58 protein-coding genes (1 of these 58 running past the window's edge) are annotated in these 57,671 nt (G+C 34.6%); 10 read left to right on the top strand and 48 right to left on the bottom strand.

Features of this window, described 5'->3' with window-relative positions:
• The 9 genes from ABR854_RS23640 to ABR854_RS23600 all read right to left on the bottom strand — a co-directional run.
• A protein-coding gene (locus ABR854_RS23640; RefSeq protein WP_350268325.1) for a CusA/CzcA family heavy metal efflux RND transporter crosses the window boundary here: on the bottom strand, positions 1-971 show its 5' portion. 3,370 nt of this gene lie to the left of the window's left edge; only the first 971 of its 4,341 coding nucleotides appear in the window; it begins with the start codon at positions 969-971; its stop codon lies beyond the left edge, outside the window.
• A gap of 99 nt (positions 972-1,070) precedes the next feature.
• Entirely contained in the window at positions 1,071-1,400 is a 330-nt protein-coding gene (locus ABR854_RS23635) for a DUF6660 family protein (RefSeq protein WP_350268324.1), read from the bottom strand.
• 107 nt (positions 1,401-1,507) lie between these two features.
• Positions 1,508-1,726 carry a GDCCVxC domain-containing (seleno)protein gene (locus ABR854_RS23630; RefSeq protein WP_255035224.1) on the bottom strand — a complete coding sequence of 73 codons (219 nt, stop codon included), beginning with the start codon at positions 1,724-1,726 and terminating at the stop codon, positions 1,508-1,510.
• Positions 1,726-2,343 (bottom strand): mercuric transport protein MerTP, encoded by a 618-nt coding sequence (gene merTP, locus ABR854_RS23625; RefSeq protein ID WP_255035223.1) that lies wholly within the window; start codon positions 2,341-2,343, stop codon positions 1,726-1,728. Before merTP ends, ABR854_RS23630 begins: the two co-directional genes overlap by 1 nt.
• The gene (locus ABR854_RS23620) at positions 2,340-2,714 is read right to left on the bottom strand and encodes an ArsR/SmtB family transcription factor (RefSeq protein ID WP_188764938.1); all 375 of its coding nucleotides are present in this window, start codon (positions 2,712-2,714) and stop codon (positions 2,340-2,342) included. The genes merTP and ABR854_RS23620 overlap by 4 nt, the downstream gene beginning before the upstream one ends.
• Before the next feature lie 103 nt (positions 2,715-2,817).
• Positions 2,818-3,393, bottom strand: a complete 576-nt coding sequence (locus tag ABR854_RS23615; RefSeq protein ID WP_350268323.1) for a redoxin domain-containing protein — start codon at positions 3,391-3,393, stop codon at positions 2,818-2,820.
• Positions 3,394-3,424: 31 nt separating this feature from the next.
• The gene (locus ABR854_RS23610; protein ID WP_350268322.1) at positions 3,425-3,805 is read right to left on the bottom strand and encodes a hypothetical protein; all 381 of its coding nucleotides are present in this window, start codon (positions 3,803-3,805) and stop codon (positions 3,425-3,427) included.
• Positions 3,806-3,830: 25 nt separating this feature from the next.
• Positions 3,831-4,160, bottom strand: coding sequence for a YnfA family protein (locus ABR854_RS23605; RefSeq protein WP_350268321.1), 330 nt, complete (start codon positions 4,158-4,160; stop codon positions 3,831-3,833).
• A 33-nt stretch (positions 4,161-4,193) separates the two neighbouring features.
• Positions 4,194-4,460, bottom strand: coding sequence for a hypothetical protein (locus ABR854_RS23600; RefSeq protein WP_350268320.1), 267 nt, complete (start codon positions 4,458-4,460; stop codon positions 4,194-4,196).
• Positions 4,461-4,548: 88 nt separating this feature from the next.
• Between ABR854_RS23600 and ABR854_RS23595 the strand changes: the two genes are divergently transcribed.
• Positions 4,549-4,947 (top strand): MerR family transcriptional regulator, encoded by a 399-nt coding sequence (locus ABR854_RS23595; RefSeq protein WP_350268319.1) that lies wholly within the window; start codon positions 4,549-4,551, stop codon positions 4,945-4,947.
• Positions 4,948-5,050: 103 nt separating this feature from the next.
• Here ABR854_RS23595 and ABR854_RS23590 read toward each other — a convergent pair whose 3' ends face one another.
• The 25 genes from ABR854_RS23590 to ABR854_RS23470 form a co-directional block, all read right to left on the bottom strand.
• Positions 5,051-7,384, bottom strand: a complete 2,334-nt coding sequence (locus tag ABR854_RS23590; RefSeq protein ID WP_350268318.1) for a multicopper oxidase domain-containing protein — start codon at positions 7,382-7,384, stop codon at positions 5,051-5,053.
• Positions 7,381-8,121 (bottom strand): PepSY domain-containing protein, encoded by a 741-nt coding sequence (locus ABR854_RS23585; RefSeq protein ID WP_350268317.1) that lies wholly within the window; start codon positions 8,119-8,121, stop codon positions 7,381-7,383. Before ABR854_RS23585 ends, ABR854_RS23590 begins: the two co-directional genes overlap by 4 nt.
• A gap of 117 nt (positions 8,122-8,238) precedes the next feature.
• Positions 8,239-9,432, bottom strand: a complete 1,194-nt coding sequence (locus ABR854_RS23580) for an efflux RND transporter periplasmic adaptor subunit (protein ID WP_255035241.1) — start codon at positions 9,430-9,432, stop codon at positions 8,239-8,241.
• Positions 9,433-9,436: 4 nt separating this feature from the next.
• Complete coding sequence (locus tag ABR854_RS23575) at positions 9,437-10,681, bottom strand: heavy metal-binding domain-containing protein (protein WP_255035240.1); 1,245 nt, start codon at positions 10,679-10,681, stop codon at positions 9,437-9,439.
• Positions 10,678-11,931 (bottom strand): TolC family protein, encoded by a 1,254-nt coding sequence (locus ABR854_RS23570; RefSeq protein ID WP_350268316.1) that lies wholly within the window; start codon positions 11,929-11,931, stop codon positions 10,678-10,680. Before ABR854_RS23570 ends, ABR854_RS23575 begins: the two co-directional genes overlap by 4 nt.
• Positions 11,918-13,855, bottom strand: a complete 1,938-nt coding sequence (locus ABR854_RS23565) for an efflux RND transporter permease subunit (RefSeq protein WP_350268315.1) — start codon at positions 13,853-13,855, stop codon at positions 11,918-11,920. The genes ABR854_RS23570 and ABR854_RS23565 overlap by 14 nt, the downstream gene beginning before the upstream one ends.
• Before the next feature lie 4 nt (positions 13,856-13,859).
• Positions 13,860-15,131, bottom strand: a complete 1,272-nt coding sequence (locus ABR854_RS23560) for an efflux RND transporter permease subunit (RefSeq protein WP_350268314.1) — start codon at positions 15,129-15,131, stop codon at positions 13,860-13,862.
• 10 nt (positions 15,132-15,141) lie between these two features.
• Positions 15,142-15,711 carry a DUF3347 domain-containing protein gene (locus tag ABR854_RS23555; RefSeq protein WP_350268313.1) on the bottom strand — a complete coding sequence of 190 codons (570 nt, stop codon included), beginning with the start codon at positions 15,709-15,711 and terminating at the stop codon, positions 15,142-15,144.
• A 12-nt stretch (positions 15,712-15,723) separates the two neighbouring features.
• Positions 15,724-16,971 carry a type II restriction enzyme NmeDI-related protein gene (locus ABR854_RS23550; RefSeq protein WP_350268312.1) on the bottom strand — a complete coding sequence of 416 codons (1,248 nt, stop codon included), beginning with the start codon at positions 16,969-16,971 and terminating at the stop codon, positions 15,724-15,726.
• Positions 16,971-17,537 carry a hypothetical protein gene (locus tag ABR854_RS23545; RefSeq protein WP_350268311.1) on the bottom strand — a complete coding sequence of 189 codons (567 nt, stop codon included), beginning with the start codon at positions 17,535-17,537 and terminating at the stop codon, positions 16,971-16,973. The genes ABR854_RS23550 and ABR854_RS23545 overlap by 1 nt, the downstream gene beginning before the upstream one ends.
• The gene (locus ABR854_RS23540) at positions 17,485-18,186 is read right to left on the bottom strand and encodes a class I SAM-dependent methyltransferase (RefSeq protein WP_350268310.1); all 702 of its coding nucleotides are present in this window, start codon (positions 18,184-18,186) and stop codon (positions 17,485-17,487) included. The genes ABR854_RS23545 and ABR854_RS23540 overlap by 53 nt, the downstream gene beginning before the upstream one ends.
• Positions 18,187-18,192: 6 nt before the next feature.
• Positions 18,193-18,639 carry a heme-binding domain-containing protein gene (locus ABR854_RS23535; RefSeq protein WP_350268309.1) on the bottom strand — a complete coding sequence of 149 codons (447 nt, stop codon included), beginning with the start codon at positions 18,637-18,639 and terminating at the stop codon, positions 18,193-18,195.
• Position 18,640: 1 nt separating this feature from the next.
• The gene (locus ABR854_RS23530; RefSeq protein WP_350268308.1) at positions 18,641-19,186 is read right to left on the bottom strand and encodes a DUF3347 domain-containing protein; all 546 of its coding nucleotides are present in this window, start codon (positions 19,184-19,186) and stop codon (positions 18,641-18,643) included.
• A gap of 142 nt (positions 19,187-19,328) precedes the next feature.
• Positions 19,329-19,784 (bottom strand): DUF3659 domain-containing protein, encoded by a 456-nt coding sequence (locus ABR854_RS23525; protein WP_350268307.1) that lies wholly within the window; start codon positions 19,782-19,784, stop codon positions 19,329-19,331.
• 39 nt (positions 19,785-19,823) lie between these two features.
• Positions 19,824-20,036, bottom strand: a complete 213-nt coding sequence (locus tag ABR854_RS23520) for a heavy-metal-associated domain-containing protein (protein WP_350268306.1) — start codon at positions 20,034-20,036, stop codon at positions 19,824-19,826.
• 33 nt (positions 20,037-20,069) lie between these two features.
• Positions 20,070-22,490 (bottom strand): heavy metal translocating P-type ATPase, encoded by a 2,421-nt coding sequence (locus ABR854_RS23515; RefSeq protein ID WP_350268305.1) that lies wholly within the window; start codon positions 22,488-22,490, stop codon positions 20,070-20,072.
• Positions 22,491-22,644: 154 nt separating this feature from the next.
• A complete protein-coding gene (locus ABR854_RS23510) occupies positions 22,645-24,021 on the bottom strand; it encodes a DUF2911 domain-containing protein (protein WP_350268304.1) in 1,377 nt (458 codons plus the stop codon).
• Positions 24,022-24,049: 28 nt separating this feature from the next.
• Entirely contained in the window at positions 24,050-24,403 is a 354-nt protein-coding gene (locus ABR854_RS23505) for a heavy-metal-associated domain-containing protein (RefSeq protein ID WP_350268303.1), read from the bottom strand.
• A 92-nt stretch (positions 24,404-24,495) separates the two neighbouring features.
• Entirely contained in the window at positions 24,496-24,930 is a 435-nt protein-coding gene (locus ABR854_RS23500; protein WP_350268302.1) for a Rieske 2Fe-2S domain-containing protein, read from the bottom strand.
• Between the two features lie 33 nt (positions 24,931-24,963).
• Complete coding sequence (locus ABR854_RS23495; protein ID WP_350268301.1) at positions 24,964-26,421, bottom strand: multicopper oxidase family protein; 1,458 nt, start codon at positions 26,419-26,421, stop codon at positions 24,964-24,966.
• A gap of 23 nt (positions 26,422-26,444) precedes the next feature.
• Positions 26,445-27,509 (bottom strand): YncE family protein, encoded by a 1,065-nt coding sequence (locus ABR854_RS23490; protein WP_350268299.1) that lies wholly within the window; start codon positions 27,507-27,509, stop codon positions 26,445-26,447.
• Between the two features lie 12 nt (positions 27,510-27,521).
• A complete protein-coding gene (locus ABR854_RS23485; protein WP_350268298.1) occupies positions 27,522-28,085 on the bottom strand; it encodes a helix-turn-helix domain-containing protein in 564 nt (187 codons plus the stop codon).
• Positions 28,086-28,102: 17 nt separating this feature from the next.
• Entirely contained in the window at positions 28,103-30,310 is a 2,208-nt protein-coding gene (locus ABR854_RS23480) for a TonB-dependent receptor (protein WP_350268297.1), read from the bottom strand.
• Positions 30,311-30,408: 98 nt separating this feature from the next.
• Entirely contained in the window at positions 30,409-30,843 is a 435-nt protein-coding gene (locus ABR854_RS23475) for an HYC_CC_PP family protein (RefSeq protein ID WP_350268296.1), read from the bottom strand.
• A 177-nt stretch (positions 30,844-31,020) separates the two neighbouring features.
• Entirely contained in the window at positions 31,021-31,398 is a 378-nt protein-coding gene (locus ABR854_RS23470) for a helix-turn-helix domain-containing protein (RefSeq protein ID WP_350268295.1), read from the bottom strand.
• 176 nt (positions 31,399-31,574) lie between these two features.
• Here ABR854_RS23470 and ABR854_RS23465 point away from each other — a divergent pair, with 176 nt between their 5' ends.
• From ABR854_RS23465 to porV, 7 genes are all read left to right on the top strand, one after another.
• Positions 31,575-31,856, top strand: a complete 282-nt coding sequence (locus ABR854_RS23465; RefSeq protein WP_188764984.1) for a hypothetical protein — start codon at positions 31,575-31,577, stop codon at positions 31,854-31,856.
• A gap of 15 nt (positions 31,857-31,871) precedes the next feature.
• Positions 31,872-32,153: a helix-turn-helix domain-containing protein gene (locus ABR854_RS23460; protein ID WP_350268294.1), complete on the top strand. Its 282-nt coding sequence runs from the start codon at positions 31,872-31,874 to the stop codon at positions 32,151-32,153.
• A gap of 13 nt (positions 32,154-32,166) precedes the next feature.
• Positions 32,167-32,313 carry a hypothetical protein gene (locus ABR854_RS23455; protein WP_350268293.1) on the top strand — a complete coding sequence of 49 codons (147 nt, stop codon included), beginning with the start codon at positions 32,167-32,169 and terminating at the stop codon, positions 32,311-32,313.
• A 15-nt stretch (positions 32,314-32,328) separates the two neighbouring features.
• Positions 32,329-32,616, top strand: coding sequence for a hypothetical protein (locus ABR854_RS23450; protein WP_188764987.1), 288 nt, complete (start codon positions 32,329-32,331; stop codon positions 32,614-32,616).
• Positions 32,617-33,025: 409 nt separating this feature from the next.
• On the top strand, positions 33,026-33,643 hold the full coding sequence (locus ABR854_RS23445) for a hypothetical protein (RefSeq protein ID WP_350268292.1): 618 nt from the start codon (positions 33,026-33,028) through the stop codon (positions 33,641-33,643).
• 293 nt (positions 33,644-33,936) lie between these two features.
• Positions 33,937-38,646, top strand: a complete 4,710-nt coding sequence (locus tag ABR854_RS23440; RefSeq protein WP_350268291.1) for an Ig-like domain-containing protein — start codon at positions 33,937-33,939, stop codon at positions 38,644-38,646.
• A gap of 56 nt (positions 38,647-38,702) precedes the next feature.
• Positions 38,703-39,854, top strand: coding sequence for a type IX secretion system outer membrane channel protein PorV (gene porV / locus ABR854_RS23435; RefSeq protein WP_350268290.1), 1,152 nt, complete (start codon positions 38,703-38,705; stop codon positions 39,852-39,854).
• Between the two features lie 132 nt (positions 39,855-39,986).
• On the opposite strand, the gene ABR854_RS23430 is transcribed toward porV, so the two are convergent.
• The 11 genes from ABR854_RS23430 to ABR854_RS23380 form a co-directional block, all read right to left on the bottom strand.
• Positions 39,987-40,544 (bottom strand): antirestriction protein ArdA, encoded by a 558-nt coding sequence (locus ABR854_RS23430; protein ID WP_350268289.1) that lies wholly within the window; start codon positions 40,542-40,544, stop codon positions 39,987-39,989.
• A gap of 511 nt (positions 40,545-41,055) precedes the next feature.
• Positions 41,056-41,493: a hypothetical protein gene (locus tag ABR854_RS23425; RefSeq protein WP_350268288.1), complete on the bottom strand. Its 438-nt coding sequence runs from the start codon at positions 41,491-41,493 to the stop codon at positions 41,056-41,058.
• The gene (locus ABR854_RS23420; RefSeq protein ID WP_350268287.1) at positions 41,493-41,969 is read right to left on the bottom strand and encodes a helix-turn-helix domain-containing protein; all 477 of its coding nucleotides are present in this window, start codon (positions 41,967-41,969) and stop codon (positions 41,493-41,495) included. The genes ABR854_RS23425 and ABR854_RS23420 overlap by 1 nt, the downstream gene beginning before the upstream one ends.
• Before the next feature lie 5 nt (positions 41,970-41,974).
• The gene (locus ABR854_RS23415) at positions 41,975-42,562 is read right to left on the bottom strand and encodes a hypothetical protein (protein ID WP_350268286.1); all 588 of its coding nucleotides are present in this window, start codon (positions 42,560-42,562) and stop codon (positions 41,975-41,977) included.
• A 113-nt stretch (positions 42,563-42,675) separates the two neighbouring features.
• The gene (locus ABR854_RS23410) at positions 42,676-43,647 is read right to left on the bottom strand and encodes a GTP pyrophosphokinase (protein WP_350268285.1); all 972 of its coding nucleotides are present in this window, start codon (positions 43,645-43,647) and stop codon (positions 42,676-42,678) included.
• Positions 43,640-44,728 (bottom strand): nucleoid-associated protein, encoded by a 1,089-nt coding sequence (locus ABR854_RS23405; RefSeq protein ID WP_350268284.1) that lies wholly within the window; start codon positions 44,726-44,728, stop codon positions 43,640-43,642. The genes ABR854_RS23410 and ABR854_RS23405 overlap by 8 nt, the downstream gene beginning before the upstream one ends.
• 31 nt (positions 44,729-44,759) lie before the next feature.
• A complete protein-coding gene (locus ABR854_RS23400) occupies positions 44,760-49,604 on the bottom strand; it encodes a DEAD/DEAH box helicase (protein WP_350268283.1) in 4,845 nt (1,614 codons plus the stop codon).
• Between the two features lie 343 nt (positions 49,605-49,947).
• Positions 49,948-50,127, bottom strand: coding sequence for a hypothetical protein (locus ABR854_RS23395; protein WP_350268282.1), 180 nt, complete (start codon positions 50,125-50,127; stop codon positions 49,948-49,950).
• Positions 50,128-50,153: 26 nt separating this feature from the next.
• A complete protein-coding gene (locus ABR854_RS23390; protein ID WP_350268281.1) occupies positions 50,154-52,064 on the bottom strand; it encodes a type IV secretory system conjugative DNA transfer family protein in 1,911 nt (636 codons plus the stop codon).
• A gap of 40 nt (positions 52,065-52,104) precedes the next feature.
• On the bottom strand, positions 52,105-53,193 hold the full coding sequence (locus ABR854_RS23385) for a DUF5712 family protein (protein ID WP_350268280.1): 1,089 nt from the start codon (positions 53,191-53,193) through the stop codon (positions 52,105-52,107).
• A gap of 21 nt (positions 53,194-53,214) precedes the next feature.
• Entirely contained in the window at positions 53,215-53,775 is a 561-nt protein-coding gene (locus ABR854_RS23380; RefSeq protein ID WP_350268279.1) for a hypothetical protein, read from the bottom strand.
• Positions 53,776-54,322: 547 nt separating this feature from the next.
• Here ABR854_RS23380 and ABR854_RS23375 point away from each other — a divergent pair.
• Complete coding sequence (locus tag ABR854_RS23375; RefSeq protein WP_350268278.1) at positions 54,323-55,042, top strand: ParA family protein; 720 nt, start codon at positions 54,323-54,325, stop codon at positions 55,040-55,042.
• A gap of 1 nt (position 55,043) precedes the next feature.
• Positions 55,044-55,403: a hypothetical protein gene (locus ABR854_RS23370; protein ID WP_350268277.1), complete on the top strand. Its 360-nt coding sequence runs from the start codon at positions 55,044-55,046 to the stop codon at positions 55,401-55,403.
• Between the two features lie 178 nt (positions 55,404-55,581).
• On the opposite strand, the gene ABR854_RS23365 is transcribed toward ABR854_RS23370, so the two are convergent.
• From ABR854_RS23365 to ABR854_RS23355, 3 genes are all read right to left on the bottom strand, one after another.
• Positions 55,582-56,394: a DUF932 domain-containing protein gene (locus tag ABR854_RS23365; RefSeq protein WP_350268276.1), complete on the bottom strand. Its 813-nt coding sequence runs from the start codon at positions 56,392-56,394 to the stop codon at positions 55,582-55,584.
• A 71-nt stretch (positions 56,395-56,465) separates the two neighbouring features.
• The gene (locus tag ABR854_RS23360) at positions 56,466-56,903 is read right to left on the bottom strand and encodes a hypothetical protein (RefSeq protein ID WP_350268275.1); all 438 of its coding nucleotides are present in this window, start codon (positions 56,901-56,903) and stop codon (positions 56,466-56,468) included.
• Positions 56,904-56,976: 73 nt separating this feature from the next.
• Positions 56,977-57,438: a single-stranded DNA-binding protein gene (locus tag ABR854_RS23355; RefSeq protein ID WP_188765006.1), complete on the bottom strand. Its 462-nt coding sequence runs from the start codon at positions 57,436-57,438 to the stop codon at positions 56,977-56,979.
• Positions 57,439-57,671 lie beyond the last annotated feature (233 nt).

The raw sequence follows: 57,671 nt of genomic DNA, 5'->3' as shown, positions 1-57,671 counted from the left end.
AGAGAAACACCTTCGGGCAATGATTTTCTGATTTGTTCAACCTTCGCCTTTGTTCGATTAACTACCGCTGATGAGTTTTCGCCTTTGAGCATCAGTACCATTCCTCCAACTACTTCGCCCTTACCGTCTTTGGTTACAGCTCCATATCTCAAAGCTGACCCTTCTTGCACTTTTGCCACATCACGAATCAGAATGGGTATTCCATTATTGGTTTTAACTACTATTTTTTCAATGTCAGCAATAGTTTTTACCATGCCCAAAGCTCTGATAAAGTAAACATAAGGTTGTTTGTCGATGTATGCACCCCCTGTATTTTCGTTGTTTTTTTCGAGAGCCTCAAAAATATCAGTGATGGTGGTATTCATACTTTTCAGTCGGTCGGGCTGCACTGCAATTTCGTATTGTTTTAGGCTACCTCCCAAGGTTGTAACTTCGGCAATTCCTGCCGTACCAAGCAATTGTGGTTTGACTATCCAATCTTGAATGCTTCGTAGTTTTGAAGCATCGTATTGACTTTCATAACCTTTTTTTGCATAAATTACATATTGATATATTTCTCCCAGTCCAGTAGTGATGGGGGCTAATTCGGGGATTCCTGCTCCTTTGGGAATAAGCCTTTCAGCATCTTTTAGCTTTTCGCTCATTTGTTGTCTTGCCCAATAAATATCTACGTTTTCCTCAAAAACAAGGGTAATTACACTTAATCCGAAACGACTTAAAGAACGCATTTCTACGATTTTAGGAATCGTTTTCATCGTTTGTTCGATGGGGTAAGTAATAAACTGTTCCACTTCTTGAGTTGCCAAAGTAGGAGCGGTAGTAATAACTTGTACCTGATTATTGGTAATGTCGGGCAGGGCATCAATGGGCAGTCGGCTTAAATTATAAATACCAACTAATACCAAAGCCAAAGTAAATAGACCCACAATAAATTTATTATGGATAGAAAAATGGATGATTTTATCTAACATATTTTAAATCTAATTTTGAAAAAATTCATAGATAGCCATAAGCAAAGAATCCTGCTGAGTAAAATATCAGCAAGTAGAAATGGCAATAATTTTCAAGAATTAGATTTTGGGCGGTTGCCAGATGTTTCCGTAGAAATCAGAAATAAAAGAAGTATTGTAGAAATTGATTTTCCCTTTTTCAGATAAAAAACATTGTGCTATCTCTGAAATGAGAGGGGAAAATGAAAAATTTAAGACAATATTTGTACCACAACAAGCACAAATACAGAAAGGTGAACAAGTTTCAGTATCTTCTTGGTGGTTAGTATGATTGGTTTCTGAAAAAGCTATTTTGTCATTATCCACTACTTTACAGTCTTCCACATCTCCGCAAGGCAGACACGAAAGTATAAGTACGTACATGGATAATATGAATGAAAGGATTTTCATACAGCAAAAGTATGCAAAAAACAAGTGCAACAGGGAGTCAAAAAGGAAATATATTTTGATATATAGAATTGGATTCTATTTAACTTTTGAGAATCAAATTCTATTTTTTACACCCCACAGCACGATTTAGCGTCTTGTTGAATTGGCGGACATGGTACAGTTCCATAGCTACAAAAAACACAACAATCTCCATTAAGTGGCTTTAAAACTTGCTTACATTTTTCACAATCATAAAAATATTGGCAAGCATCAGTTGGCATTATTTCTAATTTTTTGTGTCCACAATTAGGACAAGTTATTTCTGATTCTAAACTAATATTTACCATTAAAATATATTTTTATGATTCACAACTTTGTAACCTGTTGAATTAATTGCTTTTGTGATTTCTTTAATATTTGTTTTTTTGTTATCAAATTCCACAATTGCATTCCCTTTTTCATACGAGACTTGTACAATTATAATCCCTTTTAATTTACTGACTTCAGATTTCACATGAACTTCGCAACCTGTACAGGTCATACCACTAATTATAAACTCAATTTTTTGGCTTTTCACCGCTTGGTTTATCGTAACTTTATTATCAGTTTTTTGAAAAAATAAATGAGAGTAACTTGGAAAGGATAAGAGTAAAATTGACAAAATAGTTATCATGGTTAAAAATGTTTTAGTTTGTAAAAATGATACTTTACTATCTGTTTCACAATTGCAATTGAGCGATTCGCCGCTTGTTTGTTTTTGTGTTTTTAGTTTTTTATACCAAGCCAACCCTAAAATCAATGCTGTTGAGCCAATAAAATAAGGTCTTGCAGGGTCGAGCCACGAAAAAGTGGAAGCAATGCCAGTTGTGCCAGCCAAAATAGCCAAAACAGGCATAATACAGCACAATGAGGATGCCAAAGCTGTAATAATACTTAAATTTGGAAGCGAAGTGGTAGTTTTCATAATGCTAATTCGGCTTGCTGAATATGCTGAAATAGTGGTTCTATTACCTTTAAATGATTGGGTTTTAGAGAATAAAAAATCGTTTGCCCAACTTTACGAAACTGAATAAGGTTTGCATCTTTGAGTTTACGAAGATGCTGGGAAACAGCAGGTACACTCATTTCTAAAATATCAGAAATATCACAAGGACAAAGTTCATTTTCTTGGTTAAGTAGAAACAGAATTTTCAAACGCACTTCATTTCCTGCTAAATTTAGCACTTGGGCAAGATTAGCAAATGAGTTTTCGGCAACTTTGAGTTGTTGCTTACAGTTGTAAATCTGAACTTGGTCGGCAAAAGCTCTAATGCAACTTATTTCTTGATTATCCATTTAATGGTTTTGAATTATGTAACAAATATATTAATTATTTAAGCAAATCCTTAAATAACTATTTAAAAAAATCTCATTATAGTGTATATAATGAGATTTTTATTTATTTACGATAAGTAATCGTACAGCCTTTGGCAATACTGGTCTTGGTTTTTATTTCTTCTTTTGCCAAAATCGAAGCGATGGCAGTTTCAACATATTTGGTTGTTATCTTGGTTTCGTCTCTATTATCATCAATTGCACCGATGTAGGCGATTTTGTAAACACCTTTTTCTTTTACCAAAATCACCGTATGCGTATTGACAATTGCACCGTAAGCAAACGATATTTTTTGGTCGGCATCGTGCAAATATTCAAAATTAAAACCTTTTTCATTGGCAACGGTTTTCATGTCTTCCCTCGAATCGGCAGGGTCAATCGCAATCACAGGAAAACCTAACTTTGCATATTTTTCTTGCAAATCTTTTACACGATTTTGGTACATTTTCGCAATCGGGCAATTATTAGTCAAAAAAGTAAGAATCACACCTTTTGAATCTTTGAAATTTTCTAAAGAAACCGTTTTTCCATCAATATTTTTCAATTCAAAAGTAATCGCATTACTATTAATAGATGGAGCGGTTGGTGTATCGCTCAAGAAGAAGCTAAAACTTAGAATAAAAACTAATAGAATTTTCATAAAATTATTTGATTAAAACGAATGATAATTGTTATAATGTTAGTTCAGACTTAATAAAATCTTTTACTCCTTTTGGACCAGTCAATGCTAAATATACATATTTTTTTTCGGCAGAAACAGAAAGCTGAAAATTAAAGAAATCGCAACACTGCCTTTCTGTTTTGATGAAATCTGCTAACATCGCAATTGTTTCATCGCTATCTTTGAAAGCATATTTTATGCCGTTTTTGAGTTCAACTGTCTCTACAGTTTCTTTTTTCAAATTTGTAATTACTGTTGCTTTTCTTTCTTTAAATTCTGCCGATGTGAGTTTACAAGCCATTGCAGTACCTTCGCTGCAACATGATTCCTTTTTTTGAGCTACTGCTTGAAAGCAACAAAAAAAGAGTCCGAGAATTGTTAGTTTTTTCATTTTTTAGAATTAAGTTTTGTTGATTTTATTGCCTTTTAGCAAAGAAAATGATAGAAATACCTACAAAAACGATAATTGCACCAATAATATCAAATTTATCAGGTTTGAAATTATCAAATTTATAAGCCCAAATCAACGACATGATGATAAATATTCCACCATAAGCGGCATAAGTTCGAGCAAAATTATTGGGTTGAAAAGTTGCGACAATACCATAAAATACAAGCAAAAACCCACCCAAAAGACCATACCAAATTGGTTTTTCTTCTTTCAACCAAAGCCATATCAGATACCCACCGCCAATTTCACACAAACCAGCTAAAATAAAAATTGACATTACTTTTATGACGCTCATTTGGCTTGTTTTTATGACAAAAATAATGAAATTTTATGATTTTACCGTGTTTTCTTCTTTACAATCACAATCTGTTTCGCATGAAGCTGCACAGGCTTTTTTTGCTTGATTTTTTTGATAGAAATAGTAGGCAAAAAAGATTCCTGCCAATCCTAATGCGATAATTCCGATTTTTTCGAGATAAAAAGCGATTGCGGTCAATGAGCTAATACCTGCAACTGCACCTATGATTGGCAAAGCACAACACAATCCGCAAAGTGTAATACCGAGCCAACCTAATTTTTTTGCTGTTTTTTCCATTATTTGTTTTGTTTTAAAATTACATTTGCAAAGATAAACAGTGGAGTATAGTCCATTGTCAAGCGAAATTTCTAAAAACTTTTGAAAAATGTTAATTGGAGAATTATCAAACAAAACAGGATTATCGAGAGATACGATTCGTTTTTACGAAAAACAAGGGTTGATTTCGATAGGTAGAAAAGAGAGGCGAGAAAATAATTATAAGGAGTATTCCGAAAATACGCTTCACAAATTGCTTACTATCAAGCGAATAAAGAGTTTTGGTTTTACATTAAATGAAACGGAAGAGTTTTTGACTTTGCTCGATAGAGATGCGGCAACTTGTGAAAATGTTGCTGAGAAAATGAATGAAAAACTGTTTAAAATTGAAGAAAGAATAAAAGAATTGCAAGCCTTAAAAGCCTCATTATCAAATGATTTGACAAATTGCATGAGCAATTGTTGCCAATCAGAAAGCAACAATTGCCAGATGTTAAGTCTAAATTAAAATTTCATTTTTAAAGTTTTTTACTGGTTTTCGGTCTTATGTCTTTTAGTTAATGACGAAAACAGAGTGGTCGAATACAATATTTATTCATTTCAAATTTTCCTTAATAATTAAACCCAATTCCCACGCCAAAGCCCATATCGCTGTCATAATGGATTCGACCTTTGATGTTTCTTGAAAAAATATAATCAAATCCGCCCATGTACTCTTTATCTGTATTGACCATAAACATTCCTCTTATTCGTTTACTCAATGGGATGTCTTCTCTTGATAATTGAAGACGAAAATTGCCATCAGTAAATATTTCTGACTGCAAACGTACCAGCATTGGTAAGGTGTAATTAAAACCTAAACTCAATAAACTACGATTATCTTTGGTATTGGTTTGCCCAAAAATATTTTTTTCAACTTCATCTATGCCAAATTTTCTATATCTCCAATCAAATCCAATAAATGGCATAAACCATTGCATTTTACCTATGTATCGCCCAATATGGGTTTCTGTTTCATAGCCGTGCCTGACGTGATAACCTAATCGCCATTCAGTTCCGATGCTCCAACGGGTGTTTTGTAGCATCAACATTCCATCATTTCCATTGGTAGCAAAGTCGTTTTCAGCCATTAAGTGAAATTTTCTATCATCGGCAAAAAGTTTTCTTTGGGCTAATTTAGGATTAGGAATAAGAGGATTAGCGGCTTGATTTTCATAAGTAAAAACCCGACCCATGCCACTCATCATGTGATAAAGGATATGGCAATGAAAAAACCAGTCGCCTTCAACATTGGCGTTAAATTCAAGTGTGTCGGTTTCCATTGGCATTATATCTACGATATTTTTTAATGGAGCATAGTCGCCGTGACCGTTTAGTAATCTAAAATCATGTCCGTGCAAGTGCATGGGGTGTCGCATCATTGAGCCATTATAAAGCACAATTCGTACATTTTCGCCTTTTTTTATTAAAATTTTGTCAGCTTCCGAAACTACTTTATTGTCTAAACTCCAAACATAGCGGTTCATGTTTCCACTCAATTCAAAACGCAATTCTTTGACTGGTGCATCTTTGGGAAGGTTGGTAATTGTGGGCGATTTTAGCATTGCGTAGTTCAAAGTAACAATATCTGAAAGTTCGTTGCTATTGTATTGGGATTCATCCATTTTCATTTCACCCATTTCCATGTTTTTCATGTCATGTTTTTTGGCTTCGCCTGTAATCTCAGGGTACATCACCACATTCATATCCATCTGATTGAGGCTCATTGACATTCCCATATCGTCCAAATCTCCATTCATTTTCATCATGCCATTCATCATTTTCATTCCCTCAAAATATTTGAGTTTTGGCATTGGTTTGGCTTTTACTTGATTTCCAGCTCCTAAAATCAGAGAGGCTGACTTTGTGCGGTCTTCGGAAGTTACTAAAAATTCAAAAGATTTATCTTCTGGAATGGTAACGATTACATCATAAGTTTCAGAAACTGCAACAATCAGTCTATCAACTTCAACTGGCTCTACATCGTTGCCATCATTGGCTACTATAGTTATTTTTCCACCCGCATAATTTAGCCAAAAATACGTTGAAGCTCCGCCGTTTGAAATTCTCAAACGTACTTTATCGCCTGCTTTGAATTGTGAAAGCTGACTTTCATTCTTACCATTGATTAAAAATTTGTCATAATAGACATCACTTACATCCATTGCATTCATTCGTTTCCACTCGTTGGTTACTTTGGTTTTAAAATAACCTTGTTTGATTGCTTCGCCATAACTTTGGGTTGTACCTTTTTTGATAGCAAACCAATCTGTGGCATTGTGTAACATTCGATGGACATTATTAGGATTGTAGTCTGTCCATTCGCTTAAAACAATCGGAATGGTAGGTAAATCGTCAATACCATTTCTAAAATTATTGTCGCCTGACTTTTTCAACATTACAAAATTACCATACATTCCGATTTGTTCTTGCAAACCCGAATGGCTATGATACCAGTGTGTGCCATGCTGAATAATAGGAAATTTATACAAATGCGTTGTGTGGGGTTTGATGGGCATTTGTGTCAGGTTAGGCACACCATCCTCTTTGTTAGGCAAAAACAAGCCGTGCCAGTGCAATGAAGTTTCTTCATTCAATTCGTTATGCACATAGATTTCTGCCGTATCTCCTTCGGTAAAGGTCAGTGTCGGCATCGGAATTTGCCCATTTACGGCAATGGCACGTTTTGATTTACCACTAAAATTGACAATGGTATCTCTTACATATAAATCATATCGAACGGTTTTTGAAATATGATTTTCCTTTTTATTTGAGATATTATCACTGTTTTTCTCTACGGTTGTAGTAGAAGTTTGAGGCATAGGCATTGTATGATGCTCATGTTGTGCTTTTAGAGAAAAAGCCCCAAAGGAAATACCTACGATTAAAGAAACTGTAAATTTCATATTATTTTTGATTTTCTTTGACTTACGAAAAATAGAATAAACCCTGTTGAAATAGTAAGCAAGCCAAATATTGAGAATGCTCTTAATAGCCAATTAGAAATATTATCACGACTTTGGTAATCCATTGTGTGTAGCATCCAAAGAAAATCGAAGACTCTCCATTTGTTGTTTCTGAATTTCTGAACTGTACCTAACTCTGAACTCACATACACTGTTGTATTTGAAGGGTGGTCAAACGTAACTGCATAAGCTGGCAATGGGCTTTCTCGATATTCGTGATGCCCATTTGTGGTGGTCAGATATTCAATGTTTTTTACTTTCGCATCATCTGAAAAGTTTTGTTGAGCTACTTCTGTGGCTTCTTTTTTTGTTAATGGAGAACGTAACTCACCTGATGTAGCGTAAGCTAACTGTACTTTTTTGCCCCTATCATGTTCTTTTGAATAGAAAATTTGATAAACAGGTTCGCTCAAAAGTTGAATTAATCGAATATCAAAAATGTAATTAACGGTATCTTTCAGTTTGATTTTTTGAATAATATCTTGTGGATTTACTAATTTTATATCGCTTCCAATCGGGTGAATATGAGCCTTTTGGTGGTCGCCATGTACTTCGTCCATATTTGACCAACTGAAATATAAGCCACCAACTGTCCAAAACAGAAATTGGATACCTAAAATAACGCCCATCCATCGGTGGGTTTTTCTGATTTTTCTGCGAAACTCTGCTTTTTTCATTTTTTAAACCGTTTTTGAAATTTTTTCCATGATTCTATGACTATCACCAAATCGGCAAAGTGCATCTTCCCAAAAGTTTAGTTATTTCTGTGTATCGCTACGATAATTTTCTGCTATTTACATTTTCATACCGGCCATAGGGTCGGTTCCATTTTTAAATACAAATTCACTATTTAACAGATAGGCACCGGAGGTTACAACAATATCCTTTATGTCTAAACCACTTTTTATTTCTATTCTATTTTCGTTTTCTATGCCAATTTCAACCATTTTACTTGTAAAGGTATTTTTACCTGTTTGTACCCAAACTGTAGCACTTTTACTATCTCGAATGACAGCATCGGCGGGCAGTGTGATGGAGTGAACGCTTGGGTTTTTGATTATTACATAAACGGGCATACCAGGTTTTAGTTTTTGGGTGTTATTTGCTATCGCAAACCGAACGGTATTTATTCTTGAATTGCTGTTTAATTCGGGGTTGATGAACTCAACTTTTGCATTCATCTCAAGGTTATCTAAATCGGGAATAAGAATTTTGGACGAACTATTTTTTTGTAAGAATGATAATTGTGATGAATATGCTTGTGTTTCTACCCATAATGTCGAGAGATTTGCTATATCTACAATATTTCCGCCTTCCATTACATAGCTTCCTTCTTGAACAGCTATAGAAGTAAAATAGCCAGAAGATGGACTATAAAAGGTAGTGGTATTTGATGTTTTTTGGGTTTGTTCTAACTCTTTAATTTGATTTTTAGACATTCCCCACAACAACAATTTATTAGTAGCTGCTGCAATTATTTCATCAATACTAATTATGGCTTTATTAAATTTCTTTTTTTGATTGATTGCCAAAATATATTCTTGCTTGGCATTATTAAGTTCTTCGCTATAAATTTCGTATAGTGGAGAACCTGCCGTAACATAATCTCCCACAGTTTTATAGTAAAGTTTATCTATTCGCCCCATTATTCTTGAACTAACGGATTGCCTTTCATTTTGATTGTAATTGAGAACTCCTGTTAAAACTATTTTTTCATTAAGTGTTCCAACTGAAAGTGTATCGGTTTTGATATTGCCTAAACGTAATTGTTCATCATTTAAATATATTTCACCAGCCTTCAAGTTGCTTTGTTTTTTTACCATTACCAAATCCATATGGCAAATAGGGCAGGTTCCCATTTTGTCGGAAACTACCTGTGGGTGCATTGAGCAAGTGTAATAAGTGTTGTGGTCGGTATGTGCCATCTTTTTGTCTTTGCAAGACAAAAAGAGCATTAAAATTGTTAAAAATATTATTGTAGGTTTCATTGTCTTAATTTTTTGTTTTAATAAAACTTTCACTGTCCATTAAAAATTGAGCATTTATGGCTATGCTATCGGTTGGGTTTAATCCTTCTGTAATTTCGATTAAATTATTGTATTTAATACCTGTTTTAACTTTAACAGGAGCTAAACCATTTTGATATTTCTTAAATACTACTTTTTCTAAACCCAAATTGAGTACAGATGTGGCGGCTACCCAATTGGAACGTTGTGGTTTTGCCATAATCGTAGCTTTGACTTGAGAACCAATAGGCAACTGTAATTTGTTGTTGTTAAAATACACACGAACGATTGTATTTTTACTTTCATTTCTATAAAAAGGTTCTATAAAATCAATTGCCCCATAAATTTTATTATCTGAAACAGATTCGGGTGTTAATTCAACAGCAATTCCTTTTTTAATAAGATGTAAATCGTCATTGAAAATGCTCAATAAAGCATATACTTTATCTTGATTAAAAATTGTAAACACCGATTGCCCTTTTTGAACATACATTCCTTCTTTTATTTTTAATTCAACATTGTTCATGCCGGCATTGGCAACATTCATTGTGGTATTATTGTTTTGCATTTCTCTCTCCTCCCCAGCATCGTGTAAATGCCCTGTATAATTTGCATAAACACTTATATATGGATTCGGTTTTAGGGTTGTAATTACATTTTGAATCTCGTTATCAGCCACTCCTAAAAGGCGTAAACGTTGTTTTGAAGCTTCAATTAGTGTTGTGTTCGTATTATCGTTTTTAAATAAGAAAATTAAATTTTGTTGTTCTGTTAATAATTCGGGGCTGTATATTTCCATAATTTTTTGCCCTCTATACACCTTTTGATATTTATATTTTACAAATAATTTTTCGATTCTTCCGGCAACTTTTGAAGAAATACTTCCTACATAGTTTTTATCGTAGCTTACAACGCCAAGAGCCTTAACTAAAACATTGATAGTAGAGTCTTGCATCGTGCTTAAAGGTATTGTACTGATGGCAAATTCATCGGTAGGTTTTAGAAGGAAATCATAATCATCTAAGTTTTCGGTTGGGGTATGATTTGAATGTTCCGTTATTTTTACTAATTCCATTCCACATTTAGGGCACTTGCCCGGCTTATCGCTAAAAACCGAATCGGAAGGCATTGGACAGGTATATGCTGCTTCCTGCGTTTTATGACTGCTTTTTTTTGTATTGCAGCCAAGCAAAACTGTCAATATGACGAATATTAAATTTAAACTTTTCATTTCTTTTCAATTAATTTATCTAACGACACTTGCATTTCGAGTGCTTTATTTAAAATGTCAAAGTATTCAAGTTGTGTCATATTAAGTTTTTCCCAAGCATCAAATAGCATAAAAAGTTCTTCGGTATTTTGTTCGTATGCCAGTTGCATTGTTTTGTAATTATTTTTTAATGCAGGTATAATATTTTCATCATACAGTTTCAACTGTTTTTGTTTTAGTTGAAATTCGTTTCGCATACTGTTTGCCATACCCATATATTCAACAGCCATCATTTGTTTTTGAGATTGCAAAGCATTGTTTTTCCAAATTATACTTTGAATGTTAGCCTTGTTCATTTTTGATGCCCAACTTACCATTGGTAACTTAACCATAGCCATTATTGAGTATTGTAAGGGTTGCCCTCCGAAGCCAATTGCATTATCATATTTTACTCCAAACTGTGGCTTTAAACTTGCTTTTTCTGTTTCTATTTTTAATGTATTTAGATTGGTTTGCTTATCAATGGCTTTCAAATCGCTTCTATTGTTATAAAACAATGTACTATCAAAGCTGAATGAAGAATAATCATTCCAGACAATAGATGTGTCAATTTGAAAGTAAGAAAATGAATTTTTGTTCATTAAGGCATTTAACTTTATCCTTCGGTCTCGTATTTCGCTTTCATACATCAATTGCATATTTTGAGAATAGCCTAATGCCGCTTTGGCTTTATAGTAAGCACTAATTTTTTCAAGTCCATTTTTATACCTTAATTCTGCATTTTTAATCATAAACTCTAACAGTTCTTGATTGGCTTTGGATACGATAAGTCTTTTTTGCAAAATTATCCAATCATAATAGTATTGTTTGGCCTGTTGTACCAGTTCATTTAAGTCTGCATTTTTCTTTTCCTTTTCAACAGAAGACATAGCTTTCATATAGGCTTCGTCAGCGTTCAGTTTCTTTTTGTTTGGAAACATCTGTTCTGCAGATAACATAACCGAACCCATACCTAACATATCACCATTTCTTTTCCAAAGGTTTACATTATAGGGAGTCATAAATTGCCCGATACCTGCGGTTGGTGGCATCCAACTTTTAGCCCCTAAAGCTGCTTCATCCATCGAGCGTATCTCATTTTTGTACATTTCCACTACGGGATGATTTTTTTCAACACTATCAATAATGGCTTTTAATGAAAGTGTTTGTCCATAGCCATATTCTGAAAAGAATATCAAAATGCTAAATATAAAACTTCTATTCTTTGACATCTATTAGTTCAATTTTACCTTTACGTAATAATTCTCTTTCCTTTATTATTTCAAACACTACTGGTGTGATAAGTAACACATAGATAGTAGAGGTAATCGTGCCACCAATTAATGGGATTGAGATGGGTCGCATCATATCACTACCTACGCCCGTGGCCCATAATATTGGAATCAGACCAAATAATCCTACACTGACTGTCATTAGCTTCGGGCGAAGTCTTTTGGTGGAGCCATCCATTACAAATTTTCTTATTATTGATGGATTAAGTGTCTCTTTTGAATTGCCATGTTCTTTAACCATTTCTATCATTGAAGCATTTAGATAGATTGTCATTAACATAGCTGTCTCAATTGCCATTCCAAAAAGAGCAATAAAACCAACCGCTACTGCAACGGATAAATTAATATTATAAAAATAAACCATAAAAACACCTCCAACTAACGCAAATGGCACGGTAATCATAGTAATTAATGATTCTTTAAAAGAATGATAGGTAAAATATAAAACCATAAAAATGATTAATATCACAATAGGCATTATCAATTTTAAAGTACGGTTTGCCCGAATTTGATTTTCCCATTGACCACTCCATTCTATGAAATACCCTTTTGGTAACTTGGTAAGAAGTGCATTAAGTTTTTTCTGTGTTTCAGTTACAGTACTGCCTAAATCTCGTTCTCGGACATTAAATAAAACAGTACCTCGCAACATTGCATTTTCAGAATTTATCATAGGAGGCCCATCACTTAAAGAAATATCTGCAATGGATTCTAATGGAATTGTCCCATATTGCATTGTTTGTACTTGCAACCTTTTCAATGCGACAAGGCTGTTTCTAAAGTCTTGTCCGTATCTGGCATTCACAGAAAACCTTTGCCTTCCTTCTATTGTGGTGGTAAGTTTCATACCACCTAATGCACTTTCAACTACTGCATTTACATCGTCAATAGATAGTCCATATCTTCCAATTTCATCTCTTTTTATGGTAATATCAATATACTTTCCCCCTGTAATAGGCTCAACATATAAATCTTTCACACCATCTATTCCTTGTAATTCTTTTTTTATTTTTTGAGAAAACGCATAAATAGTATCTAAATTCTGACCATATACCTTTACTCCTACATCGGTACGAATACCAGTTGAAAGCATATTTATGCGATTAATGATTGGCATTGTCCAGCCATTGGTTGTGCCAGGTATTTGAATTTTTGCATTCAGTTCATTTATAATATCATTTTTAGTAATCCCTTTACGCCACTCATTTTGTGGTTTTAGTAAAATAATTGTTTCAATCATACTGATAGGTGAATTATCTGTTGCGGTGTTTGCTCTTCCTGCTTTTCCTAAAACGTGAACTACTTCGGGTACAGACCTTATAATTTTATCTTGCACTTGCAATATTCTTTTAGTTTCAGAATTTGAAACATCAGGTAACGTTACTGGCATAAATAGTAGCGAACCTTCATCTAAAGGAGGCATAAATTCAGAACCTAATTTGGTCATCATTATCCCCCCAATTACTAAAGCCACTACATTTAATAAAATTGTAGTTTTTCTCCATGTTAGGCAAACCCTTAATATTGGAGTATATATTTTCTCTAAAAAACGAGTAATGGGGTTCGCCTCTTCAGGTTTTAGTTTACCTTTTAAAAGCAAAGAGATTAATACTGGAGTAAGTGTAATTGCCAAAAAAGCATCAACGAGTAAGATAAAAGTTTTTGTCCAAGCTAATGGATGAAACAGTTTTCCTTCCATACCCGTTAGCATAAAAACAGGAAGAAAAGAGGTAACCACAATAATAGTTGAATAAAAAACGCCTGGCCCCACCTGTTTAGAAGAGGATTCAATAATTTGCATTTTTTCATCCGCACTCAATGGGTCTATTTGTTTGGCAAATATTTTTTTTATATTTAAGTTCATTGCTTTATTTTTTTAATTCTTGAGCGTGACTTATATGTCTGTACGCATTTTCAACCATTACGATTCCGTCATCAACTACTACGCCTATAGCCAAAGCAATCCCTGTTAATGACATTATATTTGAGGAGATACCAAACATTTCAAGGAAAATAAAGCCAGCGGCAACCGATATTGGCAATTGTATAAGAATTATTAATGCACTACGCCAATGAAACAGAAAAATGAATACTACAATAGATACCGTTATCATTTCTTCAATCAAAGTGCCTTTTACTGATTCAATAGCCGCTTTTATGAGCGTACTTCTATCATAAGACGTTTTAAATAAAACACCTTCTGGTAAGCCTTTTTGAACTTCTTTCATTTTTTCTTTTACCCCTGTAATTACTTTATCGGCATTTTCTCCATATCTCATAACTACAATTCCTCCTACAACCTCACCCTTACCATCCATATCAAAAATGCCCAAACGTAAATCACCACCCATTTGCACCGAACCAATATCTTTTACTCTGACAGGAATGCCATTATTATTACTAATAGCCGTATTTTCTATATCCTCTAAATTTTTAATATACCCAAGCCCCCTAATAATATATGCCATATTGCTCATTTCAAACTTTCTCCCACCCACATCATTATTGTTTGCCTTTATTTTATTCATCACATCCATCAAAGTGATATTGTAATATTGAAGTTTGACAGGGTCTATTATTATTTGATACTGTTTTTCAAAGCCGCCAAATGATGCTACCTCAGCCACCCCAGGCACTGTTTGTAAGGCAAGTTTTACATACCAATCTTGTAAAGCCCTTTGTTCTCCCAAATCCATTTTGGGTGCATCAATATGATACCAAAAGATATGACCAACACCAGTGCCGTCGGGACCTAAGGATGGAGTAACACCTTGCGGTAAAAGTCTTTGGGCGTAATTCAACCTTTCTAATACTCTTGTTCTTGCCCAATAAATATCAACATCGTCTTCAAAAATGATATAAACAAAACTCATCCCGAACATTGATGTACCCCTTACATTTTTTATTTTGGGGATACCTTGCAGATTGCTTACCAATGGGTAGGTAACCTGGTCTTCAATCACTTGTGGACTTCTTCCCATCCATTCCGTAAAAACTATTACCTGATTTTCACTTAAATCAGGAATGGCATCTATTGGATTCTTTTGAATAGAATAGACACCATAGGCAAATAGTGCCGCTGCTAATAGTAGCACTATTGCCCTATTTTTTAGTGATATTGAAATTAATTTTTCTACCATTTTTAATTATTTAATATTCTTTTTTTACAGAACCGCAGGTAAGCATTTCAGCACCATAATATGGATTTTTAATTCCTTTTGTTTCGCTAAGCCAAGAAGCCCCTTTATTATCATTAAACATTGGACAGAAATCTTGATAAAGTTTCTTTGAGGTGACAGATTGAGCTACTAAATCAATGGCATCCTTGCTTATCAAAGCAAAATGTTCTCGTTGATGGTCAATTTTATCAGCATTATCTCTAATATGCTCTCCATTTTCCTTTATACTTTCCAGAATTTCTAATACTTCTTTGGTTTGATTATTTGTTTTTTTTTCTAAGCTTGCCAAGATTTTCTTACTGGCATCGCTTGCCGCCTTGCTATTATCGTTGACCAAAGCATTTTTTAAGTCGAGATAGCCCGAAATAATATCATCAAAGCTGCTATTAGTAGTGGAATGGGTAAAGTGAGTGCTATCTGTTGCAGACATATTTACCCTCTCTTTGTGTTGGGTAGAATCAGCATTATTAGTGTTTGATTGATTTAAATTACAAGCTAAAAAAAGGCTTGAAATAATTGCAAATGTGATTGTTTTTTTCATTTTTGAATGTATTTAAACAGTTTTTGAGATTTTTTCCATTATTTTATGACTGTCGCCAAATCGGCAAAGTGCATCACAATTTTGGCGTAACTCTGTAAATAATATGTATTTGATAGGTGTTTTGATTTGTCTGATTGATGGGCGTGAAAGTTGCATAATCACATCTTTTTCACGACTTTCGGGTACAACTAAATAAAAGATTTCATCACCATCAGCGATTGAATAAGAAAGGTCGGTCAATCTTAAAATTCCTGAATAAATACTTGTACTTTTTTCTACTTCAAAGGCACAAATAACATTGTTTGTGCCTTTTTCAAACCACAAAACATCAATCAGTTTGATGGTGTTTGCTGTATCTTTGTCGCAATCAATTGCAGGAAACTTATCAGTACTCATAAACGAAAAACTTTTACCCTCATAAGACCTCGAACGGTCATTTGATGCGACAAAAGCATCATAACCCAAACTTTGTCCAATTTTTAGTAAATGAAATTGCATTTCAGAATGAAGGTTTTCTTCCAATTTTTCTTCTCTGATTTCTTTTTGGCGTTTTTCGATGCTTTTTTCTAATTTACTTCGTTCGTCTTCACTCAAATATTCATCATTGCCAATGAGCATTTTTTGCGTTCCAATTTCAAAACAAAGCCCTGCGATTGCTCCTAAATCATTTGATAATTCAGCCTTATGTTTTTGATTGGTTTCAATCAAAACCTCTCTAATTTTAAAATATTCAGACCATGAGCCTAATTTCTTTTTATCATTAAACAAAGTATTGAAACCATTGACGATGGCTGTATTGAAAGGTGGAAATAATGTTGGGTGCAAGAAATACAAAATGCTACCAACGGCAGGACCTAAACCTTTGATTTTGAGGGCATCTAATCGTACAATTTCTTTGATAATTTGCTCCTCTGTTTTGGCATTGATACAGTTTTCAAGAAATTGACCAAAAGCCGTTTTATTGCTTGGATTTTCATAAATGTCAGGGATTCTTAATTTAGGCTTCCAATAAAACGGATGCGAAACCCCTACAAAAACTTGTTTTTGTTCGGCAATACAGTTCAAGACAAACTCTAAGGAACTGCCCTTAAAATCATTTGGAAAAGTTTTGTTTTTAATGTCTTCCACTACTTGTAAAACACCCCTTCGGATGGTACGAAATGCTTTTAAGCGTTGGTCATTATCAATAAACCAAGTATTATAAACACTCTGTGAATCTGTTTTATATTGGTGAATGATTTGAGATAAATTTGTAGTCATTAGATGAGTTTTTCTAAGTTTTTAAATTCTTCGATGGCGTGTTTAGTAAGGGCATTTTGCCTCGAAAGAGTAAAAATAAACTTTTTGATAAACCAATCTTTAATTCCGCCAGATTTCTGTTGATTACCGATTTGTAAATCATGTGTTACGAGTGTTCCATTTGGTGTTTCGTCAAAGGTTAAAATCAAATAAACGGGAATTTTATAGATAGCTTTCATAATGATTTTATGATTTTTCATAACTCCGACTACTTCCCACTGATGATTTACTCGAAAACCTCCAATTCTTTCATCGAAATAGAAAACAGAACCTCTTATTGCCTCTGTTTGCTTGATTATCATAAAACCCGCATGGTCTTCTGGATGCCATGCCATGTATTTAGGCTTATCCAAACTAAACATAAAGTCATAAATCTGACTTGGTTGTTTACCAAAAACTTCTATTTTCGTAACATGATTTATTGCAAATACATGGTTAGAAAGCATCAACAAAACGATTGATTGACAGCACTTTTTAACAAGCGGAATGCCACCCGTTTTTTTGAAAATCGACTTTAATAATTTCATTTTTTCGAGCAGTAAAGTATGAAAAAGTACCAATGATAGTATTGATTGAATCTGAAATGAAAATATTATCAAAACCAGCCTTTTCTATGAAATTGGGCATTAGCCCTCTTACATTGTCGTTGGTGGTTTTGAATCCATCTAAAATTTGAACCAAACCAAAAGTTAATCGCATGAGTATATTTGCAGCTTCGCCCCAATCGGCAATTATCAATTTCCCATTTGGTTTCAGAACTCTGAAAATCTCCTTTAAACATTTTAGCTTTGTTTCTGCATCTAATTGATGAAAAACCAAACAACTATAAACTTTGTCGAATTGATTATTGGCGTAAGGCAACATAACTCCATCATATAAGTCTAATGGAATTGAGAGATTATTTTTAGCTATTTTATACGCCGCTATTTCCTTTACTTTTGGGTCAATATCTACGCCTCGTAAATCTACATTTGCACATTCTTTTGTAACTAAAAGTAGATTTTGAGCAGTCCCAAAGCCAAACTCTAAAATCTTTTCATCGGATTTCGGTTTGATAGTATCTACCAAAAGCCTACGAAATTTCTTTTCAGGCATCGTTAGTTTGATTGCTAAATCGTAGTATGCCGTCAAAAAATCATAACCTAATGCGGGTATAAAGTTTGGGGTTGTTTGCATGAGTAATTATTCGTCAGTAATAATAGTGTTAATCCAAGCAATAATTTCTTGTTTTTGTTGTTCAGATAATTTAGCCTTTTGATGAATCAGCGTATAAGATGCTAATGGCATTTCGTTTGATTCGATTTGTTTTGCAATTCTCTCTAATTTAGTTTCTTGTCTTCTTCGACTATAATTTCCCCATTCACTAAAATTTAGGTTCTCTTTCCCTGTTTTTATATGGTATTCCATTAAAAACCTTGATGGCTGTAAATATGAATACCAAGGGTAATGTGTGTTGTTACTGTGGCAATCGTAGCAAGAATTTTGTAAAGTTTGTTGTACTTTGATGGGTATATTATAGACTTTGGCAATATGAATCGGCAAAACCTGCCCGTTGTCTGAATTTCGGGCAGGTTGGTAGAATTGCAGGAGCAAAAAAACTATTAAACTAAAAAAGATGTTTTTTTTCATCTTAAATTTCTTTTTTTACAGAGCCACAAGTCATCATTGCTTTACCATAATAAGGATTTTGGATTGCCTTTGTTTCACTAATCCACATCGCTCCTTTGCCCCCATTTGCCATCGGGCAGAAATCTTGATAAAGTTTTGGACCACTATTGCCAAAGGTTTTAAGTAAATCGTTCACATCTTTACTCAGCATTACAAAATATTCTCTTTGGTGAGCTATTTTTCCAGCATTTTCTTCAATATGCTTGGCATTTTCTTTCAAATCATCGGCAACGTCCATATAGCCTTTCATTTGGTCGGCAGACAAACTTTTCATGTCAATTTTAGCCATTGATGCTATGATTGCTTTCCCTGCATTGGCAGCACCTTTTGCATCATCTTTGATTAGTGCATTTTTCAAAACCAAGTAATTGCTTACTATTTCATCAATAATTGACGTTTTTTGAGATGTTGTTGATGATACTTTCATTCCGCTTGTCGTGCCTGCATTGGTATTGAGAGCGGTGAATACGAATGCCATTGCAATGGCTGAAAACATTGTTTTTTTCATTTTTTTTACATTTAATAATGAATGATAGATGGTTTATTGGCAACATTTCTTTACAAAAAGAAATTTAAAGACCTTAATTAGTAAGTTTTTCATTTGAATTATCATTTTAAAATATAAGAAGGAAAAACAAACTTCGATAAAATCAATGTTTATGCTCTGCCATTTTATCAGAGGGCATACAGTGGTTTTCGTACAAACAATGGACTGCACAGGCTGCTTGTTGTTTATAATTATTATGCAAAAGCATTACGACTTCTCCTTTGGCATTTTTCACTTCACACATACCATTATGGACTGGTTCTCCGATGGTATAATTTTCTTCTTTTCCATTTGAATAATAAACAAAAGTTCCATTTTTAGGGGCTTTGCCGAGAACTTTTCCTTTATCGTCCACTATGTTTCCATTTCCATCTATTTTCGTAACAAGCTTGCCTGCGTTATTCACGCCTCCTTTTGAAGTCAATGACCCAATTTGTTTTTTCTCATAATAGATATGCCCTTTGTAGTCAACCTTTGGAATCATGTTAGTTGATTTTTGAGCAAATACATTCGATAATGCTATAAGTACGAAACTCATAGATAAGATTACATTTTTCATTTTTCTTGGTTGTTTAAATTAAATATTCATTTTACTGTCTTAATTCATATTTTCTATTTTAAATCCAGTCTTTTTAATCGCTTCTCTAATGACTTCTGATGAAATGCTGGTGTCGTTGACGGTCAAAACTTTATCAGGATTAGCAATATCTATATGCCATTTGTTTTCCCCGACAATAACATTGAGGGTATTGGTTACTCTTGCTACACAGCCCCCACAATTAATATTAGTTTTGAATGTTTGATTCTTCATGAGTATGTTTGTTTGATTATAATTTTATAAATTTTATAAACTTCTGCCTTTCAATCTGAGACTATTACTTACCACAGAAACCGAACTTAGAGCCATCGCCGCTCCAGCAATCATGGGATTTAATAAATAGCCATTAATTGGATAAAGTACTCCAGCAGCTATTGGGATACCTATAATGTTATAAATGAATGCCCAAAAGAGGTTTTGTTTAATCGTGGAAGTCGTGATTTTTGATAACTTGATGGCTTGTCCAATTTTTGTCAAATCTGATGATATAATGGTCATTTTAGCAACATCCATTGCAATATCACTACCCTTTCCCATAGCAATACTTACGTCTGCCTGAGCTAAAGCACTACTATCATTGATGCCATCACCTACCATTGCTACTACATTTCCTTTTTGTTGTAGCGATTTTATAAATGCGGCCTTCTGAGCAGGTAAAACTTCAGCCTGAAAGTTATCAATTCCTGCTATTTTGGCTACCAAAGCGGCAGTTTTAGGATTATCACCAGTGAGCATATATACTTGAACGCCCTTCTTTTTCAATTCCTCAATAGCATTTTTAGATGTTTCTTTAATTTGGTCTTCAATGGCTATTACAGCTAATGCTTCAATAGAATTGGCAAACCAAATAACAGTTTTGGCCTGTTCGAGCCAACTTTGGGCTTTTTCTTGAAGGACGGAATCTATTTGAATAGTATGATTGACAAGTAGATTTTGATTACCAATGAAATAGCTTTCTTTGGCTACTTGTGCTTTTGCCCCAAAACCAGTAATACTTTCAAATTGATTTACCAAAACAGGAGCAACTCCTTTAAAATAATTGACAATGGCATCAGCCAAAGGATGTTCTGACTGTTTTTCGATTGAAACCAATGCTTCAATTAAAATGGGGGCTTCTTTTTTCCAATAGATATTCGTAACTGTGGGTTTACCTTCGGTTATTGTACCTGTTTTATCTAAAACCACTGCATTGATTTTCGTTGCTATTTCAAGACTTTCGGCATCTTTAATCAAAATTCCATTTTCAGCACCTTTCCCTACACCTGCCATTATTGCTGTTGGGGTGGCTAATCCCAAAGCACAAGGGCAAGCAATTACTAAAACAGTAACCATCGTGAGTAAGCCTTGTGTGAATCCATTTTCACCACCCAAAATAATCCAAGTAATTAGGGTAAGGATAGCTATGATAATAACAATGGGTACAAAAATACCTGCAATTTTATCTACTAATTTCTGAACTGGAGCTTTACTGCCTTGTGCTTCTTGAACCATTTTTATGATATGGGCTAAGACTGTATCGCTTCCAATTTTAGTAGCTTTGAATTGAAAACTACCTTTTTGGTTGATTGTACCCGCAAAAACTTTATGAGTAACAGTCTTTTCAACTGGAATGGGTTCTCCACTCAACATACTTTCGTCAATAAAAGAACTTCCCGAAATGATTTTCCCATCAACAGGGATTTTTTCACCTGGCTTTACCAACATTACATCTCCTATATTGATGGTGGTTATAGAAACTTCCATTTGATGCCCACCTTCATGCACAATAGTAACGGTTTTGGGTTGTAACCCCATGAGCTTTTTTAAGGCAGATGATGTTTGTCCTTTGGCTCTTTCTTCTAACCATTTACCCAATAAAATAAAAGCAATAACAACCGCAGCCGCTTCAAAATATACATGTGCGTGTAAGCCTTTGCTATGCCAATAACTTGGGAATAGGGTATTAAATACGCTAAATAGGTAGGCTACCCCTGTACTCAAAGCTACCAAAGTATCCATGTTGGCAGAACGATGTTTGGTTTGCTTCCAAGCATTGATAAAGAATTGACCACCAAAAATGAAAAGTACAGGTGTTGCTAATGCCCACATGATGTAGTTTCCGAAAGGCAAATCCATGAAAAACATGGCAATGATGACAATAGGAATAGATAAACTAATAGCCCCTATTGTTTTTCTCTTTAGTGTGTCAAATTTTTGAAGTTTAGCTTTTTCTAATTCGTCTTTGGCTTCTGCACTTTCATCAATCAATAAATCGTAACCAATTGACTGTAAGGCATTTTTTAGTTCTTTGGGTTCAATAATTGTGGGGATATACTCTACTTGAGCCATAGCATTGGCATAATTTACACTTGCACTGATAACACCATTTTGATTTTCAAGGATAGACTGCACGCTACTGGCACAACTGGCACAAGTCATATTAGATACGGAGAAGTTTTTCTTAAAAGTTGTTACCTCGTATCCTAAATCTCTGATTGTTTTGACCGATTTGATAAGCGTTTCATTATTAGGCAGAGACGTAATAACTGCTTTGTTGTTATTTAGCTCAACTTTATGGCTCAAAACACCTGTAACATTGCTTAGCCCTTTGTCGATTATCAAGGCACAGTGTTCGCTTTCTACTCCTTCAAGGGGTATATCGAATGTGATATTTTTGTTAGTATCCATTTGTCTGATTGTTTAATATGACAAAGATATAGGGGGATAGAACAAATTTGATTACAAGTATTTTGATTAGATTTATATAATTTTCTGAATAGTATTTTTCAGAAAATCAAAAGAGTTCAGTGATAATTCTTGAACCCTTTTGACAAAATAAAACCTACTTTATAGTATCTGTTACGCTGCCACAAGTAAGCATCGAACTCCCGTAGTACGGATTTTTAACTGCACTTTCATTACTCAACCATGCTGCTTTTTTCATTGGGCAATATTGCTGATAAATAGGCTCACTTGATAGTTTTACTCCTTTTGCCAAAGTATAAAAATTATCAGAAAGGCTTTGGAAAATCTCTCTTTGCTTCTTCAAATCTTTTGAATCAGCAATTTTCTGAGCATCAGCAATGATTTTAGTGTTTACTTTCATAAACTCCATGTGCTGCTTCATTTCCATTTTACCCATATCAACGGCTTTCATAGCAGTTACTAATGCCGTTGCCGATTTGGCAGATGCACCCGCATCCGACTTTACTAAGGCATCTTTTATCGCATAGTAAGCATCTAATAGTGGTTGTAAATTGGTTTTAGCTTGTGCTTTGTCATTATTTATCGAAGCCATGTCATGCCCACTATGTTCAGAATGGTTGTCGGCAGTCATTGGATTGGCGGCTGGTGCGGTTATACCTGTTATTTTCTGCCATTCTTCTACCTTCTTTTGCCAGTTGGCAACTGCGGTTTTCATGTTCTTTTTAGCACCCAATTCAATTGCTTTTTGAGCTGATTTGATGGCGGCTGGATAATCTTTTTGTTCTTCTAAGATTTTTGTGGTCAAATTGGCGTAAACAAAATTGTCGTCAACCATTTCTTCTGATTTCTTCGACCATGCAAGGGCTTGTTTCAAATCTTTTTTATTAGTCAAATAGTATTGAGCCGAAGCACTGAAAAATTTAGCATCTTCTAATTTCTCAATGTTGATTTTTTTGTTGATTTCATTCATTACAACGACATCAGCATTGCTTTTAATTGGAACTTTTATCTGTGTATTTTCCCAATTGATATACAAATTTGCGGTATGGTCTTGCGTAATATCTTCTAAAGTAATCGAGAAAGACTCATAAGTTCGAGAGGTCGTTTCTGGCTTGATTTTGATTCGGAACAAATCCTTTTTTTCATCATAACTGAACGCTCCGTGTCCTGTTGTATCTGTATTTAAGATAACCGTCCATTCGTTGGGATTCGGAATCGTAAAAAGGGAATACGTACCTTTTTTTACTATTTGTCCACCAAATTCGATTTCATCACTAAAAGTAATACGTGTACTTTCACCTGCACCTGTACGCCAAATTTGGTCAAATGCTACTAAGTTACCGAACACTTTACGACCACGCATCAGCGGTTTTTCATATTTGAGGCTAACCTCTGTAAAACCTATCTTTTGTTTCCATTCAGCTTCGGGGCTTGGTGGTGGTGTTTTTAGTTCAATTTGGGCATTTGTGAAATGAGAAATGCTTAGAAATAATATGATTGCGATTTTTTTCATGTCAATTGTATTATTGGTTAAAAGAATGTTAGTTTTTCATCGGCTCGCCATCTTTTTTGCAGCATGAAGGTAGTTTTTCGTAGCTTTTTTCATTGGCAATTGTTTCATCTGCATCATAACCAGCATCGTTGATAGCTTGCTTGATTTTGGTGGCATCTGTTTTCTTTGGGTTGAAAGTTACAGTTACAACCTTGTCTTTTAAATCAAGATTTGACTCGCTTACTCCCTTTGTAAAAGCTAATTGCTTTTCGATACGTTCTTTACACATCTCACATATTGCCGATGTTTTGATTTTTACTTTTGCAGGTGGTTCTTGAAGGTTTGCCATTGACAAAGAACCAATTATTGCTAATCCAGTAGTTAAAAAAAATCTCCTTTTCATTGTATTGTTATTTTTGTTAAAATTTTGTTTTCAAACTTTTGTAATGTTTGGTGTAAGTGATACTACCACTTACACCAAACAAATTATTAAGGTCAGCCAATCATTAAAGTTTTGCCCGAGTCCATCACCATTACAGGGTAGGTTTTAAGCCCTTTACTACCATTAGCATTCAAACCCATACCCATTGTGTCAAATCTTGCTTGATGTGCCGTGCAAAGGAATTCATTACTTGAAGTGAAAGTAACTTGTTTTCTTTGTTCATGGCTACAAATTAAAGTTACAGCAACATAGCTCCCTTGCATTGTCCGAGCGATGACTACATCATTTTTTATGATATATCCTCCATTTTTTGTAAGAGCTACATTAGCAGAGTCGGTTAAGTCTATATTAAATTGAGCAACATCTGGAACAACTGATGCAACATTTTTACAAGCTCCAACACAATATATTGCCATGAGTGCAGCACCACCGAAACCTAAATTCTTTAAAAAACTACGTCTTTCTATTTGCAATTGATTATTTTTCATTGATTGTATATTAATTAAGTAATTAGAAATTAATTATTTTACTTCAAAATTAAGCATCATGCCATCATCTTCATGTTCGAGATTATGGCAATGGAAAACGAATTTTCCTTTTTGCTCAAATTTCACAATTACTTTTACTTTTTCGGTTGGAGCTACCAAAACTGTATCTTTCCATGCTTTTTCTTGTGGCAAAATAGCATTTCTACCCCCTGTTCGACTTAATACCTGAAATTGGACACCGTGAATGTGCATCGGGTGTGGTTCATCGCCAGTAGAATTATCGAACTCCCAAGTTTCGGTTGAGCCAACTGCAACAGTTTCGTCAATTCGGGTAGCACTATATATTTTGCCATTAATTTTGTGCATCCCGCCATTCATACTTGCCATATCCATTGTCAAGGCAAAGGTTCTATTCTTTGTGGCATTACTCAGTTTTGCAAGTGAAAGCAAACTGCTTGGCACTTTGAATGTATCAGTTTCTTGCTTATTTACTACAAATTTCATAATCTTAAATGCTTGTGTGCCTTGTGCCGTACCCATACCCATAAAGGTTTTGTTTTCCAAATACACTTCTGTATTAAGAGCTATATTGGTAAAATCAACCAAAATATCAACCCTTTCGCCCGAAGCAAGAAGTAATGAGTTGACGGATTCAGGTTTTTCGAGCATTCCACTATCTGCTCCTATGACATAAAAGTTTGCTCCATTGCTTAGGGATAAATTATAAATCCTTGCTGATGAGCCATTTAGCACTCTAAAACGATAAAAACGAGTGGAAACATTCAGATATGGCGAAGCTGTACCATTGACCAAAATATTATCGCCCATATAACCAGACATTATTTCCATCATAGTTGGGCTGTATTTAATGGTGGCATCAGTATTAAAGCGTTTATCCTGAATAACCAAAGGCACTTCGTAATTACCATTAGGTAGGTTTAGTACCTTTTCTTCGGGACTTTCAACGATGAAAAAACCAGCTAAACCTTGTGTTACTTGTTTTCCTGTTAATCCGTGTGGATGTGGGTGATACCAATTTGTACCTGCTTGCTGATTAATAGTAAATTGGTAATTAAAATTTTCATTTGGCATTACCATTTGGTCGGGGTGTCCATCCATTTCGGCAGGAATAACCAAACCATGCCAGTGAATATTGGTATGCTCGGCTAATTGATTGCTGAATTTTACATTAAAATTAGCTCCCTTTTGAAGCCTAAAAGTTGGTCCTAATAAGCCCGAACGATACCCAATATACTTGGCATTTTTTCCATCCATGACAGTATCTTGCACTGCTTGTGCAATCATACTACTTGGGCTTGTAATTGTTTCAGGAATTTTTAGAGCATTTTTAAAAGTCGTATCACCACTGACAGGAACAGGGTCGCTACCTCCCATGTCCATATTACCCATACAACTTGACATTAGAACGGTAGAACTTAGTCCAAATCCTAATTTTTCGAGAAAATCTCTACGGTTAATTTGCTTGTTCATTCTTAAATAATAGGTTAAATAAATTAAAGTTTAATGACAATTCCATTGGGTTTTAAACCAACATTGAGTGTTTTAGTAACCTTATGTTGCATTATATCAATGACTGATACGCTGGCAGCTTCTTGGTTGGTAACATAGGCATTTACTGCATTGAAGGCGATGGCATGAGAACCTGCACCAGTTGTAAAAGAGCCTGTTCGTGCCATTTTTCCATCCGCTCCTTTTGTCCACCAATGTACTTTTCCTGCGGTTGGGTCTGTTACCCACATTTCTTTCATATCAACTTGGTAAGCAACAAAACCTGGCATAAATCCTAATGTAACTGTTTCGATTACTTTTAGGGTTTTTACATCAATAATTGAAACCGTTTGTCCATCTTCATTATCTACATACATTCGATTATCAGCACCAACCCAAGCACCAACTGGATTTTGCCCAACCGCTATTGTTGCTAAAACAGTTTTAGTTATAGGGCTAATTGCTGAAACATTATTGTCTTCTCCATTGGCAACAAAAGCAACTGTTCCATCAAAAGAAAAAGTAACTTCGGCAGAGCCATTTCCAACCGTTATTGTATTTTTGAGTGCATAGGTAGTGGCATCATAAACCAATACTTTCCCATCAGTTTGAGATGTCCAAATCTCTTTTCCATCAGGAGAAAAAACAGCGTTGTGATTAGACATCGGGACATCAAAAATTTTCACATTTGTACCTTTCATGGCATCCAAAACTGCAACTTTGCCTGTACCAGCATGAGTACCTCCTGCATGACCTGCACTCAAATCAACACCTGGTGCCGCCACTGCGATTTGAGATTTTGCTGCATTGATATAAATATGATGGGGGTAAGCTAAAAAGCCAGGCGTTGCGGTATGGCCAGCACCATGAGTCGAAGTGCTTGACCCATCAGTTAGTTGAATAGTGGTAGCAACTTCGTTGGTATTTAGATTTATAACCGATAAAGTACTACTTTCACCATTGACAATATAGGCCGCTGGATAATTGATATTTTGTTCGGGCTGAACATTACTCATGTCCATACATGATACTACGCCCAAAACTAAAACTGAGAAAATTACTTTTTTCATTTTGAAAATTATTTAAAGTTGATTGATGGAAATTCGTTTATTGGCTTTCAATTCTTTAAAATGGCTCGGTGTGAGTCCAGTTATTTTTTTGAATTGCATAGATAAATGCTGCACACTACTGTAATACATCATATCGGCGATTTGACTCAATGATAATTCATCATAAACCAAAAACTCTTTTACCTTTTCTATTTTTTGAGTAATCAAGAAATGTTCGATTGTAGTACCTTCTACCTCAGAAAATAAGGTTGTTAAATACTTATAATCTCGGCCAATGTTTTCAGCGATATAAGCTGATTGGTTGATTTTTTTTAGCACTTCTGACTGGTTTTGTACCAATTCAATAATTATCGTTTTGATTTTCTGAACAATTTGCTTGCGTTTATCATCTATCAATTCAAAACCAACCGTTTGCAATTTCTTCTCAATGATTTGTATTTGTTCGGGAGTTAATTCATCTAATATTTCAATCTCGCCTAATTCTATACTTTTTACTGTTATTCCTATTTTTTTGAAAAGGTCTGCGATAACCATTTTACATCGGTCGCAAACCATATTTTTTATATATAAAATCATGATTTTCGATGTTTGGGTTATTTTATTTTATATCTCATTCCTGCATAAACCATTCTGCCAATAACTGGCCCCCAAGTCATACCAGCATCATAATGTCGTCCAAATGGGTCATTTGATGAAATAATTGGGTTTTTCTGGGTGAAATTATTGAGATTTTCTCCACCAACATACATATCCCATTTTAAGAAAGTCTTGGTAATTTGAGCATTGATGTTTGAAAAAGCAGGAGCAGTGGTAAGTGTACCAGTACCTGCTGACATCATCGAATGCTCGGACATGGCGGGCATTCGTCGAGAGCCGTTCCATTGCCAAGTAAAATCAAATTTCCATTTATCGTAAGGTAGAGCATAGCCCATATTAAATAAGATACGGTCTCGATTCAGAAATTGTTTGGTCATTAATGCCAATGTTCCATTTTCTGTTTGGAAATCATTTTTTACATCAAACCAACGATAGGCTATTTTGAAGTCAAAACGTTTGATTGGGGCGAAATTCAGTTCTGCTTGGTAGCTATTAGAAAAAGAGCGACCTTTCAAATTATAGAAACTTAAATATCCTGCTTGCTCCATATCTACTACCAATTGGTTTTGAAAATTAGTGCGGTAAGCATCTACAATGAAGGAAGCTTTTTGTCCGAATAATTCAAATTCGTTAGATAGACTTAACCCATAGTTCCATGATTCTTCAGGTTTTAAGTTGTTTTCAATGGAAATTGCCCTTGAACTTACCAATAAACCATAATTTTCGGCTAATGGATTGGGTACTCTCCAACCTTTTCCTGCACTGGCTCTTAAATGCACTGACTTACTAATATCATATTTAGCATGAATTCGGGGTGTGAATCGAGTACCATAGAGGTTATGAAAATCTACTCTACCACCTGCTACAACTGTTAGTTTTTCGGGATATGTATAGGTATATTCAGCAAATACACCTGGTACTGATTCAGTTCGTAAACGAGGATTGATGCCTGTAAATGTTTCATTATAATCATCTAATAAATAACTTGCACCTGCCTTATATTGATGATTGGTATTATTGATAATATCTTGATAAATCAAATTGGCATATATAGTATTTTGGCGACCAGAATAATTGCGTAATCCAAAGAATGATTGATTGTTATGAATTGTACCATTCAAAATTAGACCCAAACCTCGATAGGGGGTACTTTGAAATAGTTTGGCTGTTTTGCTAAAAAACTCCATTCGTTTGGTTTGACTGCCAAAACCATAGACCAAAGACGAACCTTGTAATTCGGGTTTGAAGTTAGATTGACCACCCAAACGGTCTTCGTATAAGGCTTTAACTCCGAACTGAGCCATCATCTTTTCATTCTGAAATTTCCAACGATTAATTACATTATATTGATTATAAAGTGGAATATCTAAAAAACTATCTCCGTTTTTATCAATGCGATTTTGTAAGGTAGAAGCATGAGTAAGCAAAGCTGTTGACCATTTTTTATTCAATTTCTTTGCTAAGTTCAGATTGATTTCGCCACGCCCAAAGCTATTTACATAGGTATTCAAATACAATTTATCAGCCATATCAGGTTTTTGGAGTTCAATATTGATTTGACCAGTCATTGACTCATAGCCATTTACAACTGACCCAGCTCCTTTGCCCACATCTATTGAAGTTATCCAAGTACCTGGCACATAGTTTAGTCCAAACGTTGTGTTTAACCCACGAATATTTGGAATGTTTTCAGTATTGGTTTGGACATAATTTCCGCTCAACCCTAACAATTGGATTTGTTTTGAGCCTGTAACGGCATCAGCATAGCTTACTGATACACTTGCATTGGTTTCAAAACTCTCAGAAAGGTTGCAACAAGCGGCTTTGGCAAGTGCTTTGGTGGTGATAATCTCAGTTTGAATAGGATTCAGACGGTCTATCACACTGGCTTCACTTCTCACAACTACTTCTTGTAAGGTAGAAGATTCCGTTTGGAGATAAATCGTTTGAAAATCATTTGAATGAACCATTATCGTATCGGTTTTATAGCCAATCGAACTGATTATTAATTCATGATTTTGAGAGGTTTTTGGAATAGAAAATTTTCCTTCAATATCGGCAGAAGTGCCATTTTTACTGTTTTTCCAACGGAGTACCGCACCGATAAGAGGTTCGGTTTTGCCATCAATTTTCTTTTCTAATACAATTCCTTGTAGGTTTTGCGAATAAGCTGTTGTAGTAAATAGTAATACGAATAGTATCACTATCTTATTGATATTTTTTAACATAAAATGATTCAATTTATTGAACAATAGAAAAACTACCTATTGAAAAATAGGCACAAGAAGTTCAACAAACAGAATCAAATTAAGAAAGATTGGATGTGTACGAGCAGTTTTCTACCTGCATTTGGTGGAGCGGTATTATAGTAATGTGTTACTTTAAATGATACAGGTTCACTCGACCAGTTGAAAGTAGAAAAAGGTGAAAAAGAACAACACTCACCGATAAAAGTAGGGATAATCAGTGAAAATTGATTAGCATTTGATGAAGCGGTGTTAATATGAACAAAAGTAGAATGTTCTTCACAACACTTAGTCCGTTTAAAATTTGCTTTTGAGGATTTCGCTTCCTTTTTAAGCATTTTTTGTGGACAACATTTAGGCGGACTGGATAAAATGAAAGTTTTTTTACCCTTTACTTTACATAAATGTTCTATCATAGCAAATCCAGTGCTTGCAAAAAGCACTTGAAACGCCATGAAAAGACACAATATGCGAGTGAGTATTGGTTTCATTTTATGAAAATAATTGCAAATATTGTTATTGTTTTAGTAAATCCTGTTATATTTTGTTCAGAATGGTTTATATAATTTTCGTATCAGTATATTTGCCTTCTTAAGGCTGATAAGGTTAGAATAAATTGATTTTCATAGATTTCAATTTATTCTAAACCCAACCCACCCATGTTATTACTATGCTTTCAACTCGGACTCTATGACTTTATCAATACGTTTATCGGAGATATTTTTTATTAATTCTTCCTGTAATTGTATGATTTTATCTTTCAATGTATTATTTTTTTCTAACTGGTCATAATACTTTTCCTTAAAAGTATCAGGTGAGAAAATCTGAATGGTTCTGATTTCTGAGCGGCCTTGAAGCCAATCCATCGAACAATTATATTCTTCACAAATTCGTAATGCTAAATCCCAGCTTGGGTTTTGCTTACCTTTCTCTATTTGTGAAATTGTGACAGCCACTACACCGAACTTCTCGGCAAATGCTGCTTGTGTAAGGTCGCCTCTAAGCTCTTTTAGGCGGTCTTTTACGGTTGTATTATTTGGAATCATTCTAAATATGGGACATTTATGTAACTAATTGGGTTTTTATTATTCTTAATAACGTAATACATTATATATTTATAATTAATAAATATATACGTATTATAATTACGTAATATTTATTACAGCGTAATTATACACAAAAAACAAGTATAAATCAAACTGTCTCATTAAAATTCATTCTTATGCTGTCATCATCTATTGCTCAAATCCGTCAAAAAGAACGTGAAGAAGTTGAAAATCGTAAAAGTGCTATTCACACTTTACTCAAAAAATTTAGTAAACATAGAGGTTGGAAAAAAGCTTTTCTTGCAAGCAATCCAATGTTTAATAATAATGTTGGAATCACTATGATTACGAATGCTCATACAGGCAAAGTATCAAACCAACATTTCTTGGAAGCTCTCAAAGTATTCGATGAATCTGTTCAAAATGAGCGACCTGAATGGTATAAAATTACACAATAAAACGCACTTTTTTCAATGGGAACGACTGTTTTAATTCAAATATCACTCGATGATTTGCAGGATATGCTTCAAAATGCTATTAAAACTGGTGTTAATGAAGCTCTTCAATCGAAGCAAACGGTAGTTGCTCGAACCAAAATTTCTCGCCAAGAAGTGGCAGCTATGTTGGATGTAAAACCAGATTATGTTTATCAACTGACAAGTAATAAAGAAATCCCTTTTCATAAACCTGGCAAAGCAGTAATTTTTTATAGAGAGGAAATAGAAGCCTATATAGCAGGTAAAAGGATGGTTTAGAAATCTTGAAATTATGAAAATCAACTACGGATATTTATGTCAGTGGATAATATTTTTACCAATTCTGCTACCAATTTTACTCATTGGTGGGTTCGTTAATGGCTTTTTAGGAATCTTAGAGATTATCAAAAGAGATGTTATCGAAACTATAATCAAATAAAATTAAATAACCTGAATGGAAACAAAAATATATAGCTCAGAATTAGAAGATTTTATTCTGGATTTTAGAGAATATAGCATTGATAATGATGAAAATTATAAGGCCGCTCAGGTAGATTTTCAATTTTCAAAAAACTGTATTGATGAACTTATAGAGTTAAAAACAGAGGTACTGGATGGTATAAATGAACCTAAACTATATCAAATCACCGAATTTGCCTATGATTTTTTACTTCAATCGTTAACTAAAAAGAATATAACTCTTTTTGGAAACATCGTTGAATATGCTGCAAAAATAGCCTGAAACACATAAAATATAAACAATTTTATCACCTATAATCTCCCAAAATATGAAAAAGCACTCCTTGAAAAACTGCAACAGTCCGCCCTCAAAATCATTTATATCATTGTGTTTTAGAGTTATGTAGCTACGATTCTAAAACATTTAAAGCAAGCTGAAAAACTCAGTGATGAAGTTTTATTGCCCAAAAAATGGGCATTTTTTTAAAGCCCGATTCCATGTTATTCGGTTAGGGGTTTCCTCGTCCGAGTCTTTATATATAAAGCGTTACTCAAAGAGTACCCTTACTTAAATCGTTATCTAAACGTTAGTCAGAGTAACGTTATTCAGATTAACGTTAATGGCAAAAAGTTTTTTGTTTTGGGGAAAGAAAATGTTTCATTTTTTTAGAATATTTTGAACAGAAATAAATATGAATACACCCATCAGTCAAAAAGAGAAAAAGAGATTTAAGTTTGTCGGCGATAGAGAAAGAGCCACTTATCGTTGTGAGATTTTTCTTCGCCCCGAACATTGTTACAGCAATAAAGATGGAACTGGAGCAGTGATGTTTGACGGTTATTCAAAACATAAATTCCACGATGAACCAAAGGACAAAGAAAAATGTCTCACAAATTTTGTTCAACGAATCGTTGCAAATGGTTATTTAGAAAAAGCTTATTACATTGCCTTTTATACGAATAAAAATGTAGGTAAAGACCAAGACGAATTATTACTTGAGTTTAATCCTTTACAGTGGAAAAAATTGATTGTTTCCCAGAGAATCATACAAACTTATTTTGTTCTGAATGACTATTTGATAAAACTGAATGAGATAAAAATTTCAACGCCTGCATCAAAAGAATTAAAACCCGAATATGCTGAAACTTCTAAAGCATCAGAAATAGAACTTTTTAAGATGTATAAACATCGTTTTGTTACAAAAGAGGCTCTTATTCAACATTGCCGAATGTTAAAAGAACGAAAATTCCCTCAAGGAAGGGTTGAAGGATTCTATTTTGCTTATCTCAATGCTTACCCGTTCTCTTGAATATATTTTATAGTAATTTAATATTTTCATTTAAAATAAATAAATATTATATTTGAAAATAAATATATTGCAAATGCAGACTTGTCAAGGAATATTTGCAATTTAATATTTTCATTTTAAATAAAAAATATTTAAAAAAGAAAATTTATTACTAACGGATATGTAGAAATACTTATTTTTTAATTAATACAATCAATTTATGAAAAAGCAGAATGTTCCCTATTTCGATTCAAGTTAAAACCTTAAATACTTCAGATTTATATTTTTTTATTAGCAAATCAAATTTCAATCACATGAAAAAAAGACTATATGTTTTACTGCTTTCTTTATTTTCAGTAATTCAAACACAGGCTCAAATAACTTTCAAACTAAAAAGTGTAGTAGGGCAACAAAATCCCAGTAGCAATGGCTTGTTTAGTTATGGTACAATAAATAATGGTACTTTTCAATTATTTCCCTTTTATGGAGAAGATGGCACTGGGGCTGGGATTAATGTTTCTCAAAAGGGGTGGACATTTAGTTTAGGTCAAGAAAGTTATCCATTTTTAGCCTATGAACAATTAAATGCTGCCGAAGTAACGCCACAACCTTTTCCTCCGTTTGGAGTTTTCCTTCACCCTGGCGATTCGCCGTCTGTTGTGCGATTAGCTGTTCCAAACAATGTGCATATACTCAGTATTACGAATGCTCTGCAACGAGCCACTTTTGGCTGTGGTGATAATATTGGTTATACCATTAAAACCGATAATTTGACCATATTTCCACGAACCATCATTGCCACCTCGAATAGCCCGACCACTTATAATGTACCAGCAATTGATGTGAGTGCAGGTAGCTATATCTATTTTATTGTCGATAAAGGAGATGATGGTAGTACCTATTGCGATGATACTGCTTTGGATGTGGAAGTGACTTTGCAATACGATAAAATCGTTACGCCAATTATATCAGGTACTTTGAATTGTGATGCAACCAGTGCCACATTTGATGTTGCTTTCCAACAATCAGGTACATTAGAATTATATAGACTTGGTAATCCAAGCCCCATAGCAAGCACCAGTATTTCACAAGTAGGGAATACTTTTAACGGACAAGGAATATTCACGGGTTTAAATTTAACCGCAGGTGGCAGTTATTATGTCATTGCCAAAAATGCAGGGCAAACACAGTCAGAGCAAAGTGCAGTGATGAATGTAACACCTTGTTGTAGCAATGCCGTTGCACCAAATATCACAGTAAATAGTTTGTCTTTATGTCAAGGTGAAATTGGTACGCTTACTGCCACAGGCTGCATCAATGGAACAATTACTTGGAATAATGGATTTGTAGGGACGAGTACAACTGTTAATGAAGCGGGAACATATATGGCTACTTGTAAGGTATTGGCAACACCTCCTTGTACTGATGCAACAAGTACAGCTTCGGGAGTAGTTACCATTAACACCTTACCAACCCTTACCATTGGCGGAACAACTTGTAGTGCAGATTTACTGACTTATTCCATCAATTTTACAAGTAATGACATAATTACAAGTTCCGCAGGCACAGTTTCGGGAAATACAGTAATCAATATTCCCGCTGGATTAGATGTCCAATTGACTGCTATCAATAGTGCAGGTTGTGTGGTAACTAAAACTGTCAATTCGCCTACTTGTAATTGCCCTGTTATTAATGCACCCGTTAGTGGCGGCAATAAAAGTATTTGTCAAGGACAAACACTCCCAAGTTTAAGCGTGAGTGTTGGAACAAACGAAACATCAGATTGGTATGATGCCAATCTAATATTAGTAGCTAGTAGTACATTAAGTTACAGGCCTACTACCATTGGTACATATTATGTTCAAGCTCGAAATCTGCAAAATAGTTGTGTGAGTGCAACTCGAACACCAATAAGTTTAGCTATCAATGACTTACCAACTTTAAGCGTAGGAACAGCTATATGCTCAGCAGATTTATTGACTTACTCCGTATCTTTTACAAGTAATGGCGTAGTTACAAGCTCCGTTGGTATAGTATCAGCAGCGGCTGCCGCAGAAGGCATCGTTTCAGGTATTCCAACGGGTACAAATGTCATCTTGACTGCCTCAAGTAATTTTGGTTGTGTTACCACGCAGACAGTAAATTCACCCTCTTGTACTTGTCCAACAGTCAATGTTCCTATTAGTACGGGTGATAAAACCATTTGTGCAGGTCAAGCTATTCCTACTTTATCTGTTAGTGTTGGAAATAATGAGGTAGCGGAATGGTTTGATGCTTCAAATGGTGGAAACCTATTAGCAACGGGTGTAAATTTTACGCCCAGTTCAGAAACCTTAAACAATGGTCTTTTCTACGTTCAAGCAAGGAATACTACTAATAACTGTACGAGTAATGGAAGAATTTTGGTCAAATTAATCGTTAACTCAAATGGTGCTACTCCGACAATTTTAGCTTCTAAAAATCCTTTAATTTTAGGAGAAATAGCTACCTTGAATATTTCAAATTGCAATGGGATTATTTTTTGGAATACGGGTGAAAGTACCAGTAGTATTGCTGTAACTCCAAAAGCAAGCACTGAGTATTCAGCTACTTGCACCGCCAACGGTGGTTGTATTGGAGGAAATGGAAAAATAAGAATTGAGGTAAATGCTCCAAAAATCACAATAAAAGCTTCTCCAAATGTCGTTTGTGTAGGTGGCTCAACAACTTTAAGTATGAGTGGCTGCCCATCAAATAATATTTATTGGACTTCCCCAGAATATGGTCGTAGGAATGAAATTTCTCCAATGTATAACGGAATAGTTCAAGCGGTTTCATTCACGGGGCATTGTGTTACATCGGCGGGCGAAGCTACCGAAACTATTGGAGTAACTATCAGACAGCCACAGGATTTTCTGATAATTGCATCAAAAAATACAGTTATTTTAGGAGAATCAACGATTTTAAGTACGACTGGTTGCGATGGTGTGGTCAGTTGGCAAAATGGACAAGCGGAAGGGAATCCAATCACCGTTTGGCCTACTAATAAATATACAGAATACGTGGCAGAGTGTTTAAGTCCGAATGCTTGCGGTGGGAAAGGTAAGATTACAATCGAGGTAAAACCTCCCGTGATTCAGGCTAATGGAAAAGATGTTTGTTGGGGTTCTACGGCTACCCTTGGTCAAAGTGGCTGTTCTACGACATTTTATTGGGTGGTTTGGCACAAGGATGATTTTACAGACGCTAAACCTATTGAGAATCCTAATTCATACCCAATTACGAAGAAAACTAATTTCAGAGTTATGTGTTCAACTTCAGTTGGTGAAGGTGCTGGGGATATTACGATAAATCCAATTTCATTGCCCAACAAACCTGACATTGGCAGTGAAAAAACGACTTATTTTTTAGGCGAAACAGTAAGAATCGGTACTGGTGGCTGTAATGGTTCTATTAGATGGTCAACAGGTGAAAATGATGTAAATACCATTGAAGTAAAACCCAGAAGAAGTACAAAATACACCGTTACTTGTGTGGGGGGCTATGGTTGTACCAACTCAAACGAGATTGAAATTACAATGAAAACACCATCACCAACAGCTAAAGACCAAGCTATCTGCTACGGCGATAATGTAAAATTGGTCAGTGGCTGCATGAATGGCACGGAGGTACATTGGACAAAAAATTGGATGGATATTCCAAATAGGGTGGAAGTGCCAGAAGGATTTCAAGAAAGATTGACCGAATCAAGCACTTATGCCGTATCATGCTATGATGCTGAAACTGGCTGGAGTGAAGCGGTGGCTATCAAAGTTACTGTCAAAGTTCCAATAGCTCCGCCAACAATTACAGCCAAAGGTGTTGAAAAAGCTGAAATTATCGTCAAAGGTGAATCAATTGAATTATTGGCAAATGCTTGTAAGCGTACAGAGTGGAAAGTGGGAAGTGTTTTACTGGCGGATACGTTGAATAAAATTCAAGAAAAACCCTTACAAACAGCCACTTACTATGCTCGATGTGTTGTCGATGGTTGTTACAGCGAATGGAGTCAATTTAAGGTTTATGTAAGACCCAAAATGCCTATTGTGAGTGCCAGTTCAGACACTTTATGTGTCGGAAATTCAACAACCATTACTGCAAAAAACTGTGAAGATGGCGGTATATTGGTTTGGTTAGATAATCGAGATTTAAAAGAACGCTCATTTACAGTTTCACCAAAATCTGATAGTATTTACAAAGCTATCTGCGTAGGGTTAGACTCCTTGGTTTCTGATACCACCACCATTTTTATCAAAGTTTACCAAACTCCCCAAAAACCAGCTATTAGTGGAAATTTGATTATCCTTGAAGGTGAGAAAACCACACTAACCGCCAGTGGTTGTAATGAAAACTTACGTTGGAACACAGGAGAAGAATCGCAAAGCATTGTAGTAAGACCAGAGAAAAATACGATTTACTCGGCTACTTGTGGCATTTGGCAGTGTATTTCTGACACGTCATCAGTAAAAGTTCGAGTAAGACCTCGCCCGATTGAGATTGAAACGGCTAACAGCATTCGAGGGTACTTCATCGCCGATACACTTTGTTTGAATAAGCAATTAATCCTATCTACTCTTACTCAATGTAATGGTACAATTGTCTGGTCAAACGGTCAAAGTAGTGAAAAGATTGAGGTAACAGGCACAAAGGTTGAAACACAAAAATATAGTTTGTACTGCATCAATGCCGATAATGAAAAATCCGATGAATCAACAGCAAGCATCACAGTCTTAGATTATAACATCAGCGAGGCAATAACCTATCCAAATCCGACTTCGGGGAAATTATACATCAAATCGAAAGGCTGCATTGATGGGGTAAAATTGATTCTTTACAGCCAACGTGGAGAAGTTCTCTATGAAGGTGGTGGACAAGAACGCTATTTAGATAGCATCGTACTCGACTTATTTAATTTACCATCCGAGACCTACATTTTGTATATCGTTGGTACAGATGGGAATAAACCAGTTATCTTGAAAAAACGCATTGTAAAAGTAAATAACTAAAACATTCACTCATTCCTTGTCAGTCAAACTGGCAAGGAATTAAAACATAAAATCAGATGAAAAATGTAACAATGATTGGCTTACTATTTCTAACAAGTCTTCAAAGTATGGCACAAGCCTACACACCAGTCAATGAGAACCGAATCTTGGTTGGTGCTTTTCCTTTTCAAAACTTTACTTACGATGCCCGAAGTGCAGGACTGGGCGAAGCAGGCATTGCTATTTCTCCCGATGCCAATAGTACATTGATGAACCCTGCAAAACTGGTATTTCTAAATCAAGATAGCACCAAAAAGAAGAAAAACATAGGTGTTTCACTCCATTATACGCCATATTATAGAAATTTGATTAGTGGAATGAATTTATACGCTTTAAATCTATTTAAAGCCAAAGAAAAGGCAGCCTTTGGACTTGGTGCAAAATATTTTGATGCTGGAAATGTAGCAATCTATGGTGATAACCGAGCGTTTATCAAAAACTTCCAATCAAAAGAGTTTTCAATCAATGGTTTTTATAGCTTCAAACTTCGCCACAACAATAGCCTTTCCGTTGGTTTGAAGTATATTTATTCCAACTTATCGGCTCGTTCAATCACCCAAAACATGACCACAAAACCAGTCTATGCTATTGCTGGAGATTTATATTTTTACCACGATGGCAGAAATACAAAAAAGCGTTGGTTAAATTATGGTGTGTCACTATCAAATATTGGCGGTAAAGTGTCTTATGGCGATTATAACAAGCGGACTTTTCAACCAACTTTACTAAAAATTGGGGCGGCTCAAAACTTTATTTTTGGGAAAAAGCAAAATGTATTGATGTTTACTGTCGATGCTAATAAGCTACTTGTACCAACGCCATCAGTTCGTAATAGCAACAATGAAATTATTACAGGGCGAAATGAAGAAAGTATTTCAGGAATTGGCACAATTTTTCAATCTTGGGGTACTGCACCTGATGGCTTTCGTGAAACCATGAGAGAAATTACTTTTTCATTCGGTACAGAGTTTCGGTTTCGAGAGTCCCTTTATGCTCGTGCGGGCTATTATACTCAGAATAAGCGAAAGGGAGATATACACTACTTCACGCTTGGTTTAGGTGGAAAGTTTAAGGTTTTTGGACTTGATTTAGTTTATTTGATTCCAAATAAACTAAATAAGGTCTTGTCGAATACCTTCCGAATTTCTTTGAATTATTCTCTTTTTTAAGAGTTTATTTGGTTTTTCATTTTTAAAAATAGCCCTGCTTATGTATGGCTATTTTTTTTGATACTATTTGTGCGACATAATCTTAACAAATTTTTGATAGCCATTTCACAAAAAAGGGGTTTCCCCCTAATTCTATCTTCGGAAAACATGACCACCATGCTCAACAAAATCGTTGATGAATAAGTCATTTGCATAAGCTTTATAGTCGAAATAATATTGTAGATGTTCTGGTATCTCATTTAGAATCCCTTGCTCTTCAATATACTTATAGGCAAATTCAACTTCTGTTCCTTCTGAGCCATCGTAATAGCCTTGATACTCGTCGCTAAACTCTTGCATCAATTCTTCAAAATCAGTATCCTTATTGATGTCTTTATCTCCAATAAATAAGCCCAGTGCTTCGATGGTTTCGTCTTCCATATCCTTTATGGCTTCAATGTAATCGAATAATTTATCGCTTACAGAGCATTCCGAAATCAACTTTTCAGGGATATTTTCATAGTCTTGAAACATAAACTCTGCATCGTCTTCATCGCAATGCAGCTCTTTGCAATACTCAAAGAAAGAATCTTTTGTATCGTAAATTTCTAAATCAACCCATTCGCCTGCGATAGAGCCGTTACGGTGGCCGCTGCCATTGTATTTAGCGTAAGTACCAACATAAATTTGAGGTGTTTGTGAAGTTTTCATTGTAAAAAATGATTAAAATTAAGTAGCCCAGCACTCGCACGAGCAATCGCCGATTCCAACACGAGAATAGAATGACAGGGCAACCGCCCGTAGCGACGGTCACCCCTCGATTGCAAGCCCATTTGATGGTTTACGGTGCGTTGGGTTTTGTGAAAATCTAAAAAAACAAATGACGTAGTGAAGGCTTGCGGTTGTCAGGCTATTTCTCGTAATTTTCGATGCACAGTGTGAAAAAATGTGCGTGGGGAAAACGTAATAATGACCGCTTCCCGCTGGAGCATGGGTGAAAAGGCTCTTTGACAGTTTGCTTTTCTGCAAGCTGGTAATGTGCCTTTTGTGTGGGTCAGTTCAGTGATTTATGAATTAGGGAGGGAGTAAATTTTATTTATGTGGTAAACTGAGTGCCAATCGTTTGACAGATGAATAAGGTTTACAGTGTTATTTTCAGAAAAAAAACTCTCCAAGATAGAAGCTGTGGAGAGTTTTTGTCAAATTAATATCAAAATAATAATTAGTCAAAAGATACTATTTCTGGTAGTAATGATGTAACATCAAACGGCGGAAAAATATATTGACTAAAAGGCGTATTTTCTGTTTTAGCATGAAGTACACCTCTCAATGTACCTACTGTAAGCATCGCCAAATGTACTCCCAAATCTTTAGGTAGCACAATTCTTTCAGAATCTGGCACTTGTAGTTTAGCCCAATCTTCTGAAACAATGAAAAAGTGGCAAGCAACTGCAATTATCAAAAAAGGACTACTATCAGGGTGTTGAAAACGTGCTAATTTTCGCACATAAATTCGTTTGTTTTCCTTGTCAATTCCAAAATTCAATTCGTGTTGAATTTGAGCGGCTTCTCCAATTTTATGTGTTTCGGGAATGATGGCAAACTGCTCTGTTGCAATTTGATTGATTCCAAAACTGATTAATTCATTTGTATTTTCCATTAGGCTGCCATTGCATAAGATGTATTTCCTGCCTGAACTTGGTGTGTTTGGCTCGTATCAGTTATTTTTTTGGTTGTATTGATTATATAACCGCCATCATTTGTCGGAATATATGAAGTTATAGCATCAAATGAGGTGTCAGCTTTCACTACATAAGTTTGTTTAAGGTCTATCAATTGAATTTTTAGTGCATTTTCCAACTGAGCGATTGTTTCAAGCGTAAGGTTTTCGCCACCTTTCACAATTCTATTGATTCGTGGCGGTGTGCAATCCATGAGGTCAGCCAATTCTTTTTGGGAACAGGGGTATTGCCCAGCCAAACGGTTTTGGCGTAATGTGGCAAGTATTTTGATGGCAATTTTAGCCGAACGGTCGAGCCATTCTTTGTTCTCTTGACGCATTTCGGCTTTTTGTTGCCAAGTAGTATCTTGCGTAGCTAATTTGTCTAAAATTTCGGAGGCTGTTAGAGGGTTCATGTGTGTTAAATTTCGAGATAAACAAAATCGAAGTCTGAATTGTTCGTAAAATAATTTCTTTTTAATTCACTTGCTACATTCTGTAATTTATCTAATTCTTGTTGGGTGTGTAGGCGGTCTTGCATTTTACCTGTAAGTTTAATTGCACCGCCTGTTATGATATAAGTATCTTCTATTTTGATGGCATAAATACGTAACCAACTACTTTTTGTTGTTCCGTATGCTTTGTAGGCAGCATCAAATTTTGAATTAAACGTCCCATCTTTTAGTAGATGTACGAAAAGCCTATCCAAATTATTTTCATTTTGTGTAGTATTTCTTTTAGCAAGGTCCAAAATTCGCTTCTCTATTTTTTCTGCATGGTCAAGTGTTACGTCAATTGCTTCATCTACCGAAATAGTTCTATCAAAAACTGTCTGCCAAAAATCATTTTGTAAATCTAAAATATTTTCATGGAAGAAATCGAAAAGGTACTCAATATCGTTCCAATCATCGAATAACTGCTCAAAAGCGTGTGGTGTATCTTCTTCAAATTGAACAGAAAAAAGTTTTTCACGTACTTTTTTAAGTGCAAAAATAGTGCTAATCCTCATAAAATAAACATATAAATTTATTTATTTAACAAAAGTACAAACTTTAAGGCTTTCTACTTAAATTTTTGAAAATATTTTATGCAGTAAATGGTAATATTATTAGCTTTTTCATTTTAATTTCGACTGACTCCAAATGTTAAATATAACTCATCTAACTGTTGGCTCATTAATGGCCATTTATTTACAAATGAATGTCTATGATTAAAAAAGAGATACACAACTAACAAAAAAACAGGTTGTGTTGGAAGATAATTTTTTGGTTTTTTAATCGCATAGTCAATAGATACTCTATTTTTTTGATAAATTTCTTTTATTGCATCAATTGAAATATCGTAATCATCTAAAAAATTAAAAAAAATCTCAGTTAGCTCTCTATCAAGGGTTTCATTCTTAAAATTAGGGTCTATTGTCTTATATATGTTGATTAATTCAAGCGTAAAATTATGAACCTTACGAGTTTCATCTGCAATCATTTCAAATATTGAACAAAAATAATCATCAGTAGCTTCCATTAATGCCATTGATTTTGATAGCTTCCGAGCTATTTCTTTGTCCTTTTTAAAAGGTCCTTTATAGGTGCTATCATGACTTATTTCAGAATAAGCATGTTGCAAAAGGGTTCTTAGTTGTATTTCACAAGTTAAATCTTTTATATCATGTGTATAGCCGTTTTGTTCTTTTGGATGTACAACTACGTGAATTGACTGATAACCAAACTTTTCAGGGTCTTTTTCTGATATTTCATCATATTTCTTGGTAATCTTTGCAACCCATAAATCCGATTCTAACACTAAATCTGAAGCTTTTTTTACATCAATTGAAAAAAGAAATACCACTCTCGTACCTATTTTATCTTCAATTTCAGTTAGTGGACGGACGTATGGTTTTTCACGCCACAAAGCCTTTGATATATATGACCTCTCTTCTTTTATTCTAAATGATGGTTTGATTTTAACTTTATAATTATCTACTAAGTTTTTCAAGACAATATTTGAAAGTGATTCATCGACAAATTTTCCCCACTTTTTTAAATCGGGTTCAAGTGCCTTAAAATCAGCTAATACTTTGTCTTCTATTTCACTCATTATGATATGGTTTGCCTGCTATTTTTAGAATAGTATAAGTTGTACTTTCAATATCATTTTGACTTAAATCTGATAAATTAGTAACAACAACAACAGAATCGTTGAATTTTTGTTCTGGGCCTGAAATTGTAATGTTATTTTTAAATCTCATGCTCCTTTTTTCTAATCTCGCTTTTATTAATATAGTATCCTTAGAAAATGTAGAAGGAAGATTATCAACAACCTCTGTTTTAAAAATATCTAAGAGATATTCATCACTGAATAGTGTTGTTGCAAATTTTGTAGGCTGTATTAATGGGTTCTTATCTACTAAAAAAAAGTTTTTTAGATAACTCAAATACTGTGATTTTTCAACATAACCATTTATATGTTTTTTTATAAATTCGTCGGTTTTATCATAAAGCCGTTGGGTTTGAATCTTGTCATTTTCATCAATAGAAAATCCTAAAAAGTCTTTATAAAAGTAGGCTGCTGGGGTTAATTCTGCTCTAAATTGACTATCAAACAACAACCCTATGTAATTTTTGGCATCAATTTTACCATCTAAAACATCAATATCCTTCTCAATAATTACACCAATCTTGAATAATTTTTGAGCTGGGCTTAAAAATACTTTTTCCAATACTTCTATTACTGATTGATTATTTGCATTTGAATGTTTTAATGCTTCTTGAAGCTCCGCTTTTATAACGATTGCAATACTTTTTTTAGTAATATCATTATATCCATCAATTACTAATAAGTATGCCCCTGATAAACCCATTTTTTTTTGATTTTCAGCTAATAACTCTGCAATATCTACACTTATTTTAACAAAATCTTTCTCAGAAGCTTTATTTAATTTTGTTGCGTAATCAAAGAATGTTCCATCGGAGGTTTCTTTAATACCCATTATAAATGCGTTACTTTCTTTGCCTGCTGCCGAAATAATTCTTTTAAAAAGTATTTCTTCGGCTTTATTATCTAAGTTGATGATTTGGCTTTCTGGCTCTACTGTTGCAGAAGGCTGAGAAGGTACTCTTTCTATAATTCTATGAACTATTAATCTCTTTATTTTCAAAAACTGTATTCCTAAATCCATAATATATTAATTAAAGTTGTTTTCTAATTTCTCAAAATTTAACCTTCGGCAAACCTTTAACAATTTCAACGGTTTGCACAGAAACGTTTATAATACTCAATAATAAATCTAAAATATATCTTGGATTACCGACTTCATCTGCCCAATCGTTCGGGTCGTTTTTGATTTGGCTTTCTTTGTGGGTTGTAATGGCGTAACGCTCCATTATCCATTCAATGGCAGATTTGCCGTTTACTACATATTCATAGGCTTCGGCAGGAATGTTTTCTACTGTGATTTTGCTATTGAAAAGTATCTTGCTTTTGTCTTCTTTGCTTTGGAAACGCATTTTTTCAACTTTGAAAAAACTGCTTTCAGCTCCTTTGATAATTACCCCTTCGGCTGGGGCAACTGCTTCGTAATTTATATGTAAATCTGCTAATTTGCGACCTGCTTTACTGAATGCCCAAAAGTCTTTCATTTCATCTACTAATGGCAAACGTGGTAACATTTTTTTAAGGTCTGCCGCAAATATTTCTCTATACTCAGGGCTATGCAGAAAGCCATAAACATAGTAAAAAATATCTTCTTTGCTTACATTTTTACCATAAGACCTTTGTGCTTGTTGCAAGATAAAATCAGAAACACCATCACGTCGAATGTATTTATCTTTATTTTCCTCAAATAAACTTACTTGCTTTTTTTCATTTTCTTCATAATAATATAATGGGAAACACTGACCATTAAATTGCAATTGTACATCTGGAATACAATCTGTAATTATGGTTGAAAAATCTTTGCTCCCACCAATTCCCGAAAGACTTATGATAACATTCTTAGAGTCAGAACTTGGGAAAAAAGAATCCATTCTTGAAACAACATTATTAAATTCTCTACTAAAATATAAATGTTGCTTGAAAAATGGGCGATAAAACCCAACTCTTAAATTCTGAATATCAAACTTTTTTTCTTTTCCATTATTAGCTTCTGCTAAAAAAGCACGAGTCCAGTTAATTTTTAAATCGTCATATTCTACAAAATCTTCAATTTTTAATTTTTCATGTTTAACCCGCTCTTCTAAAAAAAATATAGTTTGTTGATTATAAAAATTTATTGACTTTGATACATTATGGCTTAAAATATCAATATTTGAATTATAACACCACGTATCACGAGAAGTTTCTAAACCCCTACAATATAACCCATTAACAAAAAATGTTTTTTTCTCATCCTTAATTCCTAATGGTATGAAAGTTTCAAAAACACTATTCCTAACACTAATCCAATCACCATGTTCATTAGGTGAAAGTATTTGCCAATCTATTTTTTCATTATTTACCGATTTGAATTTTGTAATAATATTTAGTTTATCTTCTCGGCTTAGATAATCCCCAATATCGTGATAATGAATAACCGCTTTATCGGTTTTAAAATTTTGATTTTTAACTAAAAAAGTAATAGCAATGGGCGTTCTTGAACCTGAGCCAAATATTTTTCCACCTTCTTTTCTCGAAAGTTCGCCACTGGTTCGCTGATTTCCTCTTAAATTAAAAACATAAATAGCTGTAAACTCTTTTTCTAAACATTTGCGAAAGCCTTCTGTACTATTTCCATCTATCCAAGCTCCATTTGAAACGAAGGCTATCATTCCACCATGTTCTTTGTCTAAACGGTCTGTACTCCATCTAAATGCCTTTATATAAGAATCATATAGTGAGTTTTTATTTGTTGCTTGTGTTTCTACTGCATAAGTCTTTGCTATTCGGCTATCTAATTTCTCATAGCTTTGATTTTGTGCGTTATCATTGGCTGATTTTTGACCAACTGAATAAGGAGGATTTCCCATTATAACACGCAAAGGGGCTTTCTTTTGAGCAATTACACGGTCGGAGTTCTGCGGAAACATTTCAGAAAACATTTTTTCACTGGCATCTGATTCGCCTAATTGGAAAGTATCTGTTAAACAAATACCCTCAAAAGGTTTGTATTCGGCAGCGTTTAAAATATCGTGGTATGTATTTTCGATATTGATGGCAGCTATGTAATAAGCTAATAAAACTATCTCGTTAGCATGGAGTTCTTGGGTATATTTTCGTTCTAAGTCCTCTTTTTTGATTAAACCACTTTGTAACAATCGGGTCATAAATGTACCTGTGCCTGTAAATGGGTCGAGAATATGAATATTTTCATCAGAGATTGAACGACCAAATTCTTTTTTCAGAATATCATCAATTGAATGAATCATAAAATCTACGACTTCGACTGGCGTATAAACAATACCCAATTTTTCAACCATTTTTGGAAATGCTGACTTGAAAAACTTATCGTACAATTCAACAATTATTTTCTGTTTACCTTCTGCATTATCAATACCACCAGCACGATTTTTTACCGATTCGTAAAATTTTTGTAGTGTTTCGGTGTCTTTATCAAACGATTGGTCTTCCAATAAATCAAGCATTGTTTGCATCGAAACCGAAATCGGGTTATTCTTTACAAACGAATAACCTTCAAAAAGTGCTTCAAAAACTGGCTTGGTTATGATATGCTGCGAAAGCATTTCAACGGCTTCTTCCTGCGAAATTGAGGGATTGATATTTTTTTGTAAACCACTTAAAAAATTAGCAAAAGCTTGATTATGTTTGGTGTCTTCATTAATCAAGCGATTGATACGCTCAATATAGCGTTCTGCAATTTGTGCCACATCTTTTGCCCATTGCTCCCAATAACGGCGGTCGCCGACTTTCGTAACCATTCGAGCAAAAACAACACTTTGCAATTGCTCAAACTGTATTGCCATTTGTCGGTTTAATTCGGTATTGGCTTGGCTATTGGCTGAATTATCATCACTATTACCATAATCTGGTCTGCCTACCAAAATTTGGTCAGGGCGTTTTTTGTTGAGTTCTAATTTATTTACAGTTGCATTAAAACGGTCGTCATGGGCCCGAAGGGCATTTAAAACAGTCCAAACAACTCTATAACGGTCGTTATCATCGAGAGCTTTATCGGCTTCAACATTTGAAGGAATCACCACAGGAATAATAATATAACCATATTTTTTGCCAGGGGATTTTCGCATCACACGCCCAACCGATTGCACCACATCAACTTGTGAATTTCGAGCCGATAAAAACAAAACAGCATCTAACGATGGAACATCCACCCCTTCGCTCAGGCATCGGGCATTGGTCAAAACTCTACATTCTCTTGGGTCTTCGGGCGTATTTTTCAACCATGCCAATTCTCGATAACGGTCTGTTACGGACATTGCACCATCAACGTGCTTAGAAGCGATTGATACTAATTGCTCACGTTTTTCGGCTGGTAATGAATCGGAATAAGTATCACGAGTATCATTGAAAATGCTTGTTATTTTCTTTGATTCTTTGATATTTTGGCAAAAAGCTACGGCTCTTCGCATTGGTTCGGGGTCGGTTTCTTTTAATAATCCAGCATCACCCAAAATCTGTTTTGATAGAGCATTGATACAACCAATTAGCTTTGAAGCATCATCAGTATTGATTTCGTTACTATCATCAGCTATCATTTGCTGAATGGCAAGTGGCATATCGCTTTCGCTCAATGTCAATACAAGTACCTTATAATCAGACAATAAACCTTCTTCAACTGCTTTTCCAAAACCTATTCTATAAATTTCTTCACCATAAACTGCCACATCGTCCATCGAACAAAGTTCTGCGTCTGCCTGTGCTGCTCTCGATTTGGCGTTATCATCAAAAAGCCTTGGTGTGGCAGTCATGTAAACTCTTTTCTTTGCTTTCAAAAAGTCATTATCGTGGACTTTTACAAAAGCAGATTCGTCACCACCAGAAAGTGTTACGCCTGTGGTTCGGTGGGCTTCATCACAGATAATTAAATCAAAAATTCCAAACGGATTTTCTTTATCTTTTGCGATTAAACCCTTTTGTGCATTTGAAATTACTTCGATTGACTGATAGGTAGAAAAAACAACCGTCATTCCCTTGTTTGGCGATTGCTTTAAATATTCAAATTGGCGTAAAATATTTGTTACGCTCGTTGATGCTGGCAAAGCTAAATCGGTAGTACCTGTATTATCACCATCATCATTTTTCTTACTAACACCTGAATCCGAACATATACAAATCGCATTTATTGGCTCATTGGCTTCGGCTGTCCATTCTCTCAATGTTTGACCTAATAAAGCAATAGATGGAACTAAAAACAAAATTAAACCTTTGCCGTTGGTTTCATTTTCAGCGATTTTTAAAGAAGTAAATGTTTTGCCTGTTCCACAGGCCATAATTAATTTACCTCTATCTGCGGTTTTAAAATGGTCTTTTGTAGCATTTATTGCTTGTAATTGGTGTGTACGAGGGCTTTTTCTTGCTAATCTTGCTTTCTCACCAAATACACCATTTTCAAGCTTTTCCCAATCAACTGGAGCTTGTTCTAAATCATAAAGACTTAAACGAGATACTAGCGGACTTTGGTTTTTGATAGCTTCCTGTGCATTTGCTCCCCAATAATTGGTGGTCGAAATCCAAAGACGATGTGCAAAACTAACCTTACTATTATTTTCATCAGTAAAAGTTCGACTGGATGTTGAAAGAAAAGAATCAACTTCGGGTTTATCAATTACGGCGTTTTCTTGATAACATTTGCACTGAATCGCCCAATAATCACCCTCATTTGTCAGTGCAACTAAATCAATACCTGTATCTTTTCCACCAAAATCTTTACGAGCTGGGAAATCATTCCATAACCAAACAGATTTGAATTTATAAGCGTAGTTAGGGTCAGTTTGAAGAAAAGCCTTCATTGTTCTTTCAAACTTATCTCCTTTATCACGTTCGGAGAATGCAGCTTTACGAAGATTATTAAGTACAGTTTGAAAAGTTGTTTTTTCGTTCATGGTTTTGTTACGCTGTAATTTCTATTAAGTAGCAATTACGCCAATTATTGAACACAAAGCAATACGACCAATAAAGAAATAATCGGGTGGGGTGCGTAGTCAAAAGGCGTGCCTAACCTAAATGTGCGATGGAAAAGCCTAATATCTGTGTGCGGTTGCGATTCCTTTGCAGGAAGGAACGACCGATAAGGAATGGCAGTAAGCCTGTGCAGAGCCTCCAACAGACTTTAGGCTGTGCGGAAAGGTATTTAGTGTTAGGCAAAGTCTTGTGCGGCTGGTGGGTGGGACTATAATGATACCTTATACTCGGTTGCATAAAATGCAACATCACGAATGAACACAATCAATCATATTTTCCTGTATAATTTCCTTTTTCTTCCACTTCTTTGTAATAGCCTTTTGATGCTTTATTTGAGCTACCTACAAAAATCTCTATGAAAAAGGCGAGAATCTTCATTGCAATAGCAAAAATCATCAAAACTGCGTAGAAAATAAATTTTAAGATTTTAAGAAAAGTGTTCATGAAATTTGGTGGTTTTAGGTATAAATTTACGAAATTCTAAGCATTTTTTTACAATCTTCGGCAATTTTATTCATCATTACTTCGATGTCAACAGGCTGATTAAAACTCGGTATAGGCTTGCTATGTGTTTGAAATGAACCATCTTTTTTATATTCCCCATTCATGCCATCAATAGTTTTAAAAATCTCTCTTATGACTTTCATTTTAAATGTAGGAATGATAGTACCAACCTTAATGTCGCTTGGCTCAATGGCTCTTATGCCTACAATCTCGCCCGCTTGAAGATTCAAAACATCTTGGGGTTTTACAGCACGCTTTTCAATTTCTGAAAAATTATTTCCTATTGAATTATTGGTTGAGTTTAACCCCTTTGAACTATGACTCTGATTTTCACTTTTAGTAACTAATTTAGTTTCGCCAATCATCCTTGAAATATACTCTGCCGTTGAAAATACCGTTGTGCGTGTAAAAAACTGATAGTTTAAATTAGCTAATAGCGATTCAGCTTCGGGTTTTCCATATTTATCTTCGATTTGTGTTAAATTTTGTGCCATGAATACTACTGAAAGTTTATTGCTTCGGCAAGTGGCTGGTACATTTGATAATCGAGGAATGTTGATTTGGGCGGCTTCATCGAGCAAGCAAAAAGAATGGTGTTTACCTTGCTCATTCATTTGTTTGAGTGCTACCGAAAATATCAATGAAATAATCGGAGAAAGTGCTGCCGCAATATGATTATCAGTTCCTACACAAATGACCTTTGGATGCTTAGGGTCGTTGATATTCAAATCAAAATCATCGCCCGATAAAACGTAAGTCAAATTTGGGTCGTTCAAAGTGGCAAAATCAATTTGTAATGAACTCACAACGCCCGATAATTGATTACCTGCTCGTTCATCACGGGCTGTCAAGACCGAACGAATAATTTTGGCACATTCATCGTCAGTTTCCAACATTGCCATTGTATCTCGGTAAGAAAAGCCCGTAATGATGCTCACCAAGTGCGGAATCGTGCAGTATGCAGGATGATGTTTTTTCAAAAACCAAATAATGGCAGTCAAAAAAGCAGTAGAAGATTTTACCCAAAAATCAGATTTTTGATTAGACTCTGTGTTAAAATTTACGACTAATGCCTTAGCAAACTCAGTGGCATAAATCTGACTTTTCAAGTATTTTGGATTCAAAGGGTTGAAGCGGTGCGATTTACTAATATCTGAAAAACTGACTACAAAAAAAGTAGGCTGTAATTCACCTTTATTCGATTCTTTCTTGGCTGAAAAATGCAGATAAGCAATATCAGATAAAGTAGGGAATTTGTAATCATAGATGATTCCTGCATAATTTTTTCGTGCAAACTGTTCGATGAATGGCTCGGCAGTTGAAACAGTCTTACCACCACCATTTGAGCCAATAACCAAAATTCCACGAAATGGATTGGTGATGTTTACTTGTTTTTGATTATCTCCTTTCAGATGTAAAGAATAGTTGGTTTCATTCTTTTTTCGGTCAGTCTGCACTCTTTCAATTTCTTTTTCAGGAAAATACGAGAAAAGAAAGCCAAGTGTAACAATCGCTACATAAATAAAAAGTGTTAAAAACGAGAATGGTAGATAGATAATAAATAACCCTAATGTCGCACACAAAACATAGGTGATTATTATATATTTACGGTGCTTTTCATTCAAAACTTTTCTTGGAGTAAAGCCATATCGTTCGGCAAGTGATTGTTTTCGGCTTATATAAAAGAATAGCCAAAGTAAAGAAAATGCCATTAATCGAACTAAAAAACCATAGTAATTATAGTACGTAGCATAGCGAACTAAAAACCATTGGGGCATATTTTCTGCTTTTATCCAATAGCGAATAAAGGCTTCACCAAAGATAAAAGTCATTAAAATTGAAACAATAGTCCATGTTAATAATTTTTCTTTTTTCATAATTTTTGTATTAAAATGAAAATATCTTATACAAGAAAGTTTATAAAGACAAGTCTTGATTTAAATTGCGTTTCTTTTTTCGTTTTGCAGAAGGGTTTATTTGATTTTTACTAAATTCGTCTGTGCTTAGATGCTCAAAAATGCTCTGAAAACTTTTAAATTCAGCCATGAATGATTTGTTTGTTGATGGTAGCTCTAAATCAGTTTGGATTTTAAAAGGCGTGGTATTTTCCAATAATTTCATTTGCTCAGATGAAATTGGAATATTCTTTTGCTGCTGTTGGCTATTCTTAGAACTTTTATTTGCCCTTACTTCTTTTATAACCATACCTAAATTTTTCCGAAAATCAGTGCTATTGTTTTTGATTTTTGCAATGTTTCTGATTTCAGTAATTTGCTTGTCTGTGATACCCAACTTCTCCAATAGATGTAATTTCTTTTCAGTCCAAAGAATAAAATAGGCAGTTTTATCTTTGGATTTAGGTATTTCTTTGGGGTCAGGTTTAAAATCAAATTGTTGGTTAAACTGTCGTTGATTGGCTTCAAACCAAGTTGTCATTTTGAATTTTTGTTTATTAGATGTATTTGGATTTAGCGTAATTTTCTGCTCCTTATCTCGTGCTGAAACTACTACATGAATATGTGTCTGTAAACCTTCTTTCAAATCGCCCGATTTCTTTTCACCGTTCAAAACTTCTACATCTGTACCTTTGTAGGCTCTGTTTTGGTGAATGGTAGCATACCAAACTAAATCTTTTTCAGAAAGCTTTCTGCCTGTATTTAACGGAGTACCGCCCAGATTGAAATTAGCTGCATATTTTTCCATACAAGCGATAGTAAATGCCTTCATTTTTGAATGGTCATTGCCTATATGCTCCAACTCTTTTGCTGACGGAGCAATGACCAGCGAATGAAATTTATCATCTTTTTGGGTCAAGCCTTTTACATTATTATCAATGGCTTCCAACATTTGTTTTTTATCAAAATCGCCCAAAGAATTAAAGAAAATACCTTTTTCTTCGTTCGTTGATGGTTCTTTATTGAGATAATTACCCAATCGAGCGGCACTACTTTTATTGTCATAAACTATGTTGCCATGCTTGGTAGGGTTAATTATTTTTGAATACATAGATTCGATATTTCTTTATTTTTATTCCTCTAAATGTTTGAAAGCTTCTTTATAAAATAAATCAAGCCTTGCCTTAATGGCTTCAACTTCATCTTTAGTCATATCTAATGTTTCAAAGAAAAGTGTGGTAAATGATACCAAATACGCTAAAGTCTGCCTCGAAATTTGCTTGTTTTCGTTGATTAACTTATCGGTTTCTCTTTTCTTTAATTCTGCCAAAACAGTATTAATAGGCATAATATGTTGGCGTTCTTGCACCTGTAAAAAAGAGAAAATCTGATTTCGTAAACGCACAACCTGATTGGCTAAACTATCTGAATCATCAAAAAAACGTGGGTCTATTTTGTGTTTAATGAAGTAGCTTAAAGCAGTTTCGGTAAACATTTTCATTGTCAATTTCTCTACTTTTTTTGTTAGTCTGCCATTAACGAAGACCGATTTTAGATGAGTTTTATCTTTTTCTGAGAGTGTTGGAATGATAGCATCGCCATTGATTTTGTTTAAATTTTCAACGGTTACTCTTACATTTTTGACAATTTCTTCATCAATCTTAATTTTGGCTATTCGCACTTCTTTTTCCATATTTTTGTATATCGGGGTACTTTATACTGTTTTAATTCATTGATAATCAATGACTTGCATTTACTTTGGGGTACTTTGTTTTTTATAATCCTCTGATTATAAATGAATTAGCTCTGCTAATCTCACCCTTCTTGCTAAACCTTATTCTGCGTAGTATTAACGAAGTTTTGAATGTGAATATTTTCAAATAAAATAAATAAATATATAAAATGAATTATATCTTTGTGTCAGAATTACAGAAATAGGATAAAACAGAAAGGCAGATTTACGGTAAAACATATATACGGTAAAACAGAAAAATAGAAATACTGGAAAGCAGAAGTACAGAAATACAAGAATACAGAAATACAAAAATACAAGAATACAGAAAAGCAGAAGTACAGAAATAGATTACGCACCCCGCTCATGACAGAAAAACAGTATTACAAAAAATCAGAAATACAAGTATACAGAAATACATAATCACAGAAATACAGAATCACAGATACCTGTTCAATACAGAATTGCTAAAAAACAGAAATAGTATAAATTTTAAAACAATCAATCAATGACAACACAAACAAGAAACAACAACAGTTCTCTGTCCGCTCGAATTATTTCAGTAGCAAATCAAAAGGGTGGCGTTGGGAAAACCACGATTACAGCTCTATTGGCAAATATTTTGGGAAGCACTTATCAAAAGAAAGTTTTGGTAATTGATGCCGATTTACAAGCAACAATTGCTATGACACGAGTAGCTGATTATGAGAAAAAGGACGAAGGTTTTGTTTTTCCCTACGAAATCATCAGTATTGAAGAAACCGATACATTGCACGAATTGGTGCAAGAAAACCAAAATTTATTCGATTTTATATTCATTGATGCTCCACGATTGACTAACAAAGACGACATTATCAAAGATGCCATCAATATTTTTGCTCCCTGCGATAGTATCTTAATTCCGACCCAAAGCAGTAGTTTTTCTACGGATTCAATGTTTCAATTTCTACCTGTAATTAAAGAAATTGAAAAACAACGAACGGATTTAGACCTTGATTTTTACTTTTACGCCTTTTTGAATCAATCTCGTTCGACCAATAATGACAAAGAGGTGTTGGAGTTGATGAAACAAAACGAAGAAGTACCATTTTTTGACACTCCTTTATCCATGCTCGAAGTGTTTGTTATCAAAGATTCTTACACGTCGATTTTTGATAAAAAGGGCGGTAAAGAGAAGTTTGAGCCTTTTTTCAAGGAATTTATTGAGAAATTTAAGATTGAACTATGATATGGAAAATCAGAAAGGTAAGCCAATGACAATGGAAGAAAAACAGCAGCTCATGCGTGAACGCTTGGGTAGAAATATTGGTAAAATGTACGATAAACCTGTTGAAATTACAACCAATGAAACTTTGGAAGTAGCAACACTGAAGCCTGTCGATAAACCCAATAAAGTAGTCAAGGGGAAAGAAAAAGTACTTGAAGCGACTGACAAAGTTTGGAGGATTGAATTAAAAATTGCTTCGGTCAAACTGCTCTACAAACTTGAAATAATATCAAAAATGAAAGGTAAGTCTAAGCAACAATACTTTTTAGGACTCTTGGAAAAGGATTTAGCTGCTAATGCCGACCTGTTTAAGAACATCTAAGATGAATTGATTTCAGTGAACAATTAGTAAATAGGACTATGCCATTCCAAAAACTTTAAAATAACGATTGGGCGAAGCCCAAAATTTTTTTGGACAAATTGGATTTGTGTCATTTAGGTAAAAAGTACAAGGAAATTAAAATTAGGGTTGTAAGCATTTGCACCTGCAACCCTAATTTTTAGGCATTTATTAACTCCGTACAGAATTTAAAAGCAGTTTGATTGAGTTCGTTTGACGAACCAAACGGATTGCCAAAGGTGGCATTTTTTGTGTTTTTAATGTGGGTAGTGTAGTGCGTGATGCCATTAAAAAGTCCAAAAGCATTATCACCCAAATCGGCACATTCTCTGTCAATTGAAGAATTGAGATTAGTTATAATATTTCTTTTTCGGGTCGATAATTCATTGCCGAGTTTTTCTTCGTCATTCATTCGGGTTAATCGCTCAACCAAAGCATCTTTGATGGAATCATCAATTTTTACCCAAGAAAGTTGCTCCATTTTTTCAAATAATTGGGTGCGTTGCTTCATAAACATATCAAAGTATTGTACTAAACCATCAATGCGGAGACTGTTATTTTTAGTGTGGTTTACTTGGAGTTGACGAAAATTTCTTGAAAAACGGTTGGAACATCTGACCATAATATTACTATTTCCAATAAAAAAGCCCGTTGAACCATCAAAACTATTGCCTATCATCAAATAATCTTTAAACTCATGCCCGCAAACCTGCATTGTGTCGGTACATTTGAGAAATGATAAAACCTTTTTTCCTCCATCCACATCGTAATAATTTTCAATCGGAAAACCTGTAATAGCGTGTAGTTTTTCGGTTACTTCAATAAATTTTTCGTTGTGTGTAGGGGTGTAACTGGATTTGGCAATGTTTAATAATTGCCCATTATCGTTGCGAAAAATACCTTTATAGCCTAAAACTTGCTTATTGTTGGCAAAAATCGGTTTTTCTATAATATCCCATTGTAAAGATTCCATTGAGTTAAATTTTAAGTTTAAATGATTGATTTGAAGAAAGCCCAACCCTAAAATTGGGCTTTCTTTGTTTGTTAGATAGTGAAATTAACAATTTCGGTTTCTAAGGCTTTGAGGTGGGTTTTGCCTGTTTTTACCAAATTATTGATAAAATCCAAAATCATGGCTACATTCTGAATTTGAATGTTTTTGTTTGTTCCCACATTTGAAATGGTCATAATCAAACCTTCATCACCGTAATCTTTTGAAAAATCCTCGAACTCGCCTACTCGTTCTTTGGCTTTGTTGAATTGTTCTTTCATTTTCAAGCCTTCATCTAAGCGGTCAAAAACTGCATTGGCTGATTTTAATTCAATTACTTGAAGCTGTGTAGAAACTTCAATTGGCTTTTGTTCTTCGGTAACAATCGGCTCTGTACCATTGATTTTACCTTTGTCGGTTGCTGTTTCTGCTTTCGCTACTGGTGTACTGTTACTGTTGTTTTTTGCTGGGGTGTTTACTGGATTGCTCATTTTGTTTTTGATTTAATTGGTTTGATAAGCCCATTAAAAGGGGGGCTTTTCCCTTATATTGAATAATTGAAAATTAGAATGGTAAATCACCTTCATTTTTACCTGCTTCAAAAGCAACATTGCTTTCTTTGGTTTCTCCAAGTAAAGGTTTTTTCTTGTTTCCTTTGGGGTCTTGTTTAGCTTCTTGCTCTGCCTTTGCTTCAACTTCTTCTCTGCGTTTGCCCAATAATTCAATGCGGTCAACTCTGATTTTTACAGATGTTCGGGCGTTGCCGTCTTTGTCTTCCCATTTTTCAGTTCTGATTTTTCCTTCGATGCAAATACGGTCTCCTTTTTTAATAATCGTTTCAGCTACGTTGGCTAAATTGCCCCAAACTTCCAAGCGATGCCATTCCGTTTGCTCTACTTTTGTGCCGTCTTTCTTGGTATAATTTTCATTCGTTGCCAAAGAAAAAGTAGCTACTTTTGAACCACTATCAAGGGTCTTAACTTCGGGTGTACCGCCCACATTTCCGATTAAAATTGTTTTGTTCATTGCTGTATAAATTAAAGATAAAAATGAATGTTTTAATGAGATAATATGCTGATTGTTAGCTCATTATCTCCTTGTTTGATAGTATAAAGATACGGCAGAAATGGTGTTTTTTGAAGTAAATGAGATAGAATCGACAAACAAGATTCATCCTTTTTTCCCCTTAACAAAAACTCTTTTAGGTATAAAAAAGCCCTCCAAAAACTTAACTTTGAAGGGCATAATTAAACACAATA

The sequence above is a fragment of the Emticicia sp. W12TSBA100-4 genome (assembly GCF_040253585.1).
Classification (GTDB): domain Bacteria; phylum Bacteroidota; class Bacteroidia; order Cytophagales; family Spirosomataceae; genus Emticicia.
Note: the sequence above shows the minus strand (reverse complement) of the source record. Positions and strands in the feature narration are given on the sequence as shown.

Bases quoted from the DNA above. Each gene is read 5' to 3' on its own strand.
- ABR854_RS23635 (WP_350268324.1), bottom strand. From the start codon at position 1,400: ATGAAAATCCTTTCATTCATATTATCCATGTACGTACTTATACTTTCG.
- ABR854_RS23630 (WP_255035224.1), bottom strand. From the start codon at position 1,726: ATGGTAAATATTAGTTTAGAATCAGAAATAACTTGTCCTAATTGTGGA.
- merTP (WP_255035223.1), bottom strand. From the start codon at position 2,343: ATGAAAACTACCACTTCGCTTCCAAATTTAAGTATTATTACAGCTTTG.
- ABR854_RS23620 (WP_188764938.1), bottom strand. From the start codon at position 2,714: ATGGATAATCAAGAAATAAGTTGCATTAGAGCTTTTGCCGACCAAGTT.
- ABR854_RS23615 (WP_350268323.1), bottom strand. From the start codon at position 3,393: ATGAAAATTCTATTAGTTTTTATTCTAAGTTTTAGCTTCTTCTTGAGC.
- ABR854_RS23610 (WP_350268322.1), bottom strand. From the start codon at position 3,805: ATGAAAAAACTAACAATTCTCGGACTCTTTTTTTGTTGCTTTCAAGCA.
- ABR854_RS23605 (WP_350268321.1), bottom strand. From the start codon at position 4,160: ATGAGCGTCATAAAAGTAATGTCAATTTTTATTTTAGCTGGTTTGTGT.
- ABR854_RS23600 (WP_350268320.1), bottom strand. From the start codon at position 4,460: ATGGAAAAAACAGCAAAAAAATTAGGTTGGCTCGGTATTACACTTTGC.
- ABR854_RS23595 (WP_350268319.1), top strand. From the start codon at position 4,549: ATGTTAATTGGAGAATTATCAAACAAAACAGGATTATCGAGAGATACG.
- ABR854_RS23590 (WP_350268318.1), bottom strand. From the start codon at position 7,384: ATGAAATTTACAGTTTCTTTAATCGTAGGTATTTCCTTTGGGGCTTTT.
- ABR854_RS23585 (WP_350268317.1), bottom strand. From the start codon at position 8,121: ATGAAAAAAGCAGAGTTTCGCAGAAAAATCAGAAAAACCCACCGATGG.
- ABR854_RS23580 (WP_255035241.1), bottom strand. From the start codon at position 9,432: ATGAAACCTACAATAATATTTTTAACAATTTTAATGCTCTTTTTGTCT.
- ABR854_RS23575 (WP_255035240.1), bottom strand. From the start codon at position 10,681: ATGAAAAGTTTAAATTTAATATTCGTCATATTGACAGTTTTGCTTGGC.
- ABR854_RS23570 (WP_350268316.1), bottom strand. From the start codon at position 11,931: ATGTCAAAGAATAGAAGTTTTATATTTAGCATTTTGATATTCTTTTCA.
- ABR854_RS23565 (WP_350268315.1), bottom strand. From the start codon at position 13,855: ATGAACTTAAATATAAAAAAAATATTTGCCAAACAAATAGACCCATTG.
- ABR854_RS23560 (WP_350268314.1), bottom strand. From the start codon at position 15,131: ATGGTAGAAAAATTAATTTCAATATCACTAAAAAATAGGGCAATAGTG.
- ABR854_RS23555 (WP_350268313.1), bottom strand. From the start codon at position 15,711: ATGAAAAAAACAATCACATTTGCAATTATTTCAAGCCTTTTTTTAGCT.
- ABR854_RS23550 (WP_350268312.1), bottom strand. From the start codon at position 16,971: ATGACTACAAATTTATCTCAAATCATTCACCAATATAAAACAGATTCA.
- ABR854_RS23545 (WP_350268311.1), bottom strand. From the start codon at position 17,537: ATGAAATTATTAAAGTCGATTTTCAAAAAAACGGGTGGCATTCCGCTT.
- ABR854_RS23540 (WP_350268310.1), bottom strand. From the start codon at position 18,186: ATGCAAACAACCCCAAACTTTATACCCGCATTAGGTTATGATTTTTTG.
- ABR854_RS23535 (WP_350268309.1), bottom strand. From the start codon at position 18,639: ATGAAAAAAAACATCTTTTTTAGTTTAATAGTTTTTTTGCTCCTGCAA.
- ABR854_RS23530 (WP_350268308.1), bottom strand. From the start codon at position 19,186: ATGAAAAAAACAATGTTTTCAGCCATTGCAATGGCATTCGTATTCACC.
- ABR854_RS23525 (WP_350268307.1), bottom strand. From the start codon at position 19,784: ATGAAAAATGTAATCTTATCTATGAGTTTCGTACTTATAGCATTATCG.
- ABR854_RS23520 (WP_350268306.1), bottom strand. From the start codon at position 20,036: ATGAAGAATCAAACATTCAAAACTAATATTAATTGTGGGGGCTGTGTA.
- ABR854_RS23515 (WP_350268305.1), bottom strand. From the start codon at position 22,490: ATGGATACTAACAAAAATATCACATTCGATATACCCCTTGAAGGAGTA.
- ABR854_RS23510 (WP_350268304.1), bottom strand. From the start codon at position 24,021: ATGAAAAAAATCGCAATCATATTATTTCTAAGCATTTCTCATTTCACA.
- ABR854_RS23505 (WP_350268303.1), bottom strand. From the start codon at position 24,403: ATGAAAAGGAGATTTTTTTTAACTACTGGATTAGCAATAATTGGTTCT.
- ABR854_RS23500 (WP_350268302.1), bottom strand. From the start codon at position 24,930: ATGAAAAATAATCAATTGCAAATAGAAAGACGTAGTTTTTTAAAGAAT.
- ABR854_RS23495 (WP_350268301.1), bottom strand. From the start codon at position 26,421: ATGAACAAGCAAATTAACCGTAGAGATTTTCTCGAAAAATTAGGATTT.
- ABR854_RS23490 (WP_350268299.1), bottom strand. From the start codon at position 27,509: ATGAAAAAAGTAATTTTCTCAGTTTTAGTTTTGGGCGTAGTATCATGT.
- ABR854_RS23485 (WP_350268298.1), bottom strand. From the start codon at position 28,085: ATGATTTTATATATAAAAAATATGGTTTGCGACCGATGTAAAATGGTT.
- ABR854_RS23475 (WP_350268296.1), bottom strand. From the start codon at position 30,843: ATGAAACCAATACTCACTCGCATATTGTGTCTTTTCATGGCGTTTCAA.
- ABR854_RS23470 (WP_350268295.1), bottom strand. From the start codon at position 31,398: ATGATTCCAAATAATACAACCGTAAAAGACCGCCTAAAAGAGCTTAGA.
- ABR854_RS23465 (WP_188764984.1), top strand. From the start codon at position 31,575: ATGCTGTCATCATCTATTGCTCAAATCCGTCAAAAAGAACGTGAAGAA.
- ABR854_RS23460 (WP_350268294.1), top strand. From the start codon at position 31,872: ATGGGAACGACTGTTTTAATTCAAATATCACTCGATGATTTGCAGGAT.
- ABR854_RS23455 (WP_350268293.1), top strand. From the start codon at position 32,167: ATGAAAATCAACTACGGATATTTATGTCAGTGGATAATATTTTTACCA.
- ABR854_RS23450 (WP_188764987.1), top strand. From the start codon at position 32,329: ATGGAAACAAAAATATATAGCTCAGAATTAGAAGATTTTATTCTGGAT.
- ABR854_RS23445 (WP_350268292.1), top strand. From the start codon at position 33,026: ATGAATACACCCATCAGTCAAAAAGAGAAAAAGAGATTTAAGTTTGTC.
- ABR854_RS23440 (WP_350268291.1), top strand. From the start codon at position 33,937: ATGAAAAAAAGACTATATGTTTTACTGCTTTCTTTATTTTCAGTAATT.
- porV (WP_350268290.1), top strand. From the start codon at position 38,703: ATGAAAAATGTAACAATGATTGGCTTACTATTTCTAACAAGTCTTCAA.
- ABR854_RS23430 (WP_350268289.1), bottom strand. From the start codon at position 40,544: ATGAAAACTTCACAAACACCTCAAATTTATGTTGGTACTTACGCTAAA.
- ABR854_RS23425 (WP_350268288.1), bottom strand. From the start codon at position 41,493: ATGGAAAATACAAATGAATTAATCAGTTTTGGAATCAATCAAATTGCA.
- ABR854_RS23420 (WP_350268287.1), bottom strand. From the start codon at position 41,969: ATGAACCCTCTAACAGCCTCCGAAATTTTAGACAAATTAGCTACGCAA.
- ABR854_RS23415 (WP_350268286.1), bottom strand. From the start codon at position 42,562: ATGAGGATTAGCACTATTTTTGCACTTAAAAAAGTACGTGAAAAACTT.
- ABR854_RS23410 (WP_350268285.1), bottom strand. From the start codon at position 43,647: ATGAGTGAAATAGAAGACAAAGTATTAGCTGATTTTAAGGCACTTGAA.
- ABR854_RS23405 (WP_350268284.1), bottom strand. From the start codon at position 44,728: ATGGATTTAGGAATACAGTTTTTGAAAATAAAGAGATTAATAGTTCAT.
- ABR854_RS23400 (WP_350268283.1), bottom strand. From the start codon at position 49,604: ATGAACGAAAAAACAACTTTTCAAACTGTACTTAATAATCTTCGTAAA.
- ABR854_RS23395 (WP_350268282.1), bottom strand. From the start codon at position 50,127: ATGAACACTTTTCTTAAAATCTTAAAATTTATTTTCTACGCAGTTTTG.
- ABR854_RS23390 (WP_350268281.1), bottom strand. From the start codon at position 52,064: ATGAAAAAAGAAAAATTATTAACATGGACTATTGTTTCAATTTTAATG.
- ABR854_RS23385 (WP_350268280.1), bottom strand. From the start codon at position 53,193: ATGTATTCAAAAATAATTAACCCTACCAAGCATGGCAACATAGTTTAT.
- ABR854_RS23380 (WP_350268279.1), bottom strand. From the start codon at position 53,775: ATGGAAAAAGAAGTGCGAATAGCCAAAATTAAGATTGATGAAGAAATT.
- ABR854_RS23375 (WP_350268278.1), top strand. From the start codon at position 54,323: ATGACAACACAAACAAGAAACAACAACAGTTCTCTGTCCGCTCGAATT.
- ABR854_RS23370 (WP_350268277.1), top strand. From the start codon at position 55,044: ATGGAAAATCAGAAAGGTAAGCCAATGACAATGGAAGAAAAACAGCAG.
- ABR854_RS23365 (WP_350268276.1), bottom strand. From the start codon at position 56,394: ATGGAATCTTTACAATGGGATATTATAGAAAAACCGATTTTTGCCAAC.
- ABR854_RS23360 (WP_350268275.1), bottom strand. From the start codon at position 56,903: ATGAGCAATCCAGTAAACACCCCAGCAAAAAACAACAGTAACAGTACA.
- ABR854_RS23355 (WP_188765006.1), bottom strand. From the start codon at position 57,438: ATGAACAAAACAATTTTAATCGGAAATGTGGGCGGTACACCCGAAGTT.